Source organism: Endozoicomonas sp. Z74 (assembly GCF_057680865.1).
Map to the genome: position 1 here is coordinate 1 of NZ_JBLYZI010000022.1, position 57671 is coordinate 57671.

The window sequence follows — 57671 nt, forward strand, 5'->3', positions numbered from 1 at the left end:
CCAATTGTAGATCTGCTGTACGCTGATACCGAGCTGTTCAGCAACAGCAGAAGCTTTGTGGTCTGGTAAGCCTGCCAGACGAACAGCTTCTTTTCGGAACTCTTCGGTATAAGCAGGGTTTCTATATTGGCTCATGATACACCTCCCAGTTAGACTGTAATCTAACTTAGCGGGGTGTCCACAATTCGTGGGTAACTCCTATTCATAACGCCAACGCCCTGTCCAGCCCTTTCACGATTGGCTTTCCTGCCATGTCTGCCTGGCTTGGGGCAACCCATGCCCTGCAGAGGCAATTGAATCATAAAGGGCTTGCTGTTTCTTTTGATGCCACTGGCGTGGTCAGCCACCATATCGATCTGCAAACCTACCGGGGAGCCAATGACTTTGTCGCCTCCATTATCAGTACAGGTAACCCTCTGGATAAAACCGGTGCACGCCCGGCCTTTATTGAGGAAGCCCGCTGTCATCTTGACGTAACGCTGTTAATAGAAATGTCGGGGTTTGACTCGGAAATACAGGACGAGGTTTTACAACATACGACACACCTCCTGCAAAGCCGGATGAAAATAGCCGGGGGCGATATTGAGACTTTTCAACCCCCCCGGGTGGTTCGGGTTGAAGAGAATAACGAAAAAGATATGGCCCGCTTGACCCGGCAACTGATGCCTGGCTATGTGCTGATAGAACGTCGGGAACTCATGGTTGAGGCAATGGAAAAAGGGCAGGATGCCATGGATGCCCTGCTGGATTATCTGGCCGTACACCATATCTCAGAAAAAAATGACCAGGGCGAGGTCAGTTGGCGGAGCTACCGGAAAACCTTTCAGGATAAACCGGCAGGATGGATTGTTCCGATCGCCACTGGCTTCCACGGAATCAGCGACCTTGGTGCAGCCAGAAACCAGCGAGACCCTGATACCCCGCACCGGTTTGCCGAGAGCCTGGTGACCCTGGGTGAATTTAAAATGGCTTATCACTTTAAAACTGTCGAAACCCTGTTGTGGCGTTATCACTATGATGAGCCTGGCCAGCTTTACCTGTGCCATCAATCCGATGTGGTTGCTGCTGAAACATACGATGAATTTGCAGGTTTATAACAACGTTTAAGAGAGGGAAACCCAAATGGCCAAAAAAGAATCCATTGCCTCCGTACTGGCATTTGAAAAAAAACTGGTGCCTTCCGATGGTTATATGTATGGCACTCAGTGGGATAACCGCGCCGATACCAGCCCATTAAAACTCAAAGAAAAGTCCGTGCGTGGCACCATCTCCAACCGGTTAAAGGCTGCGGTAAAGGGTGATCCGGCCAAGCTGAATGCAGAAGTGGAAAAAGCCAACTTGCAACGGGTTGATGCCTGTATGCTGGAGCCGGACCAGGATACCTTGAAATTGCACTTTACCTTAAAAGTGCTCGGTGGCATTACCCACCCCTCAGCCTGCAACAATGCGGCTTTTAAACAGACTTATGTAACCGCTGCCAGAGAGTATCTGGAACGGGAAAAGTTTCGTGAACTGGCCCGACGCTATGCACTGAATATCGCCAACGGACGCTTTCTCTGGCGCAACCGGGTTGGGGCGGAAGCCATCGAAGTGCATGTCAAGGTATTGAACCGTGATGCTGAGCAGCAATGGCGTTTTGATGCACGGGAATTTTCTGTGCGGGATATGGATGCGGACAACTGTGAGGTCAATGCCCTGGCCAATCGTATCGCTCTTGCCCTGGCCAGTGATGATGATTTCCTTATGCTGGATATTACCTGCTTTGCCAAAGTGGGCAGGGCTCAGGAGGTCTACCCCAGTGAAGAGTTAGTGCTGGATAAAGGCAAAGGCGAGAAAAGTAAAATTTTATATGCCGTTAATGAGATAGCCGCCATGCACTCCCAGAAACTGGGTAATGCCCTGCGCACCATTGATACCTGGTACCCGGATTTTACTGACCCTGAAGAGTCAGCAGGCCCCATTGCCATTGAACCCTATGGCGCCGTCACCAATCTGGGCAAAGCTTATCGTACCCCAAAAGCCAAACAGGATTTTTATACCTTCTTTGACCGCTGGGCCAGGGGAGAAAAGCTGGAACGCCTGGAAGATGAACACTATGTGATGGCCGTTCTGGTACGTGGTGGCGTGTTTGGCGAAAGTGATAAATAGGAGTGATGATGGAGGCCTATCTTGAAATCACCCTGTTGCCTGGTGACGATATTGGTCATCACTTCCTTTGGGAGAAAGTGTTTCAACAGGTGCATATTGCCTTGGTGGAGAATAAGAATTCGGAGGGACGATCGCTTTTTGGGCTTACTTTTCCAGAGTTTAATGGGGATAAAAACCGGCTGGGGCGGAAGCTGAGGATATTTGCAGGCAATAAAGCACTGCTGGAACAGCTTGATATGGCACGTTGGCTCAACAGGCTGGCGGACTACGTTCATATTACTTCAGTCAGGCAGGTGCCGGACAACATTGCCGGTTATGTCTGTTTTTATCGTCCTGATACCAAAACCAGTCAGGAACGCCTGGCCCGGCGTGCGGTAAAGCGGCATAACATCAGCTTTGAGCAGGCCATGGAGGAACGAACGGGTTTTCAGCCAGAATATATCCGTGCACCTTTTATCTGGACAAATAGCCAAAGCAGGCAAGCGCGTTTTCGGCTGTATATTATGCAGCGTCTGGCTGAAAAGCCAGACGACGGTGACCCGCTCTTTTCATGCTACGGTTTAGCAAGGAAAGCCTGGCTCCCCCATTTTTAACCCTTTTTTCTCGCTCTTTAAAAATACAAATAAAATCAATGCGTTAACAGAACACCGAAAAACATTGGTTGATGGCCATTGTTTTTCGGTAGATAGCGTCATATCTGGGGGGTAGCCTGTTACTCTTCAGTTCACTGCCGCACAGGCAGCTTAGAAAGTTAAGCCATCTGTCTACGGTGGGGCGACTGCGTTCACTGCCGCACAGGCAGCTTAGAAACATCACCGAAGAAACCCGTGGAACGGTTCGGCGTTCACTGCCGCACAGGCAGCTTAGAAATGAAATCATGGCGGACGGTGGCTGAATACCGGGTTCACTGCCGCACAGGCAGCTTAGAAAACAAAGGCCAGTGACTGCTTCAGGTTGTCATTGTTCACTGCCGCACAGGCAGCTTAGAAAAAAGTCCAGCCGGGGTTATCCCGGCTTTTTTTGTTCACTGCCGCACAGGCAGCTTAGAAAAACTGAACAAAACAATTCTGGCGATTCTACCGGTTCACTGCCGCACAGGCAGCTTAGAAAAGGCAGTTATTATGCAAAAAATGGAGATAAAAGTTCACTGCCGCACAGGCAGCTTAGAAAACCTGAAGATGAGAACGACACTGAAAGTTATAGTTCACTGCCGCACAGGCAGCTTAGAAAACTGGTCAAGGTAAAGCCAAGCTGGTTATCGGGTTCACTGCCGCACAGGCAGCTTAGAAATGAAAGAATGCGAGTTTTTTCGCAAAGAAGCCGTTCACTGCCGCACAGGCAGCTTAGAAACGAAATTAATAAGGTGTTGAGATGGAAATTATGTTCACTGCCGCACAGGCAGCTTAGAAAAAAACGAGAAAGGCTATAGATAAAAACATAGAGTTCACTGCCGCACAGGCAGCTTAGAAAACCAACTCTGTTTTTTCAATCCGGGTAATGAGGTTCACCGCCGCACAGGCAGCTTAGAAAATCCTGTATATGCGTTCGCCCGTTTCCCGGCCGTTCACCGCCGCACAGGCAGCTTAGAAAGACAGAACCATTCAAGGTTCACCTTGTTGTTGGTTCACTGCCGCACAGGCAGCTTAGAAAAGAACGTTGCTATTTCATCGTCCAGATTTTCCGTTCACTGCCGCACAGGCAGCTTAGAAAAAGATCTTGACGACGTCCTTCCAAGAGCAGCCGTTCACTGCCGCACAGGCAGCTTAGAAATGTACCCAGCTGACCAGGGGAACCAGTGTGACGTTCACTGCCGCACAGGCAGCTTAGAAAAAAAACAGCAAAAGTCGAACGGTACCCATTTCGTTCACTGCCGCACAGGCAGCTTAGAAATCGCGGCTGGTCTGTTTTTGTGCTGAACATCAGTTCACTGCCGCACAGGCAGCTTAGAAAATTTCCCCGTCCCGTTCGGCTTCCTCTGCTAAGTTCACTGCCGCACAGGCAGCTTAGAAAAATTCCCCCGACCCCGTGTTGATGACGGTCAGGTTCACTGCCGCACAGGCAGCTTAGAAATGAAACAGGCAGTGCATGGCGTGAGGCCTGCAGTTCACTGCCGCACAGGCAGCTTAGAAAACGGAGATTTGGGTTGTTGCTCAAAGCGGCCAGTTCACTGCCGCACAGGCAGCTTAGAAAATTGCAAAGATTATTGTCACCTGCGTGTTTGTGTTCACTGCCGCACAGGCAGCTTAGAAATGAAGCTGGCACAAGACAGTCTACTGTTACGGTTCACCGCCGCACAGGCAGCTTAGAAATGCAAAGCAGTAGCGGGGCAACCCTTGTCTTGGTTCACCGCCGCACAGGCAGCTTAGAAAAGGACCGCCTTATGGAATGGATTTAACGGGGAAAAGCCACCCAGGGTCATAGAGCCACCCGCTTACGGGGAGGCCCGTCTTTTTTTCCGGGCCGTTTTTTTCGGCCTCCGGCGTGTTCCGGCCCTCTCCGCTGAGGGCAGACCGGCAACCGCCGGTAACCCGTCGGTCATGGCCTGATTGAGAAGCTGCCGGAGTTCCTGATCCAGTCCTCCCATAAAACCGGCATAACTCCCCTTCTTTTCCACAATGTCATTCAGGGAAGATTCCCACCGGGCCGTCATATCCGGAGTGCCGACTTTTTCCGGCAGCGCACGAATCAGGGCCCGCCCCGTCGCCGTGGCATGAATAGAGCGTCCCTTGCGAGCCAGAAACTTCCGGGTAAATAACAGCTCGATAATGCCGGCCCGGGTCGCCTCGGTGCCGAGGCCATCGGTCTCGCGCAACACCTTGCGTATCTCCGGGTCTTTAACAAACCGGGCTATGCCGGTCATGGCGGATAACAGGGTGGCATCGGTAAAGGGTTTCGGGGGCTGGGTCTGCTTGTCTTTCAACTCGGCCTCGCGACACTCCAGCTCATCCCCTTTTTTCAGTTCCGGCAGAAAGCCGGTTTCCTCTTCCTGACCGGAAGGCTTCTCTTTTTTCTGATGGATAACGGCCTTCCAGCCTTCCTCCACAGCCTGACGGGTACTGGCCCTGAACACTCCTTTTTCAATCTCCACCTCCACTGTGCGCTTGCGAAAGGTGTGATCGGGATAAAACTGAACAAGGTATTGCCTGGCAATCAGCTCATACACCTTCCGATCGATGTCCGCGAGCCGGTCAAGGTCAGCTCTACAGGCCGTGGGAATAATGGCATGGTGAGCGCCTACCTTGCCATCATTCCAGGCTTTGCTCCGGCGCTCTGGCAACGCCTGATCCACCGCCTTTGCCAGGGAGAAACAGTTATTCCGGATCGTCGCCAGTATTTCCGGCGCCTGGCCAAAGTGCTCTTCCGGCAGATAACGGCAATCGGAACGGGGGTAGGTAATCAATTTCCGCTCGTAAAGACGCTGACAGCTGTCCAGCACTTTACTGGCATCCAGTCGCAACTGCCGGGCGGCATCAATCTGCAATACCGACAGTGAATAGGGCAGAGGCGGTGGCTCCCTGCCCTTTTTATCGTCAACACGGATCACCTGGCCGGTCTTTCCGGTAATGCGGTCCACGACATTCTGGGCAAGGCGGTGGTCAAGCACCCGACCTTCGTCGTCCATCCAGGGCTGACAAGCCTCGCTGGGCTGCCATTTGGCCCGGAAACACTCCCCCTGATCGGTGAACAGCACCGCAAACACTTCAAAATAGGGCTTGGGCTGAAAGTGCTCTATGTCTTCATCCCGCCGGGCCACCAGCCCAAGAATCGGGGTTTGCACCCGTCCCACAGAGAGCAGACCATTATGCCCCACTTTCCTCCCCAGCAACGTACAGGCACGGGTCAGGTTAATTCCGTACAACCAGTCGGCTCTTGAGCGGGCCAGGGCCGATACTGCCAGAGGGACAAATTCCTGATTGGAACGAAGGCGTTCCAGGGACTGGCGAACCGCAGCCGGATTAAGGTCATTCACCAGCAGCCGCCTTACCTCCCTGCGACGGGTGGCGGACAACTTCAGGTAATCCAGCACCTCATCCACCAGCAACTGCCCTTCCCGGTCCGGGTCACCGGCATGAACAATGATATCCGCCCGCTTGAGCAGTTTACGGATAACACCCAGCTGAGCCCGCCCCCCTTTACGGGGTCGAAGCAGCCACTGTTGAGGAAGAATAGGCAGATGGTCCAGTTGCCACTTTTTATAAGCCGGGTCATAGGCATCGGGCTCCTCTTGCTCCAGGAGGTGGCCTATGCACCAGGTCACCACATCGCCCGAAGCCGCCTCAATATAGCCCTCGTGCTTTTTCAGCGGCTTTTTCAGCACATCGGCAATGGCCCGCCCCAGGCTGGGTTTCTCAGCGATGATCAATCGCATGATGGATGGTTTCCATAAACGTCGAAAGTTCTCCGGATCAGTATGCCCAAGGTTTCATCAGGGGACAGATACAGGGCATTAAAACTGATTATTTATACAGTATTATTATGGAATCCGGGGAAAAAACCAACACTTAAGCCACACGGTTAATAATGTCACCCCTACTAACCGGCCTGTTGGTCAAAGCAGACATTCGGTTCATTACTTTATTTCAGTCCGGGGCTTTCAATGCCCAAACCCATTTTTAACCGGAGACCGCTTGATTATGCCAGCCACAACAGGAGTATCTGCATCACCCCCTTCTACGCCAAGACCAGAAGGAAAGCCATCTGGCTATGACACAGTGACCGTAACCACGCTGGCAGGTACTTTCTGTGGCATCCTGGTTGGCGCCTGCAAGGGCTCTGTTAAGTCAACCATTGCTGGAGGAATAACGGGGTCAGCTGCCGGTTGGGGACTGGGGAAAACCCTTGATTATTTTACCATCAAGCCCGCTCCGGAGCCTGAAGTGGAGCCAGTATCAGAACCAGCCCCATTCAGAGAGCAAGCCATTTCTGAAACTCCATCCACTCTAAATGCTCCCTCAGTGGAAACAGCAGAGCCCCCCCAGAGCAAACCGCCTGCATCTTTGGATTCACAAAAACAAAAGCTCAAGCTGGCCTTGGATATTCCGGTTGCTCCAAAAAGTCAGTCACAGATCGAACAAGCTATTACACAGTGCCTTCAGCTCCATCCTGTGCCTGAGGGTGCAATTGAGAAAGGCACATTGGGCAATGTCAACCGATGGATTGATGAAAAAGGTGAGGTCTATGCCGTAAAAATAATTGAAAATTATGAACAGCCCGAGTGGCTCAGCTTATACAAAGGTGAAGTAATCGGGTTATTGAATATTGATCACCCTAACATAGCAAAGCTGCACTATCTGGTTGTATCCCACAAACAAGAGGGTGATTTTTTAGCCATAAGCTCACCTGATGATATCCCTGTCGACCAGAGGCACCTTTATCAAATGGATGCCGTGGTCAGTGAATTCGTCAATGGTATGGATATTTTTAATGTCACCAAAAAAGCCGAAGATGGAAATGCCCTGGCGATGAAGATCAAAGAATATTATCCCACTGGGGTTTGTACTGCCATAAAGCTGGGTATACCCATGGCCAGTGCCATCGGCCACCTCCATTCAATGAACATAATTCACCGTGACATCAAATCAGAAAACATTGTAATCGATCAAACCATGACCCCAAAACTGATTGACTTTGGCTTAAGCAAGTTGCTTGACGAGGAACAAAAAACGATGACCAGTTGTGGCACGCCCTGTTATGTAGCGCCGGAACTCTATACGAGATCATCTCATGGCAAAGCGGCCGACATGTGGAGTTTGGGCTCGCTTCTTTTTGAGTTGGCCACTGACTGTCCGTTGGATTGTTTAAGTTCTGAAGGGGTACACAATAGCCCTCCTGAAAAAAAAGAAGAATCCCTTACCAGAACCTTATGGTTTTCACGCCGAAGTAGAGGGTCAAAAAAAGAATATATTGAACGTCACTTCCCGGTTTTTGAAAATGATGACAGTGGCCTGCTCAATGTTATTATCACCTTACTGGATCAAAACCCTTCACGACGCTTAAGCCCTGAAAAAACCTGTGAACGCTTGAACGAGTGCCTTGAAAAACTGAATAGTGACTCAGAACTTGATGACCTGGATTAAGCCCCTTGAATGGCCCTAAACACTCAGCTGGACATTCTTGGTGCACCCTGATTAACTCAATAGATCAATGAGAAAATCAACCGTCACCGAAGCTTCCGTATAACTGAAAGGCACCTCCTGGTATTGCCCGTCCACTTCCAGAAACAGGCTTGGAAAGCCCCTGCCTCCCACTTCACTGAACAGCTGTCGTGAAAACCCGATCTCATGCTGAAGCAGGGCGTCGCACTCAGGAGACTGAACCATCAGCTCGAAACGGTGTTTATCCAGCCCGATTCGGCTGGCACAGTCCACCAAGGTTGCCAGGTTGGAAGGGTTTTCCGCCTTGAGGTAATAAGCCTGCTGGATAGCACCGATCATGGCGATTTCTTTGGCCTCTCCCCCCAGTTCCCTCGCGGTAATGACAGCCCGACAGGCTGGATAGGTAGAACGGCGGGGTGTATTCCGTTTCCAGAAATCATGGTTAAACCGGGTACCCAGTTTCTGCTCAATGGTTTTCCAGATACCACTGATGCTATCCACCATCTCACTGGACATGGGAACCGTGGAGTCCGGCGCCAGCCCACCGGCAACATACTGAAAAGAGAGTCGGTCAGAGGGGTAGCGGCGCTGAAGCGTTTCCCGAATCTCATACCAGGTGGGAGAAAATCCCCAGCACCAGCTGCACATGGGGTCATGAACATAGATCAACGTTGCAACAGGCATTTCTGACGAGTCTGATGAGAGAGTGTCGTCTGAACAGGCGACTGCATCCATGCAATATTCTCCGAAAGCACAAGAGCCAGTGAGTTCAATAGAGAAAGTCGGCGACCGCCGACTTTCAAGTGAATAAGTATTTATACCATGAACAACCGGCAGGCGTCATTATACGGACGGAGCCGGGGCCCCACTGTTGAGATCCCGGCCGGAAGCTTCACGGCCCAGCAGCAGCCGTGCCAGTGCCGGCAACAGCCAGATCGCACCGATCATATTCCAGATGAACATAAAGGTCAGCAAAATCCCCATGTCCGCCTGGAATTTCAGAGGTGAGAAGATCCAGGTACCCACACCAATGGCCAGGGTTACACCGGTAAAGGTAACGGCTTTACCGGTGATTTTAAGGGTTGAGTAGTACGCTTCTTCCAGGGACATCCCCTGCTTCAGGAAACTTTCCATGCGGCTGTAGATATAAATGCCATAGTCCACGCCGATTCCCACGCCCAGGGCAATCACCGGCAGAGTCGCCACTTTCACCCCTATTCCCAGGTAAGCCATCAGTGCCTGACAAAGCACGGAAGTCAACCCGAGAGGAATGATGATACAAAGCACCGCCTTTATGGACCGGAATGTCAGCAGACACAGAATGCTCACTACCGTATACACCCAGAACAGCATCTTGTTCTGAGCCTGCTCAATTACTTCATTGGTGGCCGCTTCCACACCGGAATTACCACTGGCCATAACAAACTTCACATCCTCGCTGTTATTCACCGCAGCAAAATCACGGGTCGCGTTAACCACCCTCTGGAGGGTCTCAGCCTTGTGGTCATCCAGGAAAAGAATCACCGGTGCACTGGAACAATCCGAGCTGAACAGTCCAGCGGCACTGGCCACGGAACTGTTCAAGACATAGGGATTACGCGACAGAGTCTGCCACTTCATATTCCCTTCATTCAAACCCTTGATCACCTGCTTGGAAACGGTAACCATTGAGAGCGCAGACTGAACCCCGGGTACATTTTCCATATGCCACATATAACGGTCGATAGCATTCATCACCGGATAAGTGGTGCAACCTTCCGGATAGGTCTCAGCATAGGTAATAAACAGATCGGCACTGGTGGAGTAATTACTGTTGATAAACAGGTTATCCCTGTTGTAGCGGGAGTCCGGATGAAACTCCGGAGCACCGGGGTCAAGATCGCCAATCTTGAGGTCTGAGGCCATATATAACCCACCACCAAAAGCCAGCAGGGCAAGGGAGAGAGATACCGGCATTGCTTTGGGACCGGCCAGCCTGGCCACCACCTTCCAGATCCGGGCTTCTTCTTTCTGGCTTTTCCGGGAATACTCTACCGCCCGCCCACTGACCCGGGTGAATGACATCAACACAGGCAACAGCACCAGGTTAGTGAGGATAATGGTGGCCACCCCGACACTGGCAGTAATGGCCAGATCCTGAATGACCTGGATATCAATCACCAGCAAGGTCAGGAAGCCTATGGCGTCAGAAACCAGGGCAACCATACCGGGAATATACAACGTACGGAACGTCCGGCGTGCAGCGGTTACGGCATCAGCGCCCTGGGCCGTTTCCACACCAATACTGTTAATGATCTGGACACCATGACTGACGCCAATGGCAAATACCAGAAAAGGAACCAGCACCGAATAAAGGTCAAGCCCGTAACCCAGAGAGGCCAGCAGCCCCATTTGCCACACTACAGCCGTCACAGAAGTAAGCAGGGGTATAATGGTACTTTTCAGGCAACGGGAATAAAGAAATAACAGCAGGCTGGTCACACCCAGGGCAATAATAAAGAAGTAGACAATGGCTTTGACACCCTCAAACAGGTCACCAAAGACTTTAGCTATCCCAACAATGTGAACATCGACGCCTTTTTCCGAATACTTGCTGCGAAGTTCCTCCAGCTGGTCGGACAGCTCCCGGTAATCCAGGTTATCGCCGGTTTCCGGATTGACCTCAAACAACGGCGCACTGACAATACTGGAACGGAAATCATTGGCGATAACCTGCCCCACCTGTCCGGACTTCAGAATATTATCCCTGAGTTGCTCAAGACTTTCCCGGTTTCCGTTGTAGTACTCCGGAATCACCGGCCCTCCGGAAAACCCCTCTTCAGTCACTTCCAACCACCGAACCGTTGGCGTCCAGAGCGACTTCATATTGGCGCGGTCAACACCAGGAAGATAGAAAACCTCATCATTAATCTGCTTTAACAGCTCCATGTACTCAGCAGAAAAAATGTCTCCCTCTTTTGCCGCTACCGCGATCCTGATTGTGTTACCCGAACTTCCTCCCTCTTTCATATGGCGAAGCATATTCTGGATAAAGGGGTGCTCCAGGGGCACCATTTTCTGAAAACTGGCGTCCACCTTCAGTCCGGTCAACAGTTTCCAGGTCAGAAACAGCGATACCACCAGAAAAAACAGGCAAACCAGGAGGCGATTATTGAAAATCATCCGCTCCATCACCGGTTCACTGCGCTTGTGGTAAGAAGAGTGATTAAAAGACGACATAACGGGCTATTCCAGATTCTTATTCTTATGGTGACCGATGCCCTCATCAGCGGATGAGTTTACAGGTCCTGTGCAACTGAACGCTGAAAATACGGTTTTTTTCTCCATCATCCTCAGTGCTCCGTTGTCATAAAGCGGTCAAACAGCTTCCAGAAGCTTTGCTATCGGGTTTATTCCAGTGCCTTACCATCCGGGGTCATCCGGTAGGCTCCTCCCTGGCCCACCACCACCAGGTTACCATCACTGCTGGGAGCCAGAGCACTCAGGGCGTTACGGTCAGACCGGTGTGACAGGGTCCAGCGACGACTGTCGCCGGTCAGCATAGAGCCTGAATTCCCTACCAGTACCGTCCGCCCATCGGATAACTGAGCGGAGCCAAATAAGGTCTGGTCCGTGCCTGAAGCAAGGGGCTTCCAGGTTTCACCCTGGTCTGAGCTTTTGTAAATGTTGCCTCTCAGGCCATGGACCAGGATACCACCATCGCGGCTGCGGTTGATGCCAAACCAGGAGCCTTCATAAGGGCTGCTCAAAGTGCTCCAGGTTTTCCCCTGATCCATGGAACGGAACAGAATTCCGGCTTCCCCGGCCAGATAGAGATAGCCACGACCATCGTCATGGATAGCGTTGTAATGAAACTCCTCATCATTGGCGATGCGACCGTCAACGGGTTTCCAGCTGCTCCCACCATCCAGGGTTTCGATGATATAGCCATAAGCCCCTACCGCATAACCGTGGCGTTCATTGGCAAACCACACGTCCAGGAGCGGCAGGGCAGCCTCCCTGTCCACAAAAACCTGGCTCCAGGTTTCGCCCCCATCCCGGGATTTCAATACAATGGCATCGTGGCCAACCGCATAGCCAACCGTTTCCGATGGAAAATCCACGGCGGTCAGCATCTGCATGGTGGGAACACTGGCCTGACGCCAGGTTTTGCCATTGTCATCGGAGAACACAATATGGCCCCGGTCCCCGACAGAGACCAGCCTCTGGCCACTGTCAGCACGGGTAATATCCAGCAGCAGGCTGTGAGCAGCCTTGGAGGATTTGACCGCAGGACGATCCAGCGGCAAGCCGGCAGCCTGCAGAGCTCCAGCCAGAGAGAGGCAAGACAGGGCTACCAGAAATGCCCTCATTCTCTTAAAGAAAATATTGCGCAGCCCAGGCTTTCTGGAAATGCCCATACTGATCGGATCACTGCCAGAGTGACCCCCTCCTGTGACACCAGAGGATAGAGGCATACGACTCCCCTTGTCTTCTATTCTTGTTTTTAATGCCCACGATTATAAACAAACAGAGCAAACCGAAGAAAGACATTTTTAATCAGCCCTACACATTCCTGTTATATAATCTGCTCGCTATTCAACCTATTCGTAACGCAAGTAATCTTCTAAAGACACCCGATCAAAATATATAACCGCCTATAGTCCTTTTGGACATGTCACTGGATACCCATTTTCTGATAGACGAATACAGCCATGTAAACTCAGATAATCCTGGGCTCTATCCGAGAAAGAAAAGTCATCATAAAAAGCAAATTTGCCCCCACTGGTGCATTGATACAATTTTCCTTCAGCCCCTCTTCTTAACAGATAGTACTGGTGAGCGAGAACAGAGCTATCACTGATCACTTCATATGCAACACCATGCACTTTCTCTTCCAGCGATTTAACTCGTTCTGCCGTTTTCTGAGGAATGATGATACGCCGATAATTATCCATACTAACATCACTCTCAACCGAAACCTTGAGACAGGGTTCATTTTTATCCATACTTTCCGGAAGCATATGTTCAAAGAAATCCTTGCCCCCATAGAAAGTTATTTTCATTCTATTGCCTTTTCTCTTTTTCAGGTCTGATACCGACTTTTCAAGACTACGATTAAACTGTTCTACACGTAACTCAAGCCCATTCACCTTTCTTCCTGCGGGTGTCTGGTGCAGATTACTTTCCAACAATAAGAAATGCCTTGCACCTGCTTGATCAAAGAGTTTCTCAATCTGCTCAGCAATGATCCCTCCCAGGTTCTCTTGCTGATCATCATGGTCTACAAGGTTATTACCCTGGTATCCCAGAATATAGAGACTGGGCTTTCTATCATCTACCTTTTCAGATGCCTCTGCATAATCTTCCAGATACATATCCACTTGAACAGGCAAACTGGGCGGTATGCCTTTTCTGGTAAAATCCAACCAGATTTTATCAGCAACATTAGAAAGATTGACAAAAGTACCATCCTCATCCTTATCCCCATCCCCATCAATCATTCTTTGAAACATGTTAAATAAATTACCATCAACCGGCAAAATGTGAGGCATAAGATACAGCAAATCACTTTTATGCTGCTTAGACGCTCTTTTTGAAATATGGCTTCCAGTGAAAGCATAATTAACAAAATGTTCTTTTTCTCCTGGATCAATCCCTAACAGGAGAGCAAGTTTTTCAACAGCCACTTCATGCCCATTGGTTGATCGTCCATCTTTTCCATAAATAGCAGCAGGGGGGATAAATGGCATTTCTTGAACCACCGATAAACGCGAAAGCCATCCGGAAGCCGGCTTTTCAACAAAATGTGTTACCATTTCACCAACATTAAAATATCGACTGCACAACGAAGTCGTGAAAAATACAGCTGAATCAACGATCTTTGACTTAAGAGAAAATGTTGCACCAAATGAACAATAATGAGTAATCGCTGTCACTATAAATGCAGGCAATGCATCAACCCAACCAGGTAACCAATCCTGAATATTATAAGAGTATGCTCTTCTAATTGTTTCGGGCTTTAAAAAACCCTGAAGCTCTGCAGAAAGCCTATACATATTGCCATTGTCATGACTTGCTCCGCCAAAAACAACAATCCGGTTAAACCCGGAAATTTCTCCATCAGGATCAGTATCAAAACTTGCATACCCACTTTCAGAAATAAAAAACACCAACCAACAACAAAGGAGACGAACAAAAAAGTTCATTACTTCAACCCCTTAACAAAACCATCGACCTAAAAAAGAGGGATAATTAAAATTCAACTCACTCAATGTAATTTAAAACTGAGAGAAAACCAGGAGATTTCGGATTAAAAACTCGATTTTTAATTTCAACACATGCACTGCTTTAAATCACAACTATTGGGCCACTTAGGGAAACATGAAGCAGAGTCTAATGTCGTGTATAAAGACAGTATTGCCCCTCCTAGCGTAGCGGGGCAATAGATTATTATTTAAAAATCTTTCCACCCGGAATGCATCATCGCCTGCCACGGCGTCTCAAAGCGGAAGGCTTGAAATAATTTCCTCCGGGAATGGCCTGGTCAAATTGAATAAACTCCCGGGCCTCGTTGGCTAGGCCCTGAACGTGATAGCGCCCGGCCCTGAGATCATGATAAACGTCCAGTCCCGTCCAGACTGTAGGCCGGTCATAGCAGTTGATCAGATATGCCATACTGACCCGCCACAACTCACCCCGTCCATCGTACTGATCCACGACAGCTGCCCCCCAGCTGTCCTCATCCAGATACAGTACCCGTTTGGAGTAGATATGCCTTTTGCCGGGCTTGAGCGTACCTTCAACCACCCAGACCCTGTGCAGCTCATAACGGGTATGTTCCGGTTTGATATGACCGACACCCAGCAGGTCATCATAACTGAGTTCCGGAGAGATCAGCCGGTAATTGTGATAGGGAATATAAATCTCTTTTTTCCCCAGCAGCTTCCAGCTGTACCGATCCGGGGCGCCATTGTACAAGTCTGTGTCATCCGCAGTCCGCAACCCGTCAGCCGCCGCTATGGGCGTATCATAGGCCAGGTTGGGAGCCCTTCTGACCCGGCGCTGGCCAGCATTGTATCCCCAGCCCATCCGGGGCTGCCTGATCTGGTCCAGAGTCTCATGCACCAGCACCGCCCCTCCTGCCAGCCTGGCCGGAGACTTGGTAAACGACAGAAAATAAAAAATAACGTTATCGAGCGTTTTTTCTGAACCTTCCGGAAGGTTGTAATTGAATAAAGCCTCCTGCCGGGAGGTTACCAGGGTGTAATCCCCATTACGTTGCACGGCAACTTCTGAAGCCTCCCGAATGACATATTCCCCCCGATACCGGACAATGTGATTCCACAGTGCCTCAAGGCCATTGGCAGGCATGGGAAACGGATAGGCATCGTAAGCTCCGGAAAAACCGTTTCCACCATCCAGTAACCGCGCGTTCACAGCCGCTTTGCGGGTATTATCATAAATTCGCTGTGGCTGCCTTGCGGTTCTCCGGGAACGATAGACAGGCATGGCAAAGGTATCATACCGCTCAAACAGTGCCACCTGCCCAGGAGTCAGTTTGTCACGGTGTTTATCCAGATTTTCCCGGGTAATCAGAAACAGAGGCTTATCCCCGGGGAAGGGATCTATGTAGTGCTGCCCACTGATATACCCTTCAGGAATCTCTGTCTTCTTGACCCCTCCGGTCCATTCTGGAATCGTGCCTTCGGCATTACCGGCTTTTTCTGCCCCTATGGGCGTCAGATCCTTGCCAAGACGGCTGGCCTGTTGCCCGGAAACCGCCGCCATTAACGGAGATGCCATTAACGACAATGCCAGGGCGGTCATCACAATGCCCAGAGCAATAGACAAAGCGTTTTCACGGTGGCTGACACAATAGTGTCCACGATCGCTTCTACAAAAAAAGCGCCACTGCCCCGTCTTTGAATGTACTAAATCGAATCCCTTCATGACCGCACCCTCAGAATGAGTATTTGATGGTAAATGCAACATTATCCCTGTCTGCATTTTTATTGGTGCGCTCGGCGCCAAAGAAACTGGTATACGACAAACCTCCCTCAATCCGGTTGAGATAAACCGCATTCAGGGCAAAGGTAATGGCGTTTCTACCTTCCAGGAAGTTACCGGTAGTTCTTGAGTTACCCCTGACATCCTGACGGAAGCTGACCACCGGATTGAGATTGATGCCTGCAAAAGCATCGTTGATTTCACCGGATGCCACTGCGGTATAGCCCCAGCTGAGTTGATCCAGCCGGTCCGACTCCGGCCGGTAGTTACTCTGGAAGCTCTCTCCCCAAGCCCCGGAGGCGGTTGATGCGTAATTGTCGTATTGATCAAGTCCATCCAGGTATTCAAATGCCGGTGACAGGATGCCATAGAGGCCATCCAGGCCAAACCCTGGCCCGAAGTTATGAATAAACACCAGTGAACCCGTCCACAACCGTACTTCACGGTAGTTCTTATAGGCCCCACCACTCAGACAATACACATCACCGGGTTGAGCCTGGGAAAGGTTTGAGAAACAGTCCTGACCCTGAACAATGCTCCCCATATTCTGATTCAATCCGTCAATCAGATCATTGGGGTGATCAATCCAGATCGGCGCATTGGGGCGAAAGGCCAGCTCACCACCAATGGAGGTGTGACCCACCGCCGTATTAAAACTCACCCCGAACATCTGAATGTCTTCGGGGTAGACCCGGTAGGCCGATACGCCATTGGAGAGGACATAAGCCCCGGCAGACTGACCTACCAGATACTGGGTACAGGTTGCAGTATCGCTACAAGCCCCCTGAGAAGAGAGCAACTGCTCCAGGGTTACCCCGACTCCCGGAACGGTCTGTCCCAGCGCATTGGCCAGCTCTGTTTGCTTACTCCCAGCCAACGCCATGCCATCAGCAATGGTTGAACGGTCCAGCTGAGCCTCAATATAGGGGGTATGGGAGTTGTAATTGACAAAATAAAAACCAAATTCGGTATCATTCAGGGATTCCGCCAGGTATTTGAAACTGAACCCCCACTGTCCATTATCCCCAGCACCTTCAGACCCGGAGGTATCCGCCACCTTGAGGTAGTCTCCGGCAGTGACGATCCCCATATCCCCGTAATAACCTGCGCCACCATTGCCCAGAGCGTATAGGGAACTGACCAGTTCCAGGGAGTCCGGAATTTCGTTATAGCCCGCTGTGGCACCGTCGGTAAACAGATCATTATTACTGAAAAACGTGCCTCGTCCCGGCGTAACCGTCGCCTCCCAGTCAAACTGGTAATAGACAGACATGGACAGATTATCGGTCACCCCCACATTGAAAGACAGGGCCGCCTGGGGAATCAGCAGATCCTTGATTTCAGCCCCCGGCAGTACAAAGCTGGCTCCATCCAGGGCGTTGACGGTATTAATGCCATCCCGGTAAAACAGGCCTTCCCCCCAGTTGATCACCTGCTTTCCCAACCGGATATCCACCGGCATATCACCCACAGTGGCTTCAGCGAACACATAGGCATCGAGAATTTCTGCCTCCTTTCCCTGACCATTGAGCACCGAGTCCGCCCACCCATTGCCATAGGGATAGGTGCCTGCCTGATCCGGATATCCGCCATTAACAGAAGACTGATTTGCACTGGCCCAATGGTTCCCCCTGTCCATCAACACCGTGTCATAAAAAGCATTGCCGCGAACATAGAGCCCATATTGATCCCGAACATTCACTTCCAGTTCGGCGGTCAATTTAAACACCTGGGAAACCAGCCCTTTATCAAAGGCCCGGTTACCATCATTGGTGTTAACATCATCATGGGTGGGGGAAGTATCACCGCGATAAATCGCATCATCCCGGCTTTCAACCCGCCACATTGCGCCATAGGAAAGCGTCGTGTCCAGGGAGCCACTGATATCGCCACTGTCTGACTCAAACTCGGCACCGGCCAGCGGCAGGCTGACGAAAAGGGCACAGGCAATGGAAAGGGTCGGCCACAAAGGCCGGGGCGGTGGGGCAGTCTTCATAAGTGCAGCTTCCTTGCTTTTTTAAACGATAAAGCGGTTATCCGTCTTCGCGGACTCCCCCGCTGTAAGGCTTTTACGGCTACAGCTACAACGATAAAGAAAATAGTTTCAGAACAACCCGTTTCGCTCGAGAACGCACGGTGCAGATAACAGGTTCCAATATTCAATGAAAGAAATCAACCGGTTGAAAATTAACCGGTTGATCCAATACTCGGGGGAAAAGAAAGTGCTTAGGCTCCCATGCTTGGGCCCGTAGGGCTGAAGCACGGGAGAGAGGGTTTGCAGGTTTCGCAGCAGCCTTGTTATAAGCTTTTGGTCACCACCTCATAGACATCAGAGGAGAGATCCGGAGTGGACTTGATGCGCTCCAGCGCCTTGCGCATCCGCTCGCGACTGCCCGGCTCAAACTTTCTCCAGCGGGTCAGTGGCGTCATCAGCCGGGAAGCAATCTGGGGGTTTTTCCGGTCCAGCTCAATCACCTGGTCAGCCAGGAAATCATAGCCCTGTCCCTGCTCATCGTGGAAGTGACTCATGTTATTCATGGCAAACGCCCCCAGCACCGAACGCAGCTTGTTGGGGCTGGATGCATCAAACAGGTCATGCTCCATCAGGGAACGAACATGCATCAGTGTCCCAAGCACAGGGCTGGAAGCCTGAACACTTAACCACTGATCCACCACATTGGTGTCCTCACGGTAGCGGTTCAGGAAATCCTCAAGCACTGCATCCACCCTGGACGGCACATGATGAGAGGCATTGACCACACTGGCCAGGGCCGCAAACCGATCGGTCATATTCCCCGCCTGATGGTACTGCTGCTCAGCCAGAACCAGGGCCGCTTCATCATCCAGTGCCGTCAGATAACCCAGGCAGGTATTTTTCAGGGTTCTTTCGGCAATGTCTTCTGCTTCCGGGCGATAAGGCTTGTCCACCGACAGGGATCGCCAGATACTCTCCAGCGCCTCCCGGTGAGCTTCAGCAATGGCCTTCTTCACCTGCTTGCGGGCCTGATGGATAAACTGCGGATACACCTCCACAGCCTGCTCGGCAAGGGAAGCTTCACTGGGCAGAGCCAGCATTTCAGCCTTGACGGCAAGCTCAAGCCCCTCATCCGCAATCACGGCGCCATAGGCCCGGATCAGACTCTGGTCCGGCTGAACTTCACGGCCCTGTTCCAGTCCGGCCACCATTTCATCAATAACCCCACTGGCCAGCCTCTGGCAGGCATCCCAGCGATTAAAAGGATCACTGTCGTATTGCGCCAGGAAGACCAGGTCGTCCCGGGAATAGTCGTATTTCACCCGCACCGGGGCCGAAAAGCCTCTCAAAAGGGAAGGAAGCGGCCGCTCCTCCATATTGTCAAAGCGATAAACCTCCCTGGCCTGTTTAACATCCAGCACCTGCTCGGTGTCACCGGCCCCGTTCAGGGCCATATCAAAACCTTCGGCATCCAGCAGACCAATGCGAACGGGGATATGGAAAGGTTCCTTTTCCTTCTGGCCCGGCGTGGCAGGGCAGGATTGCTCAATGATCAGCTCATACACCTTGCTCTGTTCATCGTAATGGTCGGTAACGTTCAGTACCGGTGTCCCCGCCTGGCTGTACCAGCGACGGAACTGGGTCAGGTCTTTACCGGAAGCATCCTCCATGGCCCTGACAAAATCCTCACAGGTCACCGCCTGGCCATCATGGCGCTGGAAATAGAGATCCGATCCTTTCCGGAAGGATTCAGCCCCCAGCAGTCCATGCATCATCCGGATAACTTCAGCCCCTTTTTCATAAATGGTGACCGTGTAGAAATTGGAGATTTCAATAAACGACTCTGGACGTACCGGGTGTGCCATGGGTCCGGCATCTTCGGCAAACTGGGCGGTACGAAGCACATCTACGTCTTCAATTCGCTTGACGCCACGGGAGTTCATATCCGCGGAAAACTCGGAATCCCGGAAAACCGTAAACCCTTCCTTGAGGCTCAACTGGAACCAGTCCCGGCAGGTCACCCGGTTACCGGACCAGTTATGGAAATATTCATGGGCGACAATGGCTTCCACTCTCTGGAAGCGGGCATCCGTAGCGGTTTCCGGGCTGGCCAGAACACAGGCGGAGTTAAAGATATTCAACCCCTTGTTTTCCATGGCCCCCATGTTGAAGTGATCCACGGCAACGATCATAAAGATGTCCAGGTCGTATTCACGCCCATAGACCTCTTCATCCCATTTCATGGATTTTTTCAGGGACACCATGGCATGGTCACACTGATCAATATTGTGAGCCTCGGTAAAGATCCTCAGTGTCACCTCCCGGCCACTCATTGTGGTGAACCTGTCTTCCACAAACTGGAGGTCTCCCGCCACCAGGGCAAACAGGTAACTGGGCTTTTTAAAGGGGTCTTCCCAGGTCACCCAGTGACGTCCATCAGGCTGCTCCCCACGGTCAATATCGTTACCGTTGGCCAGCAGCACCGGATATAAGGTTTTATCAGCAATCACCCGGGTGGTGAACCGGGACATAACATCCGGACGATCCAGGTAGTAGGTGATCTTGCGGAAACCCTCGGCCTCACATTGGGTGCAGAACATGCCGTTGGATTTATAAAGCCCTTCCAGTGACGTGTTTTCCTGGGGTTTGATCCGATTAACCACCGTCAACACAAACTCCGGTTTGCTGACCGGTACCGTCAGGCTGTCCGCGCCCTGCCGGTAGTCCTGACAGGCTTCCCCGTCTATGGCCACAGACTGGAGTTCAAGGTCATTACCTACCAGCACCAGATCCGGACATTCACCGGCTTTCCGGCTGTCTTTCAGGGCGTCGTTCAAACGAAACGACAGCACTGACGTCACCATGGCATGGTCTTCGTACAGGTCAAACGTCAGATCGGTGTTGTCGATCCAGTAGTCCGGCGCCCGGTAATCCTTCAGATAAATCGCTTTTGGCTGTGCATCTTTCATGGGTGAAAACCTTCTTCCCTCAATTAACGCTGACACTCACCTGGTAAGACGTGTGTTTGCGGATGTTCAACACTCCGGTATCCAGGATCAGGTACTGCCCCTTGATCCCCTGAAGGGTACCCTCAATCACCGGTTTTTTATCAAACGATTGAGAAGTGACTTTAACAGGGTACGTGTCCACCGGATAGGATAAGGATAAAACCTCTGGCAGGCTGTCGGCCCCCTTCCCTTCATCAGAAGCAGCACTAAAAGCGTCGCCTACCAGAGGCTGAATGGCCTGCAATCCGTATTCATCCTGCAGTGCTGCAATTCTTGAAGCGTTCATGCCCACCAGTTCCCCTGCCATTTTCTGCAGATCCAGAGGCTCTGCGGGCCCTTTCAACATGGCCCGCCAGTTGGTGCGGTCATTGATAAACTCCTTGAACAGCACTTCCAGCAGCCCCGACTGCTGACGGGTAGCCACCCGGATTATCGGCATGGCCTGGCTGGCCCCCTGATCAATCCAGCGTGTGGGAATCTGGGTAGCCCTGGTAATGCCCACCTTCAGCCCTGAAGAATTGGCCAGATACACCACATGATCGGTCATGCAAAACTGCTCGCCCCACTGGGCATCACGACAGGTGCCTTGGTGATAATGGCACTTTTCCGGACTCATAATACAGCTGTCGCACTGTGGCAACTTCCGGAAACAGGGGTAGCAATACCCCTGACTGAAACTTTTTTTTGTTTTACGTCCACAGTGACAGCAATGAATCGCGCCCAGATACTCCAGGGTTAGCCGGCGGCCAATCAATTCATTCAAAGGGAGCAACTGCTCACCAACAGGTAGCTGATAATCTACCGCTTTATCCGGGCCTGAGCCCGGCAGCAACCCGACCTTCATTTTACTCAGGCTACCCGTGATCGTATTTTCGGACACTTTCCCTCTCTGCACTTGTCATCGGCTCTCAGTCATTATCTGAGAAGTTCACCCTGGCATAACCACACGCCAGAAGCGTGAACGGGGTTTGTATACCCGTCGCCTTTGAAGTTGCTACTTTGTTGGCTGCGTTCGCTCACGCCAGTCACTTAGTTAATCTAAGCTCCTGGAGCTTCGCTCACTTGCCGCCGCGTAGCAACCTCAAATTCATTGGGTATTAGAAAACAGAAATCAGGCATCCTTAAACCGCAAAATAGTTTCTTCGGTTTTTTCAGCCTTGCCTGACTGGCAGCTCTGGGGCATATAACCGATCCGCTGATTTTCCGGGAGATGCTCGTGCTCATAGACGATAATGGCCTGCAAACTCGCATCCCGCTCCTCTTCGGTCATCTTCCGACCATCAGGCCATTTACCCAGCTCCAGAGATTGCCTCAATGCCTGATGAATGGCGGGCGTCATATTGTCAAGAAATGCTTCTAACTGCATGGGTTGCTCTTGTCCTTCATTCCTGTTCTGAATGGCTGTTCTTCATTCTTGTTCTTTATGGTTATTCGCCCTGGCGGAATCCTGCCTGAACATGATTCCGGCAACGGCCCCCAACAGACAACCGGCCACCAGCCCGCCAGTATGGGCTGCATTGGCCATATTCCCAAACCCGATGGTTCCCAGTACACCGGTATAACCCACCACCAGCCAGATCAACATAACGCCGTAATACATGGGCGGAAGACCAAACTGCCAGGAGCGATCGACTTTTTCTCGAACCATGCAGTACCCCATCAGGCCATAAACCACTCCGGAAAACCCTCCGAAAAGCGCCTCTTGCCCACCCCAGAAGTATTGGGCAAAGTTCGACAGAAGCCCGGAGAAAAGCACAATACCCAGAAGGTGGAAACCACCCTGGCGACTTTCCAGACGGCTGCCAAAAATATAAAGGGCCAGCATATTGAACGACAGATGAGCAAAACCAAAATGAAGAAAAATCGGGCTCAATATCCGCCAGTACTGCCCCTGGTCCATCCCCATGGCAAAACTGCCAAAATAGATATACTGCCCGGACAGTTCAAAGGGGATAAAAGAAAGCCAGCCGATGGTTTCCCAGTGAGTTCCCAGCCGGGTTACGCCGGCCACCACCAGACACACCAGCATCAACAGAACCGTTACAGGCATTTGCCGCCAGGGAATCCCCTTCAGGGCACCGGCGGGGTCCACGCCTCTGCGGGGAGGTGCCTGCTGTAACTGGAGCTGGCCGGAGCACCATTGCTGGTAAACCGTCTCAATCAGCTCAGCCTGTTCGGCATTACCCGTCCATATCACCAGATTTCCAGACTCTTCCGTCACCTTGTGGGGGACCCCCTGGCTGTACAGAAAATAGGAAAGATCGCTTAAGTCCTTATCTCCGGGAATCTCCAGTGCCCTGTGCATGGTGTTATCTGTCTCTCTTGAATCGGTTAAGTATTGCCTGTCCACTGATTGATCCTGATTGACCAATAGCGGGTTTAACAGCGATCCTCCTGATAGTTCCAGCGCAGCTTGGAACGGCAGGACTCATAGAAATTATGGTTCAGCGGGTGCAGCAGTTTCAGCCGGTCCGCCTTTTTGTGTATGGTAATCTCATCCCCCGGCGCGGAGGTAATGTGAATCTGGCCGTCGCAACTGACCTGGGGGTAAATGGTATTTTCCTCCCGGATCACCAGTTTCAGCTCACTTTCGCCATCCACCACCAGAGGCCGGTTGGTCAGCATATGGGGGTACATGGGCACCAACACAATGGCATCCAGCCTGGGGTGCATGATCGGCCCGCCGCCTGACAATGCATAGGCCGTGGAACCGGTGGGCGTGGCAATGATCAGGCCATCCGCCCGCTGCTGATAGACAAACTGACCATCAATATACAGTTCAAACTCAATAATACGGGTGGACTTGCCTGGGTGGAGCACCACATCATTCAGGGCATCCCCCTGGCCAATCACTTTGCCCTTACGGCGGACTCTGGCCTCCAGCAGGAAGCGGCTTTCCGTCAGATAGCGGCCTTCAAGTACTTCCGCCAGCTGGTCTTCCAGCTCATCGGGGGAAACATCCGTCAAAAAGCCAAGCCGCCCCCGGTTGATGCCAATCACCGGAATATCATAAGCGGCCAGAGTTCTGGCAGCTCCAAGCATACTGCCATCACCACCGACCACGATGGCCAGATCGCATCTCTGCCCCATTTCATCCCGGCTGCAGACCGGCAAACCATGCCCCGGCAATAAATCCGAAATGCTCTGGTCCAGCAGCACACTGATGCCCCGCCCCTGCAGGAAACTCACCAGGTGTTTCAGGGTGTCCACTACCTGGACTCGTCCCTGGCGACCGGTCACTCCAACGATGTTAAATTGTTCCATAAACCCAGTGATGTCACTTTCGCTTTAGTATGGGAGAGGAGCCTGTCAGGCTTATACTGTCGAGCATAAGCCCGACAGGCTCCCAGAGGAATAGTATACGCCAGTAATGAACCACACTTCATCCAGTAGCACACCGAAAACGATACGTCCCTTCCAGCCTCAGGATTTGCGTCAAAGTCTGGAATGGATACAAACCAGCCCGACGCTGTTTAGCCGGGCCGCTTCTGTGTGGATGACGGACAGTCCAATGCCCTGTGGCCTTCCTCCCCTTACTGGGCATGATGGTATGATCAGCAGGCTGGCAGAGCGCATTCAGCAACGGAACAATCCATTACTGGGCATCTATTATGAAACCCTCTGGCAATGGCTACTGGAACAGTACCCCGGCTGTGAGCTGCTGGCCCATAATCTGCAGGTAAGAGCCCATCAGAAAAAAACGCTTTCGGCAGAAACGGCCTCCATTGAACATCAAGCCCCTTCACAAGGCCGAACGCTGGGAGAGTTTGATCTGATCTACCGCTGCCAGTGCAGGGTCTTTCACCGGGAGTTGGCCGTTAAGTTCTACCTGGGGCTGCCATCGGCTCTCACCGGCCTTCAACGTCACCTGGAAAGCCCCTGGCATCACTGGGTTGGGCCTGGGCTTCGGGATCGTCTGGACAGAAAACTGAACCGGTTGATCCATCACCAGATCAACCTGAGTGATCACCCGGAAAGCCAGCAGCAGTTGAATTCCATGGGCATTAAAGCCCTTCCTGAGAAAGAAATACTGATTCAGGGACGTTTATTTTACCCCTTGCTGGCCCCCGACAATGATCTGCACCCGGGAGACGGGCTTCAGAGTTTATGGATCACTTCCGGCAAAACGGCCTCTTTTACAAAACACGCTGCGACGCCCATTCACAGCAACCCGGAGCACTTAAAAGGCTTCTGGCTGACCACCAGCCAGTTTACCCCATGGCTTCTGTCGCAGCCGGAAACCAGGACATTTCAGATACTGCCCAAACCCCAATGGCTGACCCACCAGCCCACCGCCTCCCGGATAAGCCCTGAGACATTGCATCACCAACTACAGGAGGCCAGCCAGCCCCTGCTGATCAATCCGTTTCCGGGCAATACTTCAGCCCACCTGTTTATCGTTCCTGACCCCTGGCCCGAACAGGCTGTAAAACTGGCTAATGATTCTTCCTGAGAGTTGAGCATTGTTGTGCTGCTGCTTACATCAGGACAGCTATGTGCTTCACGCCAGTGCCGATTTCAAACCCAGGTGGTCGGAAAACGGTTTAAAGTCCCTGTCCGTGTACAGCAACCCCATTTTGTGCTCGATACAAAACGAAGCGATAATCACGTCGTTTGTCTTTCGGACAATGATCCCTTTCTTGCGCAGAGCACGAAAGTGGTTGGCGAACTTAATTACCATCGGTAGTCAATCCAGACGCTGGTATCCGCCAGAATCACGGGTTGCTCCTCATCTTGTCCAAATCACCTTCCCACTGGATGTTTCCGCGCAGGCTTCTGATGGATTGTTGTCTGCTTCTTTTTACCAACAGTTTCAGTCCTTGTTCTACCACGTCTTTCCTGGTGTTCAGACCCATTGTTTTTTGTGCCATTAAGTCATCACCTACTTCTATGTTCGTACGCATAACCCATCAATGTGTATACCGTATATTTATATACACATTGCAGTACCGCAAAAAAATAGTGCAAAGTATTACTGAAATGGGCCCCGACAATTCAGGCAGGTGCAGAGAGCCACAGACCAATTCAAACAATCGTTTGATCCCATCCATCTCCCACTGCTACTATCATTCCCACAGGTATCTCCTGACTACAACAAGAACAAAGTTCTGAACACATCATACCGCCAGTGAAGAGTCACCTTTGAAACAAAGCGCATCTTCCCGGCGGCTGTCGTTTGTCTGTCCCTTAACGGGGTACTGGGCAATTCAATGACTGGAACAATAAAGGAAGTCAGTATGGCCAAAGTCCGAACCGGTCGGCGTTATCGACCCGGCCGAGCCGATAGCCAGTACGATGTCATCGTCATTGGCTCTGGCATTGGAGGGTTAACCACCGCCGCGTTACTTTCCCTGCTGGGCCGTAAAGTCTGCGTGCTGGAACAGCATTACACCGCCGGTGGTTACACTCACGTCTATGAACGCAACGGCTATGAATGGGATGTAGGTGTTCACTATATTGGAGAAGTCCACAACCCAAAATCTACACTGCGTCGTGTATTTGATGTGATCAGCCAGAACCGCCTGAAATGGGCGGAAATGGCCCCTGTCTATGACCGCATCATCATTGATGAGCAGAGCTACGATTTTGAAGCCGGCCGGGACAATTTCACCCGGAACCTGCAACAGCGCTTTCCTGATGAGGCAGAAACGATCCAGCAGTATGTTGACCTGATTCGCAAGGTCAGCCGCCTGACCCCCCGCTTTTTTGCGGCCCAGGGTATGCCCCGTCCACTGGCTCGACTGTATAACCTTATCCGCCCCCTGATCATGCCCGACGTTTTCTTTCAAACCACCCGTGAAGTGCTGGAAGCCATGACCGATAATCAGGAATTGATTTCGGTGCTGACCGGTCAGTGGGGGGATTATGGTCAGCCCCCCAGGGACTGTGCCTTCCTTATGCACGCCCTCATTGCCAAGCACTATCTGGGAGGGGGCGCGTACCCGGTGGGCGGCTCTGTGGAAATAGCCAGAAGCATTATCCCGACCATCCAGGCCAGTGATGGAGACGTTTTCACCTATGCCGGAGTAAAACAGGTTCTGATTAAAGGCAACAAAGCGGTGGGCGTACAAATGACCGATGGCAGTGAAATTCGAGCCCGCCAGGTGGTGAGTAATGCCGGCTTCATGGCCACAATGAACCATCTTCTGCCCGATATCACCCGGCAGAAGCTCGGGGTTGAAAACTGGCTCCCCCAGGTTCATCACTCCAGTGCCCACTTATGTCTCTACGCAGGTTTCAAGGGTTCCAGCGAGGAGCTGGGGCTGGATACCGCCAACCTGTGGGTCTACCCCAGTGGCGATCACGAAGGAAACCTGGAAGCTTACCTTAACGACGCCAGCCAGCCGTTCCCCCTGGCTTATATTTCCTTCCCTTCCGCCAAAGATCCGGACTGGGAAAAAAGGTACCCTGGCAAATCCACCGTGGAGGTGGTTACCGTGGCCAACCCGGACTGGTTCCGGCAGTGGGAGGGCACAACCTGGTGCCAGCGGGGGGAAGACTATGAGACGTTCAAGGAACAGTTTGCCCAAAGGCTGCTGGAGGTTCTGTTCAAACACCGCCCCCGGCTTCGGGAAAAGCTGGATTATTATGAATTGTCCACCCCCCTTTCTACCCGCTGGTTTCAGTGGAATGAAAAGGGTGAAATCTACGGCCTTGATCACTATGTTGACCGTTTCAAAAAACCTTTCCTGCACCCGGCCACCCCCGTCAAGGGGCTGTATCTGACCGGTGCAGATGTCATGACTGCAGGCATTGGGGGCGCCATGATGGGTGGGGTAATGGCCACCTGTGTCATGGAGGGCACCCGAGCCCGACAGGTGATTCAGTTGTTGAAAAAACCTCCCTCCCAGGAAAAGCAGGCCCCTGAAGCTATGGCCCGCTCTCACTGAGAACGGACGGTAGACCGGGGTTATTCCGGATAGTGCACTGAACAAAAAAGCGGCATACTGTGCCGCTTTTCAAATCCGGACACTCCCCCCATGACCATCGAACACACCCTGATGCAGCGCAGTGGCTCCAAGTGTGAACTCTGTTCTTCTGAACAGGATCTTGGCCTGTATGAAGTTCCTCCCCAGGGGAACAGCAACAATCCTGATCACTGTGTTCTTGCCTGCAATACATGCCGCCAGCAAATTCTGGCTTCACAGGAGCTGGACGTTAATCACTGGCGTTGTCTGAATGACAGCATGTGGAGCCCGGTACCCGCAGTCCAGGTGGTGGCCTGGCGAATGCTGAACCGCCTTTCCTCTGAAAGCTGGGCTCAGGATCTGCTGGATATGATGTACCTTGAAGATGAGGTTCGACTGTGGGCAGAAGCCGGTCTTGATGCCCAGGCCGATGAAGAGGCCACGCCCACCCTGGACTGCAACGGTGCTGTGCTTCAGGCAGGTGATACGGTGACTCTGATCAAGGACCTTCCGGTGAAAGGCGCCGGTTTTACAGCAAAACGGGGTACAGCCGTCAGAAATATATCCCTCACCTCCAATCCGGAACATATTGAAGGGCGCGTCAACGGTACCCGGATTGTGCTGTTGACCTGCTACCTGAAAAAATCCGGTTCGTGAGCCGCCCCTTTTTTACCAGCCAGCTTATACCGCCAACTCTTATTGACTTAGCACAAAGCCTCGTTTAACTGAGTTCGAAACTGTAGCGTTATCAGCTGACTTTCCAAGACCTGTAGGCCTTTTTTTTATCGTCAATTCTCATCGTGGTGTTGCAAGTGCACAGGAGCACTCCCTCTGTCTTTTGACGGTTTCTCCTCTCAAGGATATTTAGATGAAGTACACACGCCTGTTACTCCCCCTGACCCTGGCACTATCCACTACGGCTATGGCTGGTGGACACCGTGAGCCTTACCAGGCCCAGACCCAACTGCTCAACAAAACCTATTCAGAACAACAGGCCCCCTCCCTGAGGGTTGCAACCTTTAACATGGCCGCTGGCCGTGTATCATCATTATCCGAAATCGCCAAAGCTATTAAAGCCTTGAATGCTGACATTGTTGCCATACAGGAAGTCGATGTATTAACAGGTCGAAGTGGCAAGATTGATCAGGTGGAAAAAATTGCAGAGCTGACAGGATTAAATATTGAGTTTGGCCGGGCCATTGATTTTGATGGTGGCCAGTACGGTTTGGCCATCGCCTCAAAATATCCCATTCTAAAAACAGCGACGACACTGCTTCCATCAGGCCAGCGAGAGCAACGAATCATGTTTGAAGCTCATATTGATGTACCAGGATTTGAAGCCCCCATTACCGTCTTCAATACCCACCTCGACACAAAAGAGGACCCAACTATGCGGGTGGAGCAGGTCCGGGCACTTAATGATACGGCTATTGATACCCGAGGCATCAAAATTCTGATGGGTGATATGAATGACGTCCCGAAATCCGTCACCCATCAGGAGCTTTCCCGTTACTGGAACACTGTTGAAGATAAAAGTGTTGACTTTAGAAGCTGGCCTGCTGGCAACCCTGAGATTCAGGTCGACTATATCATGACTGGCAAAGCTCAGAAGTGGGTAGTCAAGGATATTGTTGTCCCACAAAATGACAAAGAATATGGTTCTATTGACTGGCCCACTGTAACAGACCATTTACCGATTATTGTTGATATGAAAATGCTGGAACAATAACAGGTACCCAACCAGAATTATGGCCGAAGGTCATTTGCCCTATCGCATTTGAACCTTCTGCCTCACAAAAAAATCCACCCCCACAACCCGCCCTATTCTTCCTGTATTCTAAAAACCATTTCAGTGCCGCAGGACTTGTTCGCACCTTCCCTAAGTCAGTTCCGATATATCGTCTCAATCAAATGAAATCCAAAGCGTGTCTTGACCGGACCATGAACCGTTAACACCTTCTGTTTAAACACGACCTGGTCAAAGGCCTTCACCATCTGTCCCGGACGAAACTCTCCCAGATCGCCTCCTTTCTTTCCGGACGGGCACAAAGAGTATTTTTTAGCCAGCCGGGCAAAGTCCTCCCCCCGGGCAATACGCTGTTTCAGCTTTTCCGCCTCCTCCCGGGTTTTCACCAGAATATGGCGCGCACAGGCTACTGACATCAAACTACACCTCAATTTTTGAACCGGAGAGATCATAACGGTTCAATCCGGCAAATCCAGGTTTTTTTCCAGTGTCATATACCCATTGCAGAGTCACCCCTTCTGCCTGAGAAACTGTTTGGAGCGACGATAGGGCAACACATCCATGACCTGACCCTTCAGGATCTGCTGTTGAACGCCCTGCCAGTAACTGGCAGTGAACAGATCACCATGGAGTCGGCAAAACTGCTGCCGGATGGCCCGGTCCGGAAATAGAAAGACCGGGAACTCCTCTGGAAAAATATCGTTGGGCGCCACCGAATACCATGGCTCCGCCGCCAATTCCTGTTCCGGATACAGAGCTTCAGGGATATCCCGGAAGTGACACTCAGTGAGATAACTGATCTCATCGTAGTCATAGAATACCACCCGCCCGTGGCGGGTAACCCCAAAGTTTTTCAGCAGCATATCGCCAGGGAAAATATTGGCTGCAGCCAGCTGTTTGATGGCATTCCCGTATTCTTCAAGCACCTCAAGCAGCGCCCGGTCATCCCCTCTCTGAACCACCTGATCAACATAGATGTTTAACGGGGTCATGCGCCTTTCCGTATACAAATGGCGAATAAGCACTTTATCGTCGTATACCTGAACGGTAGAAGGGGCCACTTCCTGCAACTCCTGCAGCAACTCATCACAGAACCGGGCTTTGGGCAGCACCAGATTGGAGAACTCCTGAGTGTCCGCCATTCTGCCAACACGGTCATGGGTTTTCACCAGGAAATAGCGATCCTTGACCACCTCACGGCTCACCTCTTTTGGCGGGGCAAAGCGGTCCTTGATGATCTTGAACACCATGTCCAGGGAAGGCAGGGTGAATACCGACATCACCATGCCCCGGATGCCCGGGGCAATGACAAACTGATCCCTGGACTGCTGGAGATGATCTAGAAAGTCCCGGTAAAAAACGCTCTTTCCATGTTTGAAAAAGCCGATGGAGTTGTACATTTCCGCCCGGTTTTTCCCGGGAATCAGGGAGTGCAGAAACTCAATGCATTCCGAGGGAATCCGGGCATCCACCATGAAATAGGAACGGGTAAAGCTGAACAGTACACTGACATTGTCGTTATCGCAGAGCAGGGTATCCAGGTAAAGCCCTCCCCGCTCATTGTTCAGTACTGGCAGCACAAAAGGCTGAAGACTGTCACCGGCCACCAGACGCCCCACCAGATAGGCGCCTTTGTTCCGGTAAAACACCCACTTGAGCACATCCACCCGGATATCCCTGCGCTCAACCCAGTCAGGCAGGGCTTCCCTGAGCGCAAGAATCACATTTCGAATGTCCCGACGACGGTACTCCCAGGGCAGCTCAAACTGAAAATCATCCAGAATCTGCCCCACCAGCTTCACCAGTCCGATTTCTGTGTAATAAGACCGATAAATCCCCCGGGGGCTTTGCACCTTGAACCCGTCAAATTCCGAATGAATAAAACAGTGACGGGCGTTCACCGCCTCCCTCTCATGGGAAAAGAAGAAGATTTTGCGATAGATGGAGTTGTAGAAGGTTTCGGCCAGTTCAGGGTCCGTTCGATAGGAAATCTGGTCAATGTATGCGTTGCGGACATCCAGCCAGTAATCCGGGTTCTGGTAATGTCCCTGACACTGGCTGTCCAGGGCTTCCATCACGTCATCAATGGCCTGGCGGTAAAGGTTGATTCGGTCGGAAGCCGCGACCTGGGCGGCCACCCAGTCCGCCTTCAAAAAGCGTTCTCGGGCCCCCAGGGTGATATCCGTAAACCGGGTCCGGTAATCACTGAATCCGTCAAGAATCACTCTGGCAATCTGCCGGGCCATGGAACTGTTCATGACTGCACCCATTTTTATAAGAGCCTGTTTTCATTGTTATCAGCATGACCGGTGACGAAAGCCTTTACATCAGCACCGATCAAATCCCCGCCGTCCCTGAAGACCTCCGGTGTGAATCATCAACAGCCGTTTGCCGGAGATTCCTGCCCCACCGGACTCAACCCTCTCCTTCAGCGCTTTCAGAACCTTGCCGGTATACACGGGATCCAGAGGAATGCCGGTATCCTGCTCAAAAGCGTCCATCAATGCCAGCAGCGCCTCATGGGTTCGGGCATAACCACCGCAGTGATGATCGGTCAAAAGCGTCCAGTTTGGCAAGGGCTGGCTGATCAATGCCTGGATATCCCTATTCAGAAATCCGGCCCCTTTCAACACCGCAACACCCACAACCCGGGTATCTGGACCGGATCGCCAGGTGGAAGTGGCAACCCCCGCCAGAGTGGCGCCGGTTCCACAGGCCAGCCAGATTTCATCATAATCACTGGCGGTGATGCTTCCCGCAGCCAGAATCTCCTCACAACCTTTCACCCCTAAAGCGTTTCCTCCACCCTCCGGAACCGGATAAACCTCCGCCTCAGACAGTTGGAGCTGATCAAGCAGCTCTCTCCGGCTATTGTGGTCATCGGGCTCACGCAGTTGCCGATAATCCTGCCGATTGACAAAATGCAGCTGCATTCCCCATGACAACGCATCCTGAAGCATGGCGGAGAGATCTCCGGGACGCTCTCCCCGGATCACACCAACCGTCTGGATACCAAAATGATGGCCAGCCGCCGCCAGGGCATGAATATGATTGGACCAGGCGCCCCCGTAACTGAGCACCACCGGTTTACCCTGCTCCCGGGCCGCCTCCAGATTATGTCTGAGTTTGTACCATTTATTGCCGCTGATGTCCGGGTGCAGCTGATCAAGGCGTAACACATCCAGTGATACACCGGCACGATTCAGCCATTGAGTGGATACAGAGTTGACCGGAACCGGCCGATCCAGAGAGTCAATAGATTCGAATACCATACTTCAACAACAGCCGGGGCAGGTGAACATCCAGTTGCCGTACCTGCTCATCTTCCAGGGTAATCACATTCAAACCGTATTGCTGATAGAGTTCCAGCTTCGCCTCCTTACGCTGGCGGTAATCGCCATCAGAGGGCTGGCCCAGGTATTCCAGATAGACATTACCCTGAGGCAGATAAAACTCCGCGTATAACTCAGGGTCTACCGGCAGTTTGCGTTCATAGGCATGGGCAATGCCCGCCAGATACAGCCAGTTATCGATCATTAATTCCGTTTTGGAGCGGACCAGGTGACCATCCGCCGCTCGCAGCCTGGCCGGAAACGCCTTCCGGTATTGGCTGATTTCACTGCCCGCCTGTTGATCCAGCCCAATAGCATGGGACAGATCCGCCCTGACTTCTTTAATGGATGAAATGACCGCAGGCTTTTCCAGAACCGCTTTTGGCCAGCTCACCCAGTGACGGTCATTATGAGGGTTTTCATGTTGCTGGCCACCTGCTTTAGCGCCAGGCTCTGTCACCACCCAGCCTTTGCCTGAGCGGCGGATCCAGCCCAGTTCTGCCAGCATCCGGTTGACCTGTCTGGGGGACAATCCCAGATAGTCTCCCAGGGTTGTGGCAGTCAACTGCCCATCGTCCACTTTTTTTTCAGGCCTGTCCTGGCGGGTAGCAATGGCCACCATCTCCGGCCAGACAATATAAGTACCGTATTTAACGTGGGTTGTGTATTCCCCCCCTTCCGCCTTTCCCTGATCGGTGAGTATCCAGCTGTCGTCCCGGCGCTCAATCCAACCTGCCTGCTCCATTTTTTTAAACAGGGCATGGGCCGGAATTTCCAGGGACCGGGCCAGGGCGCTGGTGGAAATTTTATGGGGTTCGATGGTATCCATTGGCAGCGCCTCCAGCAGTGATGGTCACAATGTACTGAAAGCGCCTCAGGATGGAAAGGGGATTATGGGCTGATTAGAGGTCTTCCTTAGAGCCGCGCTTACTTGCTTCGCCCTCTCCTGTCTCTGCTGCCTCTGCTATCGGAGCTTCTACTCCTGTCTCTCCTGCCCCTGCTATCGGAGCTTCTACTCCTGTCTGTGCTTCTACCCCTGCCTGATCTGAATCCTGGTTATTCAGCCGAAGCTTTGGCGCTTCAACATATCTGAGATAATCAGGCTTGCCAATCTCACTGGATGGTAAATGAACCGTGATCACCTCTCCATACAATGATCTTGCCTCGTCAAGAGAGACCGAGGGAGCAACAATCATCCTTTCGCCTTCTTTTCGGTTGGCGGGGGATGCAATCCTGCCCTCTTCCTGGTTAATTAACAGTCTGTTTTTTATTACTCTAACCACTTCATCGAAGTTTCTCCCGATATCCATGGGGTACAGCATTGAAACCCTCAGTTTCTTGTCTTTGTCAATAAGAAACAGAGCCCGTATCGTTTCATTCTGTTTTGGAGTGCGCTCTTTCCCTGGCAGTTCCTCTTCAGGCAGCATATCGAATTTTTTTGCTACCAGTAACGATTCATCAACAATAAGGGGGAAGGACAGAGTCTCTTTCTTCGACTTTGCCTGTTGCAAAAGGTCTTTTACCCAATGCTGGTGATCTTCATAGCTATCAGCACTCAGTCCTAAGACCCGTGTCCTTAATTGTTTAAATTCCGGCATAAGTTCCTCTACTTTCGCCAGTTCTGTGGTACAGACCGGGGTAAAGTCTTTGGGGTGAGAGAAGAGAATCACGAAGTCGGCATCCATTTGCTCTATCTGCTCATGAAAACGCATCTGTGTTTTCGCTCCTTCATCGTAAACCGTGACCTCAAAATCAGGCACCACCTCATTCAACCTCAAGGCAAAAACCGACTGCGCTGTAAAGGCCAGAATAAGTGTTGTAATAAGACATCTCAGACCTTTGCGTAAGAAGCCTTGAAAGAATCCTGATGATTTAATCAAAGAGTAACTATCAATATTCATAGTGAGATACCTCAAAACGTTCTGCCATAATCAATAAAGATCATAAGGGGGCATTGAGAATGCACTTCTGTTCGAGTGCAATGAGGGGAAAAGTCTAGTCACTGATTTCAACAGGCGTAATAGAACGAATACTTTCTACTCATCAGGGTTACTTATCGATTTGGCAATTAAACGACCATAATCGGGCAGTCCCACCTACTCCGAGCTTTGAAATTAACCACGAAACCTTTTTCTGCCTATTTTTAAACTTGGCAAAAACTTTATGAAAAAATGTTCTACCTTTGTAAACAGCATTTTCCCATCTGCACAACCCTGTTTAACTTGGCTTGATTATCATGGAGCCTGTCCATGACCCATAACCCATTGTCTCTCAGCCACTATAAACGTCCTGTTCTGGCAGCACCCGGGAATGCCCGTAAACTGTTGCTGCACTCCTGTTGCGCCCCCTGTGCCGGTGAAATAATGGAGGCTATCCAGGCCTCTGGTGTTGAACAGACGGTCTTTTTCTACAACCCGAATATTCATCCTGTTGAGGAATACCAGCTGCGCAAGGATGAAAACCAGCGTTTCTGCCACAAGCTCGGAATACCGTTTATTGATGCCGATTACGATACAGACCGTTGGTTTGACCGGGCAAAGGGAATGGAAAACGAACCCGAGAGAGGAAAGCGCTGCACCGCCTGTTTTGATATGCGCTTTGAGCGTACCGCCCTCTACGCCTTCGAACAACAGTTTCCGGTTATCTCCAGCACCCTGGGGATTTCCCGATGGAAAAATATGGAGCAAATCAATCACTGCGGCATTCGTGCCGCAGCCCCCTATTCCGGAGTCGAGTACTGGACCTTTAACTGGCGCAAACAGGGGGGAAGCCAGCGGATGGTTGAACTGGCCAAACAGGAGTCTTTCTATCAGCAGGAGTACTGTGGTTGTGTCTACAGCCTTCGGGACACCAACCGGCACCGCCTGGCCAGGGGGCGCCCACGGATCAAACGACTGGTGAAGTTTTATGGTGAGTCGGCTCAGAAAGACGACACAGCCATTATCGCCAGATCATCCTGACTTTATTCCGCTGACTCCATCAGTAACTGTTCCAGCTGCTTATGCCGCGAATTCCTGTCCTGCTCAGCCAACCGACTGACCGCTGAATAAAAGGCCGACAGACTCCCTGCCCGGACCATCATTCTGGCAAAGGCGGGTACAAAACGGTGGTAGTCACTGACGGTAGCCAGCTTGGCGTTATTGATCGTACTCATCCAGGCGTCATAGCGTTGATCCATACCCAGCTGTACTTTCAGGCCCGCATAGGCTTGATGAAGCTCCTGAAATATCTGCTTTTTCCGCTTTCTTTTGACAGGGGTGGCCAGATCACTGTCATACAGTGTCGCCAGACGCTCCCGATATTTCATTAACAAAAGGTTTAACTGCTGACTCCACTGTGCCTCAGGGCCCGAAACTGGAGCTTTATCTGAGTGACGGAGCTGCCAACGGCGTAGCCCTTCCTGTTCTACTGCTGTGGCAAAGCTTTCATTAAACAGCGTATCGTCTTTCACATAGAGCTTCTTATGGGCCGACTCGTGAAAAATCAGCGAAACCAGGCGGTCCGGCTTATGAAAAGCAAAAGTATTCAGCACCGGATCATCAAACCAGCCCAGAGTGGAATACGCGGTAATCCCCCCCACATGGGTTTCATAACCCTGCTTCTGCAATTCCCGGGCTTTCTCCTGAGCTGCCTGTTCAGAAAAATACCCCCGGTACCCCACACACCCGGCTATGGGGTAACACCAGGTTTTGCTGTTAACGGAAAATTCTTCTGCCCCATAAACATTCCAGACCACATAGGGGCGACCGGTATCCACATAATGGCTGAAGTTCCCCCCCACCGGCAGCTCTAGTTGATCACCGGCAAAAACTCTGGCCTCCTGAACCAGCCTGAGCTGCTGCTTCAACACCGGATCCGTATTTTTGTCCGCCATAACCCGCTCAACGCTCTGGCGATTCCAGATCAGGGACAGCTGCCCTCCTGCTGCCTGGGAATAGTAAGCCAGATGTTCACATCCGGCCAACAGTAGGATGCTGGTCAATACCAGAGCCAGGCCAGGTTTGCTTAATCTTCTCTTCTGTTCCCGGGAAATGAACTCTGCAGAGGTTCCCTGGTCACCGTTTATCCACATAAATGCCGCCAGATAAAGTAAATGAGAGCTGCTTCGTGATGACTTATCTGTCAATAGATTAAGCCTTTTAAGCAGGAAAGGATGAAACTTTTTGCTCCAGACGCCGCTCCAATGTCTACTCTAAACAGCCATGAGAAAAAAGTGCAGCCCATCCCGAACCCTGAAAGTGGCTCCAGAGCCTGGTAACGGTGTACTTTTTTCATAATAAATTGCCCAGACATTCATTTTCCAGGTTCACCAGGAGCCACTGAAGAGAACAACAATGAATAAACGCCTTCGCCTCGCCAGCCTGATCCTTATGGTAATGCTGCTGGTTTTATCTGTGCCATGGTACAAGCCTGCAAACAGCACAGGGCCCAGTGTATTCGGTTTTCCAGGCTGGGTAGTGATCGCTTTTGGCTGCTATATCCTGCTTACTCTGGTGAATGCCCTGTTGTGGCTTACCCTTCCGTCCGAAGGAGAGTAATCCATGGCTCAGTCTCCTGCCTTCAGCCTCCTGTCCATTGCCCTGTATCTGCTGGTACTGGTTCCTGCCTGCCTGGTCGCCAGGAACCGAAGTACCCGTAAAAATGCCAGTGATCATTACCTGGCGAATCGATCCCTGGGTTTTCTGGTGCTTTTTCTCACCATTTATGCAACGGCTTTCAGTGGCAATATTCTGGGCTTCAGTGGCCAGGGCTACCGGCTCGGGTTTATCTGGATCATGTCTGCAGGACTCTGGGCTTCCATATCCGTGAGCTTTCACCTCCTGGTTCCCAAACTGCGCCCACTGGCGACTCAGCACCACTTTATAACCCCAGGAGACTGGATACGTTTCCGTTTCCCTGACCCATCCCCGTTATTGAGAGTTCTGGTGGCTGTGGTACTGATCCTGTCTCTGGGTAATTTTCTGTTTGCCCAGCTCAAGGCCGCTGGCGAGATTCTTAATGTCATCACCAACGGCATGATCTCTTATGAGGCAGGCGTTCTTCTCTTCGCCGTGATTATCCTGACCTACGATATTCTGGGTGGGCTCAGGGCCGTTGCCTGGACCGATATGATCCAGGGGTTGATCATGCTGGCGGGGTTTACCTGCCTGGTCTTCTGGATGATGCAGGTGTCCGGTGGGCTGGACAGTATCGCCCGGGAAGTCACCCGCTTACGGCCTGACAGTGCGGGAATACCTTCTGGCACCGTCCAGATCAAGTGGTTCAGCCTGATGCTGCTCGGGGGACTGTCAGTGATCGTCTATCCCCAGACCCTCCAGAGAATATTTGCCGCCGCCAGCGACCGAGTCCTCCACCAGTCGCTGGCGGTCATGGGCATCGTCTCCCTGTTGACCTCTTTTGTTATCCTCTTCACCGGCTGGACAGCCATTGCCCTTCTGGATCTGAACCTGGGCCTGCAGGCCGACCAGGTACTGCCCCGCCTGCTGGGACTCTGGGCAGACAGTGGCCCCTGGAACCGGGCCGCCGCAATGCTGGTGTTGATGGCTGTCCTGGCGGCCATCATGTCCACAGCGGACTCTGTTTTACTGTCGGTGGTTTCCATTATCCGCCATGATCTGATCCAGCAAACCAGCAGGGAGGGGTTAAAGCATGACCACCGGATTACCGTGATTCTGATGGGAGTAATGGCGATTCTTGCCCTTTACCGGGACATCACCCTGTGGCGGCTGATCGAATTGAAGCTGGAACTGTTAATACAGTGCTTCCCGGCCTTTGTGATTGCCCTGCACTGGAAAAAACCGGGAGCCCGGCCAGTACTGGCAGGGCTGGTTTGTGGATTGCTGTTTATGGGGATTACCCTGCAAATGGGTGTGAAGCAGTTTTATGGTGTCAATGCCGGACTGGTTGCCCTGGCCATTAACCTTGGAGTGCTCTGTACCGTACGCTGGCTGATGAGCGTTACCTGCATGGATAAAGACAAAAGCTTTTAACAGAGGTGAAACCGGCGGCAGAGTCGATTGCAAACCACCCAGCCGCCAGCTTCCCTCTTTTTTAATCCCCCATGGCCGTCCCTTCCCGGCGAATATCAGCAGCCCCTTTAAGCCCCTCCGCCGTAAGCAGTATGCCATGCAGCCCACTGTTCAGTTCCCGCACCTTCACGTCATAACCTAACTGTTTCAGGGAGGCAGCCATAAATTCAGCGCTGGTTCCTTCCTCAAGGTCATAAGTACCAAAGCGGTTAACCCGGTGAGGCAGATTGATTGCTTCGTCCAGTGGCAGCTGCCAGTCCAGATGAGCAATGAGCGTTTTGGCCACATAACCAATAATACGACTGCCTCCAGGAGAGCCAATCACCATGTAAGGCTTCCCTTCTTTCATCACCACAGTGGGGGCCATGGACGACCTGGGTCGCTTGCCCGGCTCAATCCGGTTGGCAATGGGTTTGCCCTCTCTGGAGGGCCGGAAGGAGAAATCAGTCAATTCATTGTTCAGTAAAAAACCTCCCACCATCACCCGGGAACCAAAGCCATTCTCAATGGTTGTGGTCATGGACACCACATTACCCAGGGCATCCACAATACTGATATGACTGGTGGAGGGCAGTTCAATGGATTCATCCGGGGAACGCGCCAACCGGGTGACCTCGGGAGGAGCACCGGCATAGACCTCGGTCATTGCCTTATCACCACTGAGCAACCGGGAGCGACTCTGGAGATACTGCTTGTCCAGTAACCCTTCCGGCATTGAGACAAAGTCGGTATCCGCCATGTACAACCCCCGATCCGCAAAGGCCAACCGTGACGCATCGCCAATCAGTCGCCAGCTCTGGGGGTTGTCCGGTCCCAGTGCCCTGATATCATAGGGTTCCAGCATCCCCAGAATCTGCCCTACGGTCAGTGCCCCGGAGCTGGGAGGTCCCATGCCACACACATTGAATCCTCGATACTCCTGGCAGACAGGCTGTCGCTCGATCACCCGATAGTTCTTCAAATCATCCAGGCTGAGCACGCCAGGATTATCTTTCGCGGAACGCACCGCTGCCACCAGATCATGGGCAATTTTCCCCTGATAAAAAGGCTGAATGCCTTTTTCAGCCAGCAGCGTCAAGGTCTCAGCAAAATCAGGATTCTTCAGCATGTCCCCCGACTGAATCGCCTTGCCCTTGGGAAAAAAGTACTGTCCAGTAACGGGATACCGACTCAGTCGTTCACGGTCCTTTGCCACCAGAGCAGCCAGACGGGGGGAAACGATAAATCCATTGTCTGCCAGTTCGATGGCCGGTTGAAACAGGACTTTCCAGCTTAACTTGCCATAACGCTGATGCATCTCTTTCATCAGTTTCAGCGTACCGGGAGTACCCACGGATCGCCCCCCAACCACTGCGTCATAAAACGACAGGGGCTCTCCCCTGGAGTCCAGAAACAGATCAGGCGTTACCGAAGCAGGGGCCGTTTCCCGACCATCCCATGTGGTCAGCCGTTGCCTGGGGCCATCGAAATACACAGCAAATGCCCCTCCCCCAATACCGGAGGACTGTGGCTCTACCAGATTCAGCACCAGCTGGGTGGCAATCATGGCATCAACCGCCGTTCCTCCCTGCTTCAATATCTGGTAACCGGCATTGACCGCGTAAGGATTGGCGGCGGCCACCATGAAATCACTGGCTGACACCAGTGACTGCGCCACCCGTCCCGTTGCCCCCTCGGGAGCCACCTCATCGGCCACATCCGAGACCGCCCCGACAGCCCCCATACACCAGAACAGACTTCCAGCCAGAAGCCCTGTTAATTGCCTGATCATTCCTGACTCCTTTCGCACTTTTATTTTTGGTTCAGCTATTTTTAATCAAACGATTCCGGGTCAACCTTTCCCAGCCACCTGCAGGCTGGGCTTCCCCCTTTATGATGCTTCCTTGAACATTGATTCCATACCGTAAAAGCATACGGCAATGGGGCTGACGGAATACAGCCCTGAATCAATCAATATTCCTTATCCGTCTTGCCATTCGCCCAGCGCCGCCGATACATCAGAAGTCAACCCAGAACCTATGAAGGCCCTGCAGCCTGCTCACTGAACCCGTCAGGTAGAACCCATGGCTCGCTTTTATGCTCCATTAACCGGCTTATTTATTTTTGCTCTGGCCAGTGGCTATCTGATGACCCTGGTGCCCCTGAGAATCAATGCCTCTGAAAACAACGACCTTCTGGCGGGCATGCTGGGGGGCATCTACTATCTGGGGCTGCTGGCCGGGTCATTCCGCACGGAGAAAATGGTACGACGCATTGGCCACATTCGCTCCTTTGCCGGTTTCATCGCCCTGCTGAGCGCCTCGGTTCTTAGCCTGGCCCTTTTCGACAATATACTGTTATGGTTCCCTCTGCGTTTTCTTAATGGCATGGCTGTAGCCGGTATTTTTGTGGTGGTGGAGTCCTGGCTGCTCTGTGAAAGCGAAACCGCCAACCGGGGGCGGGTACTGTCTTTCTATATGGTTTCCCTTTATGGCGCTAACGCATTGGGACAATTATTTGTAGGGGTCGTTGACAGTGACACCATGGCCCCCTTTCTATTGATTGGTATTCTCCTGGCACTCTCTGTCTTTCCACCGGTCATGACCAGGATGCCCACCCCTGAAATGGAGGCATCATCCAGTCTGGATCTTCGTAAACTCTATAGCCTAACCCCATCCGGCGTTCTCGGCTGTCTGGCAGGAGGACTGGTATTGGGTGGGCTCTACGCCATGCTGCCCATTTATCTGGCGGACCGAGGTCTTGATGATGATTCTGTGGCCCTGTTCCTGGCAGTGACCATGGCTGGAGGCATGGCGCTACAGTACCCGGTTGGACATCTATCCGACTTTATGGATCGGCGAAAAACACTGGTGATGGTCGCCCTGCTGGGGTGCATCGCCTGCTTTCTTCTGATGATGGTGAATGACAACCCGTGGATTCAACTGACCCTGTTGTTTCTTGTGGGCGGTGCCACGTTTACCCTGTATCCCCTGGCCATCAGCCACGGCTGCGACCACATGCACCCTGACGATATCGTATCCGGTACCCAGGGGTTGTTGCTGGCATACAGTTTTGGAGCCTGTCTTGGGCCGGTTTTCGCTTCAGTGTTTATGAGTCACTTTGCCGAGGGGCTGATGATTTTCTTTATCGGGGCCATGGGAGTGACAGGATTGTTTTTCCTGATACGAATGCGTTCACGCCCGGCTATTTACTCTCTGGATGAACAATCCTTTGTGCCCGTTCCAAGAACCACCCCTGTGGTTGCCCAGATTGATCCCCGCTCAGACACCGAGGAGCTGGATGATCAAGAACAACAGGCCATTTGATCATCCATCCACTCAGCCCTTTTTTCATTGAGCCGAATCGGGCACAGTCGTTATTCATCGGTTCTCAGGTTACCGTCGTTCAGCAGGCCGTTAATGATGTCCGCATCACTGTTGCCATAAATGGAGAGATCGATTCCGTGGAGGTTGACCTTATGCTTGACATCACCATTGGGCGTATCCCGAATTTCCAGGATTGGGTCCGTGGTATTGGCCTGGTCAAAATGGAGGTAATCGGTCAGGTCATTATTTTCCTCACCCACTAGCAGATCCCGGATATCCAGCACATCCCCCTCATCCATATTGAAGTCGGTAATAGTGGTTTCAGCGGGTTCTGACGCCGTGCCAAGGTGATTCAGATCAAACGTATCGGCCCCCTCGTTACCAGTGAGTGTTCCATCATGATTGATAAAGAAGAGGTCATCGCCTTCGCCACCAATCAAAGTACCTGCCCCCTGGGAAGAGCTGTAACTGTAGCCGGCAGGGTGTTCACTGATACTGTTCACAGGGTTTCCTGCCGCGTCTTCCAGACTGGTTCCCCGATAACTGAACTCCAGCTGTTCATCCCCAGTCAGGGCATCCCCCGTGAAGGACACGGTCACGTCCTGCCCATTAACCGTTACATCACTGACAATCCGGCTGCTACCACCCACTTTGATAATAAATTCATTATTACCAGGCTCCCCTTCCAGCGCCTCAGAGAAGCTTAAGGTCAGTTCATTATCCGAAGCCATAGCGGTGGTCAGTTCAGGAACCTTGAGGTCAGATTCGGTCACACTGCCATCCACCAGCTCATCGGTTGTTGCCGGGTTACCCGCAAGGTCACGGATAAACCCTGCCGCAACGGAGATCGTATCGTTGTTGAAATTCCCCCCGGTGCTGTTGGAAATTTGCTCTGCCTTGCTGGTGCTCAACTCAATCACAATACGGTTATTGTCCCAGACCCTGGCGCTTTGAATGTCACTCTTGCTCAAGCTGACCGACTGCGAACCATTGATGTTGTAGCTGAGTTTGCTCCAGTCCAGTACATCGACCAGATCGGTGGTTTCCGCCGAGTGCTGAAGATCCAGAATGTCATAAAATCCAGTACCCTCCAATGCCAACTGACGAATTGACGGGTCATAAAGGGCTTCCAAAATGGTTGACTCAGGGGCTGCAGAGTCAAAGTGGCTGGCAGCAACCGAAAGGGTCATGGTTTCTGTAACCACATTACCGGCAGGATCTGTCACTTTGACCGTTATATCGTGGCTACTGTTCTCTCTGGCGTCGATCAGGCTGGAGTCTGCTATGGTGATCACCCCCGTAGCCGCATCAATACTAAAGCGTCCACCTGCATCATCAACCAGTTCAAACTCATGCGCCTTATCTCCCAGATCCGAATCCTCAACCGCCACACGTCCCACAGCCGTTCCATCTACCGCACTGTCTTTAGCCAAACCATCCACAGAGAACACCTTGCCGTAGACACCGGTACTGCTTCCATCCTGGCCTTGGGATTGCCAGACCGCGGCAATTCGCCCATCCTGCAGCAATGTCAGGTCAGAAATGGTCTGACTATCTGCCAGATGATCATTCAGGATAAAGGGTTCTCCAGATGCTATCTCAGACAGCGCCTGCAGTTCGTCTGCGGAATACGACACAGTTTCATCACTGTTTTCAGGGACCGTGTAGGTTACCACTGACGTGGATGTTGTCTGGCCATCGCTGGTCGTAACGGTTACTTCAGCATCACCACTAAAGCCCTCTTCAGGAACAAACTCAAAATTGCGTTGGTGGGAGATACTGCCTGCAATCGTGAGGCTGCTGGCGGAGTCGCTGGCATCGACAATCTCGTTATTTTCAACCCGAATATCAAAAGCCAGCTCATTGCTCAGGTCTTTGAGGTCTTGTCCTGTTTCAATATCCGCCTGAGTCACTTTTTCATAAGCCATGGTCACATGACCAAGAGACACGTTATTGGTTGCCTGACTACCATCAAAACCACCACCATAAGCATCCTGTTCCTGACCAATGATGGCATAACCTCCTGCACTCATAACGCTTCCCTGCTTCACTGTCTGGGTAGAGAACAGAACACCATTATCAAACGCCTGCATTTCCCCAGTGGCACTATCCCAGCTAAATGTAATGTTATGAGTTTGACCATCATGCATATCGGGTGAGTTGGCAAAAGTGACATCCGAACCAAACAGATTCATGCCAAGAGAGCCATCACTGTTGTTCACAAAAACATTGAGCAGGTTATCCATTGAACTGATCGGAGCCCCGAATACATTTTCCATCCCACCTGAATGAGAACCGGTAGAGGTGTACTCCATCTGGAAAGTAAAGGCATCATACCCTTCCAACCGGGTATCCAGCTCTATACGGTTACTGGTGTCGCCTCCCAGCTCAATAGAGCCTGTATCCACCAAAGCTCCATCGCTACCACTGTATTCAACCTCCGATATAAAGGAAGCATCAAAGCGACGGGCAAAGACTTGAGCCTCTTCTCCAGCATCCGCAGTGGATGTCCAGCTGACCACAAACCCGCCGTCGTCCAAACCGGTGACCTTATGGTTGCTGACATTGTTGTACTCAAATGGCGAAATCTGGAACTCATCGGTCAGAGCCTGACCCTCTGTATCATAACGTCGTCCATAAACCGCCTTTTCGCCACTGTGATTGGAGATCCAGCTAATCAGGTAGCCTCCATCAGGCAGGGTATTTACCTGCACATCATTCTGAGTCCCCCAGGTGCTGTTATTGACCGCGGTTTCAACCAGGGTTTCCCCATCGGCACTGTAATGGCGCAGATACACCCCGTCATCACTGGCCTGGCCTTCTCCGCGACCGTTCCAGACCACCACATAATCCCCGTCGGGCAATCCGGTCGCATCAGGGGTGAACTGGCTATTAACGGAGTAACTGTTGACCTGGAATTGCCCGGTTCCATTGTTATCACTATCAAAGCGCTGGGCAAAGATCCCATGAGAACTGCCATCAAGACTGGTGTCATACCAGTTGACCAGGTATCCCCCATCAGCCAGAGCCGTCACCTCTGGCTGGTTCTGGGTGCCACCAATGGTTTCAAAGAGAGCAAACTCATCCGTTTCAGCAACCCCCTCTTCATTGAAGCGACGCCCGGAAACAGAGTACTTTCCATCCTTGTAGGTTCTCCAGGAAACCAGCACATCACCACTATTTAAAGTAGTGACAGTGGGCATCTCCTGATTGCCCCCGGTGTACTGGTTAATATAAAACTCATCCCCCAGGGGCTGGCCATTGCTATCATGCAGTCTTGCCTTGATGGCATAGCCACTGCCATCCCCGCCATCGGCAAGCTCTGCATCCTGATGCGTCCAGACAGTAAGAAAATGGCCGTTATCCAGCGCAGTCACGACCGGATCAATCTGGCCACTGGCGGTATATTCATGCAGGGCAAACTCATCACTTTCAGCACTGACCATTTTCAGGCTGACTGGTGACCGGTTACCCGGAGCAACATCCACAGTAAACGTCTGGGTTAGGGTATTGCCGCCAGAATCGGTCACTTTCACTGTCAATTCATGCTGGGTACTGTCTTTATAATCAATCAGGTCAGGGTCAGCGACCCGAATCACACCGGTATCCGCATCAATGGTAAAGCGCCCATCCGCATCATCTTCCAGAACAAACTGGTGCTCATCGCCAATATCAGCATCATCCACCTTCACCCGACCAACAGCAGTATCGGCCCCGGCGCTGTCTTTCACCAGACCATCCAGAGCCATTACCTTGCCATAGACACCCCAGCCACTGCCGTCCTGTTTATAAGAGTGCCAGACGGTAGCCACACGTCCATCAGAAAGAACATCCATCTCAGAGGCGTATTGGTTCTCTCCAATATAATCATTAACCTTAAAGGCCTCCCCGGCTGCTTCGCCCTGGGCATCATAACGGCGGGCATACACTTCATGGCTTGCACCATCCACATTGGTGGCCTGCCAACTGCTGATAAATCCACCATCGTCCAGCGCAACGATACCGTAGTTATAATCATGCTCGGATGACTGAACACTGACCTGGAATTCATCGCCCACAGGCTCGCCCTGGGCATTGAATATCCGGGCGTACACATCATAATAACCATCATGATTGGAAGCCCAGCTAATGACATATCCCCCATCGGCCAGGGCAGTCACCTTCGGGTTAGTTTGTTCGCTGGTAATGGTGTTCGTTACCGTTGTTTCAACAAGTGATTCACCATCGGCACTGTAATGACGAAGGTAGACACCTCTATCGCCGGTTTGATCCTCTCCATAGCCATACCAGACCACCACATAACCGCCATCGGCCAGTCCGGCTGTGTCCGGATGGTACTGATGACTCGACGTATAACTATTGACCCTGAATTGACCAAGGCCTTCGTCACTGGCATCAAAGCGCTGTGCAAAAACACCGTAGTTACTGCCATCAAGAGAAGAGTCATGCCAGCTGACCAGATAACCACCATCCGCAAGAGCCGTCACCTCAGTCTCATACTGATGGCTGCCCGCCGATTCAAACAGCGTTATCTCGCCAGTAAGGGCATTACCTTCTTCATCATAGCGACGGCCATACACTCTATAGTTGCTGTTATTTTGATAGGAGGTCCAAGTGACCAGAACCTCTCCATTCGTTAACGTAGTGACTGATGGCTGGTACTGATGAGAATGAGTTGACTGATTAATCTGGAATTCTTCACCTGCGGGCTGTCCATCAGCACCAAATCGCTGGGCCTTAACAGAGTAGTTACTGCCATCACCACCCGCTGATGCACTACCATTCTGATTCACCCAAACAGTGAGGAAACCACCATCATCAAGAGCAGTGATTACCGGCCATGTTTGATCGCCTGATGTGTAGGTATGCAGGGCAAACTCTTCCTCCTCTGCCATCACCAGACTCATAGCCGAAGGTGCCTGATTCCCTTTCGCCACATCAATGGTCAATGTCTGGGTCAGGGTATGCCCGGCACTGTCGGTCACTTTCACTGAAAGGTCATGACTGCTGGCTTCGGTATAATCAAGCAGGTCAGGGTCAACAACTGTGATAACCCCCGTATCTGCATCAATCGCGAACCGGCCACCTGCGTCGTCCACCAGAACAAACTGGTGAGTGTCGCCCATATCCGGGTCGTCCACTTCCACCTGACCCACGGCAGTTCCTGCTACCGTTGTATCGCTTACGACACCTTCAAGGGAGATGACCTTACCGGCAATGCCATATCCATTGCCATCGGATCCATTGGACTGCCAGACAGAAACTATGCGGCCATCGGCCAGTTGCTGCAAGTCGGCGTTATACTGGTGGCTGCCCATGTAATCACTGAGCATAAAGGCATCCCCCACCGCATCACCGCTGGCATCATAACGACGGGCATACACCTCGTGTCCTGCTCCATCTGAATCAGAAGGTGTATACCAGCTGGCCAGGAAGCCTCCATCCTCTAAGCCCAGGACTGAATTAACATAAGAGGCCTGTTCATCAACAAGGAACTCTTCCCCTTGCGCTTCCCCCTCCTCATTAAACACTCTTCCATAAAGCTTGTAGCTGCCATCGTGATTGGATCGCCAGCTAACTACATACCCCCCATCAGCCAGAGCTGAAACTTTTGCCCCATACTGAGTTCCAGAGATCGTAGTACTAACTGTTGCCTCAAATACCGTTTCACCATTAGCATTGTATTGCCTCAGATAAACGCCATCATCACTTGTTTGATCCGAATTGGTTCCGTCCCAGACAATCACATACCCGCCGTTCGAAAGCCCTGCCGCATCTGGGCTATCCTGATGCACCGAGGTATAATCATTGACTTTGAACTGCCCCATACCCTGATCATTGGCATCAAACCGCTGGGCATACACGCCATTATTACTGCCATCCTGACTGGCATCATGCCAAGTGGTCAGATAACCACCATCAGACAATGCTGTCACTTCTGGCTGGTACTGGTGAGAACCAGAGCCCTCATACATAGTGAAGTCACTGGTGAGTGCATTGCCATCCTCATCAAAACGGCGCCCATAAATTCGATACGCGCCAGGGTGGTGAGTAATCCAGGTCACCAGCACATCACCGTTGGAAAGCGTTGTCACCGAAGGATGCTGCTGGTGGCTGGAAGTATTCGCATTAACCTGAAACTCATCACCCACAGGCTGGCCATCTGCATCAAACAACCTGGCTTTAACTGAATAACCATTACCATCCCCTCCAGTCGAAGCCGTAGCATTCTGATTAGTCCAGACACTCATAAAGCCACCACTCTCCAGTGCCGTTGTGAGCGGTTCTGTCTGGTTGCCCGTTGTATTCTGATTGACGGCAAACTCATCACTTTCCACCCGCCCAAGACTCAGGCTGGCCGGGGCCCGGTTACTGGGGGCTACATCGATAGTAAAGGTCTGGGTAAGGGTGTTCCCGGCGCTGTCAGTCACTTTCACTGACAGCTCATGGCTGGTGTCTTCCTGGTAATCAATCAGGTCAGGATCGGCAACCGTAATCACACCGGTATCCGCATTAATGGTAAAGCGGCCACCGGCATCATCGACCATGGCAAACTGGTGCTCATCGCCCAGATCCGGATCATCAACTTTCACCTGGCCAACGGCGGTATCGGCAACAGCATTGTCTTTAACCAGGCCATCCAGGGTCATTAACTTGCCGTACACGCCCCAGTCACTGCCATCCTCTTTATAAGAATGCCAGACCGCTGCTACACGGCCATCGGCCAGTACTTCAAGCTGAGAGGCGTACTGGTTATCACCGATGTAATCGTTGACTTTAAATGGCTCTCCAACCGCTTCACCACCACTGTCATAACGACGGGCATACACTTCATTACTGGCACCATCAGCATTGGAGTACCAGGTCGAAATAAACCCACCGTCGTCCAGTCCTATCACGTCATAGGTATACTCATGAATTGCCGATTGTGTGCTTAACTGAAACTCATCTCCCTGAGGCTCACCCTGAGCATTAAATACCCGGGCATAAACGTCGTAATAGCCATCATGGTTGGATGACCAGCTCACCACATAACCACCATCAGCGAGAGCAGACACTTTGGCATGAATCTGTTCACTGGTAATGGTATTGCTGACCGCTGTTTCTAACAGGGTTTCACCATTGGCACTGTATTGGCGCAAGTACACACCATTGTTGCCGGTTTGATCTGCTCCCCGCCCCTGCCAGACCACCACATAACCACCGTCTGCAAGACCGGCTGTATCAGGCCAGTTCTGGGTACTGCTGGTATAACTGTTTACCCTGAACTGCCCCTGACCTTCATCATCTCCATTAAATCGCTGAGCAAAGACCCCATAATTATCTCCATCCAGCGAAGAGTCCTGCCAGCTGACCAGATAACCGCCATCTTCCAGGGCAGTAACATCCGTTTCATACTGATGGCTGCCAGCTCCTTCAAACAACGTGAACTCACCACTGAGGGCATTGCCTTCATCATCAAAGCGGCGGCCGTAGACCCGATAGTTGGCATTATTCTGATAAGAGGTCCAGGTCACCAGCACATCGCCATTGGTTAAGGTGGTTACTGAAGGCTGATATTGATGGTGATAAGTGGACTGATTAATCTGGAACTCATTTCCTGCAGGCTGCCCATCGGCATCAAACCGCTGGGCTTTTACTGAATAATTACTGCCATCCCCACCCGTAGAAGCACTGCCATTTCTGTTCGTCCAGACAGAAATAAACCCACCGTCGTCCAAAGCAGTAATAACCGGGTGAACCTGCCCCCCGGAGGTGAAGGTATGCAACGCAAAGGCGTCCGACTCCACTCTTTCCAGGCTCATACTGGTCGGTGCCTGGTTACTGGGAGCTACATCGATAGTTAATGTCTGAGTCAGCGTGTGTCCGCTGCTGTCCGTTACCTTAATAGAAAGGTCATGGCTGGTGTCTTCGGAGTAATCAATCTGGCCAGGATCTGCCAGAGTAATCACCCCGGTATCCGCATCAATAGCAAAGCGTCCATCGGCATCATCCACCAGTACAAACTGGTGCTGGTCATCCAGATCAGGATCATCCACTTTCACTCTGCCAACCACTGTGTCAGCGGCTGCATTATCTTTCACTACCGTATCCAGCGATAGCAGCCGGCCATAGATGCCGTAACCACTACCGTCCTGGTTATTGGACTGCCATACCGCAGCCACCTTGCCATCAGCCAGTTGCTGAAGCTGGGCATTATACTGATGGCTGTTGATATAATCGTTTATCCGGAAGGCGTCCCCAGCCGCTTCACCATCAGCGGTATAGCGTCTTCCATAAGCTTCATGGTTTGCCCCATCCGCATCACCGGTAAACCAGCTCACCATAAAGCCGCCGTCATCCAGTGTAATAATATCGGTGGTATAGTCATGGTCAGCGGAGTGATGGCTAATCTGGAATTCATCACCTACAGGCTGACCCTGGTCATTAAAGATCCTTGCATAAACATCGTAATAGCCATCATGGTAGGACGACCAGCTGACAACATAGCCGCCATCGGCAAGATCAGCTACTTTGGGCCGATTCTGAGTACTGGAGAGGGTATTGCTGACCGTTGTCTCAAGCAGTGTTTCACCGTCAGCACTGTACTGGCGAAGATAAACGCCATCGTCACCGGTCTGATCTGCTCCACGACCTTGCCAGACAATGACATAGCCCCCATCAGACAAGCCAGCAGTATCAGGATCTGATTGGCTATTGGTCGTATAACTATTAACCCGGAACTGCCCAGATCCTTCATCATCAGCATTAAACCGCTGAGCATAAACACCATTGCTACTACCATCCTGGCTGTTATCGTGCCAACTGACAATGTATCCCCCATCCTCAAGGGCACTAACCTCACTTTGATACTGACTACTGCCCGCACTTTCAAACAGGGTGATTTCATCCCCCTGGGCATTACCATCCGCATCAAAGCGACGACCATAAACTCGATAGGTACTGTTATTCTGTAACGAACTCCATGTCACCAGCACATCACCATTGGCTAATGTCGTTGTAGAAGGCTGGAGTTGGTGGTGATATGTCGTCTGGTTAACCTGAAATTCATACCCAAGCTTGTCCCCATTGGCATCAAAGCGCTGGGCTTTCAGAGAGTAGTTACTGCCATCACCGCCCGTCGATGCGGTGGCATTCTGGTTCACCCAGATGGTGATGAAACCACCGTCCTCAAGGTAAGTAATGACAGGATCCGTCTGGCTGCCGGTTTTATTGTAATTAATGACAAACTCATCACCAGCCACCGTTTCCAGGCTGAGGCCTGTGGGGGCATGGCTACTGGGAGCGACTTCAATAGTGAGGGTCTGTGTCAGGGTGTGTCCGGCGCTGTCAGTAACCTTGACACTTAATTCATGTCGAGGATCTTCGCTGTGATCAATCTGGTCAGGGTCAGCCAGAGTAATTACCCCGGTATCAGCATCAATGGCAAAACGTCCATCAGCATCATCCACCAACAGGAACTGATGTTCATCCCCCATATCCGGATCATCCACCAGCACCTTGCCTACTTCTGTTCCAGCCCCAGCCCCTTCTTTCAGCAAGCCATCCAGAGCCAGCACCTTGCCGTAAACACCGTAGCCACTCCCATCCTGACCACTGGACTGCCAGACAGCCACCACCCGACCATCCGCCAGCACCTGAAGCTGAGAAGCATACTGATTATTGCCACTGACATCATTTAACCGGAATGGCTCACCAGCAGCCTCACCTTCTGAATCATAACGGCGAGCATAGGCTTCATTACCACTGCCATCAGCATTTGCAGCTTGCCAGGTAGCGATAAACCCGCCATCATCCAGCGCAATAACATCTGTACTGTAATCATGGCCTGCGTCCTGGGTACTGATCTGGAATTCATCCCCCTGAGGCTCGCCGTGAACATTAAACTGCCGGGCATAGACATCGTAGTAGCCATCATGATAGGACGACCAGCTGACTACATAGCCGCCATCAACAAGAGCTGTCACTTTGGCATTGTTCTGCGTACTGGCCACAGAGTTACTAACTGTCATTTCAACCAGGGTTTCACCATCTGCACTGTACTGGCGTAAATAAACACCATCATCACTGGTCTGATCCGCCCCACGCCCTTTCCAGACAACAACATAGCCACCACCAGCAAGTCCTGCTGCATCAGAAGAGTCCTGGGCGTTTGAGGTATAACGGTTAACTCTGAATTGTCCCTGCCCCTCATCACTGGCATTAAAACGCTGCGCAAATACACCGTGACTACTGCCATCCAGACTGGTGTCGTACCATGTGGCTAGATACCCCCCATCGGCCAAGGCTGTTACCTCAGGTTGATACTGTTGGGTGCCTGCACTTTCAAACAAAGTAAACTCATTGCTCAGAGCATTGCCATCTTCATCGTAACGCCTTCCATAAATTCGATAGCTCCCTGACTGGCTAGAAGTCCATGTCACCAGCACCTCACCATTCGTCAGAGTGGTTACCGAAGGGCTCTGCTGGGTATAGGTCACGCCCTGATTGATCTGAAACTCATTGCCCTGGGGTTGCCCATCAGCATCAAATACTCTGGCTTTGACGGAATAACTGCTGCCATCACCGCCAGTGGAAGCCGTAGCATTTCTGTTGGTCCAGACAGACAGGAAGCCGCCGTTTTCCAGAGCGGTCACTACTGGCTCCACCTGATCTCCAGTGGTAGCGGTATGAAGCGCAAACTCTTCTCCTTCAGAAATGGCCAGGCTCAGGCTGGCCGGAGCCCGATTGCTGGGTGCCACATCAATGGTCAGGGTTTGCGTCAGGGTATTACCAGCACTGTCTGTCACTTTTACAGACAAGTCATGGCTGGTATCTTCGCCATAGTCAATCAAGGCTGGATTAGCAACACTGATCACACCGGTGTTGGCATCGATGGCAAAACGTCCACCCGCACTGTCTTCCAGCAGGAACAGGTGCTCATCATTCATATCCGGGTCATTGACCTCGACCCGACCCACGGCTGTGCCAGCACCCGCACTGTCCTTAACCATGCCATCCAGTGCCAGCACCTTGCCGTATACACCCCAGCCATTGCCATCCTGGTTGTATGAGTGCCAGACAGCGGCTATGCGACCATCAGCCAATGTTTCCAGTTTTGGCCATTCCTGACTATTATCCATGTACTCGTTGAGCTGGAAACTGTCTCCAATGGCCTCGCCATCGGCATTATAGCGGCGTGCATATACCTCGTAGCTGTTGCCACCGGCTACACTGGCATGCCAGGTAACCATAAACCCACCGTCGTCCAACGCAATAATATCTTTATTGTATTCATGGTCAGAGGACTGGCTGCTGATTTTAAATTCATCGCCAACAGGTTCACCTTTTGAATCAAAGGTTCGCCCATACACATCGTAATAACCAACATGATTGGATGACCAACTCACCACATAACCGCCATCCGCAAGCGCTGTGACGGTTGCGTTCTGCTGGCTGCTGGTAATCGTATTACTGACTGTGGTTTCAACGATGGTTTCACCGTCGGCACTGTATTGCCGGATATAAACCCCATCATTACCAGTCTGGTCAGCACCGGGCCCATGCCAGGCAATAACGTAGCCACCGTCAGCCAGGCCTGCTGTGTTGGGCCAGGCTTGAGAACCGCTTGTATAGCGGTTTACCTGAACCTGGCCCTGCCCTTCATCGTCCGCATTAAAGCGCTGGGCAAAAATACCATTACTGCTGCCATCCAGGCTTGAGTCATACCAGCTGACCACATAACCTCCATCCTCCAAAGCACTGATGTCTGGCCAGTATTCATGGCTGCCACTGCTTTCAAACAGAGCCATATCATCGGTTTGCGCTGCACCATTTTCATCAAACCGCCTTCCATAAACCCGGTAGGCGCCACCATGATGGGAAGACCAGGTCACCAGCACATCACCGTTACTTAATGTGGTGGTCGTGGTATAACGCTGGGTACTGGACGTGTTCTGGTTAATCAGAAACTCACTGCCCTGGGGCTGACCATCCGCATTAAATAACTGAGCTTTGATGGAATAACTGCTACCATCTCCGCCCGTAGAGGCAGTGGCATTACGATTGGTCCAGACTGTCAGGAACCCACCATTATCCAGTGCGGTAACATCCGGATGCACCTGATCACCGGATGCAAAGGTGTGCAGGGCAAACTCATCGGACTCCACCATCGACAGACTTAAGCTGACCGGTGCCTTGTTGCCCTGAGCAACATCAATGGTCACTGTCTCGGAGAAGGTATGGCCTGCACTGTCTGTTACCTGAACCGTCAACTCATGGCTGGAGTCATCGCTGTAATTAATCAACGCAGGGTTTGCGATGGTAATCACACCGGTATTGGCATCAATGGTAAAGCGACCGCCCGCACTATCGGTCAACAGGAACTGGTGCTCATCCCCAAAATCAGGATCATCCACTTTCACCTTGCCAACGGCTACTCCAGCCCCGGCATTGTCATTAACCGTGCCATCCAGTGACAATATTTTTCCGTAGACACCCCAGCCGTTGCCATCCCCGGTGGCGGAGTGCCAGACGGCGGCTACCCGGCCATCGGCCAGCTGTTCAAGCTGGGCGTTCTCCTGGTCAGACCTGATTTCATCATTCAGCCGGAAAGCAACTCCCATAGCTTCGCCATCCGCATTATAACGACGGGCATAGACCTCATCACCAGCACCGTCAGCATTACTGGCATACCAGCTGACCATAAAGCCGCCGTCGCTTAATGAAATAACTTCTCTGGCATACTCGTGCTCACCGGATTGAGAGGTAATCTGGAATTCATTCCCTTGCGGTTCACCCTGGGCATTGAATTGACGGGCATAAACATCGTAATAACCGCCATTCTTCGAAGACCAGCTCACCACATAACCACCATCATCCGTAGCCGTGATTTTCGGGTAAGCCTGGTCACTGGCAATGGTGTTACTGACAGGCATTTCCACCAGGGTCGAACCATCAGCACTGTAGTGACGGAGGTAGACACCATAATCTCCTGTCTGGCCAGTACCATAACCATGCCACACCACCACATAACCACCATCAGACAATCCGGCAGTATCCGGGTCACTCTGGGTACTACTGGTATAACGGTTAACACGGAACTGTCCCTGCCCCTGGTCATTGGCATCAAACCGCTGAGCAAATACACCGTGACCGCTGCCATCAAGGCTCGCATCATGCCAGGTGGTCAGATAGCCCCCGTCCGCTAAAGCCGTAATTTCAGGCTGATACTGGTGGGTACCGGAACTTTCAAACAGAGCTATTTCACCTCCCAGCGCATTGCCATCCTCATCAAAACGACGCCCGTAAACTCGATAGGCTCCCGGATGATAGGATGTCCAGGTCACCATGACATCGCCATTGGCCAGGGTGGTGACTGAGGGTTGATATTGAGTGCTGGAAGTTCCCACATTCACTTGAAACTCATTGCCTGTGGGCTGGCCATCGGCATTAAAAAGCCTGGCCTTGATGGAATAACTGCTGCCATCGCCCCCCGTAGAAGCAGTGGCATTATGGTTGGTCCAAACCGAGAAGAAGCCGCCATTTTCAAGGGAGGTGATCATTGGGTTCAGCTGGGAACCCGTGGTGTAGGTATGCAGGGCAAACTCTTCACTCTCAACCATTTCCAGACTGATACCGGCAGGGGCCCGGTTGCCCGGAGCTACATCAATGGTAAGCGTCTGACTAAACGTATTACCAACACTGTCACTGACCTGAACCGATACCTCATGGCTTGTGCCGTCGCCATAATCAATCAGATTTGGATTGGCAACCGTGATCACACCGGTATTGGCATCAATGGCAAAGCGTCCACCAGCATTATCAGTGAGCAGGAACATATGCTGGTCTTCAAGGTCAGGGTCATCCACTTTTACCTGCCCCACCGGGGTCCCTGAGCCAGCACTGTCTTTAACCAACCCGTCCAGTGTCAGCACCTTGCCGTAAGTTCCAAAACCACTGCCATCCTGCCCCTCTGAATGCCAGGCAGCCACTACCCGACCATCTGCCAATGCTGCCAACTGAGGAAACGTCTGATTTCCTCCCATATAATCATTTAACCGGAAACTTTCTCCCGCAGCCTCCCCATCCGAATGGTAACGGCGGGCGTACACCTCATTACTGGCATTCTCATCATTAGCATGCCAGGTAACCATAAATCCGCCGTCGTCCAACGCAATAATGTCATTATTGTATTCATGGTCAGAGGCCTGGCTGCTGATCTGGAACTCATCTCCGACCGGTTCACCCCCGGCATCATATACCCGGGCATAAACATCATAATAACCGTCATGATTGGATGACCAACTGACCACATACCCTCCATCAGCCAGTGCGACGACTTCCGGGTCAATCTGGTCATTGGTCAACGTATTGTTGACTGTGGTTTCAACCAGAGTCTCACCATCCGCACTGTACTGTCTCAGATAAACCCCGTAGTTATTGGTCTGGCCTTCACCGCGCCCCATCCAGACGACGACATAACCGCCATCAGCAAGCCCTGCCGTGTCTGGATAATGCTGACTGTCGGCGGTATACCGATTCACCTGGAACTGGCCAAGGCCATTATTCTCCGCATCAAAACGCTGGGCATAAATGCCGTTACTACTGCCATCAAGGCTGGAGTCATACCAACTGACAATATACCCGCCATCTTCCAGGGCACTGACTTCCGGCCAGTATTCAGCAGACCCACTGCTTTCAAACAGAACAAAGTCATTGGTCTGGGCCACCCCGTTTTCATCAAACCGACGCCCATAGACTCGATAAGAACCGCTGTGAGCAGAAGACCATGTCATCAACACATCGCCATCGGCCAGCGTGGTGACCGATGGGTAACGCTGGGTACTGCTGGTATTCTGGTTCACCAGAAATTCCCCACCCACAGGTTGCCCATCTGCATCAAACAGCCTTGCTTTCACAGAATAACTACTGCCATCACCGCCAGTGGAAGCTGTGGCATTGCGGTTGGTCCAGACACTGATAAAGCCACCATTATCCAGCCCGGTCACCACTGGATAGACCTGATCACCCGTGGTGTAGGTATGCAGCGAAAACTCATCACTGTCCACCATGCCCAGACTTATCCCAACAGGCGCCTGATTACCCCTTGCAACGTCAATGGTCATGGTCTGCGTCAGCGTATGACCGGCACTG

At 51.8% G+C, this 57671-nt stretch carries 35 protein-coding genes and 1 CRISPR repeat array (1 of these 36 running past the window's edge); of the genes, 12 read left to right on the top strand and 23 right to left on the bottom strand.

Translation table 11 applies throughout. The annotated features are described in order from the left end of the window. On the bottom strand, nucleotides 1-135 hold a 135-nt coding region (locus ACNRUY_RS08680; RefSeq protein ID WP_488111291.1), incomplete at its 3' end, for a transposase. Between the two features lie 65 nt (nucleotides 136-200). Between ACNRUY_RS08680 and csy2 the strand changes: the two genes are divergently transcribed. Genes csy2 through cas6f form a run of 3 tightly spaced genes read left to right on the top strand, consistent with a single transcriptional unit; the run spans nucleotide 201 to nucleotide 2741 of the window. Continuing rightward, nucleotides 201-1097, top strand: a complete 897-nt coding sequence (gene csy2, locus ACNRUY_RS08685) for a type I-F CRISPR-associated protein Csy2 (RefSeq protein ID WP_488111292.1) — start codon at nucleotides 201-203, stop codon at nucleotides 1095-1097. A 25-nt stretch (nucleotides 1098-1122) separates the two neighbouring features. After that, complete coding sequence (gene csy3 / locus ACNRUY_RS08690; RefSeq protein ID WP_488111260.1) at nucleotides 1123-2148, top strand: type I-F CRISPR-associated protein Csy3; 1026 nt, start codon at nucleotides 1123-1125, stop codon at nucleotides 2146-2148. An 8-nt stretch (nucleotides 2149-2156) separates the two neighbouring features. After that, nucleotides 2157-2741, top strand: coding sequence for a type I-F CRISPR-associated endoribonuclease Cas6/Csy4 (gene cas6f, locus ACNRUY_RS08695; RefSeq protein WP_488111261.1), 585 nt, complete (start codon nucleotides 2157-2159; stop codon nucleotides 2739-2741). A gap of 129 nt (nucleotides 2742-2870) precedes the next feature. Next, nucleotides 2871-4517: direct repeats of the CRISPR family, unit length 28 nt; unit sequence GTTCACTGCCGCACAGGCAGCTTAGAAA. Nucleotides 4518-4579: 62 nt separating this feature from the next. Here cas6f and ACNRUY_RS08700 read toward each other — a convergent pair. Next, the gene (locus ACNRUY_RS08700; protein ID WP_488111262.1) at nucleotides 4580-6517 is read right to left on the bottom strand and encodes a DNA topoisomerase III; all 1938 of its coding nucleotides are present in this window, start codon (nucleotides 6515-6517) and stop codon (nucleotides 4580-4582) included. A 265-nt stretch (nucleotides 6518-6782) separates the two neighbouring features. Here ACNRUY_RS08700 and ACNRUY_RS08705 point away from each other — a divergent pair, with 265 nt between their 5' ends. Next, the gene (locus tag ACNRUY_RS08705) at nucleotides 6783-8225 is read left to right on the top strand and encodes a serine/threonine-protein kinase (RefSeq protein WP_488111293.1); all 1443 of its coding nucleotides are present in this window, start codon (nucleotides 6783-6785) and stop codon (nucleotides 8223-8225) included. 51 nt (nucleotides 8226-8276) lie between these two features. Here ACNRUY_RS08705 and ACNRUY_RS08710 read toward each other — a convergent pair whose 3' ends face one another. The 11 genes from ACNRUY_RS08710 to ACNRUY_RS08760 all read right to left on the bottom strand — a co-directional run bounded on the left by ACNRUY_RS08710 (nucleotide 8277) and on the right by ACNRUY_RS08760 (nucleotide 24479). After that, a complete protein-coding gene (locus ACNRUY_RS08710; RefSeq protein ID WP_488111263.1) occupies nucleotides 8277-8978 on the bottom strand; it encodes a DsbA family protein in 702 nt (233 codons plus the stop codon). Nucleotides 8979-9086: 108 nt separating this feature from the next. Then, nucleotides 9087-11462 (bottom strand): efflux RND transporter permease subunit, encoded by a 2376-nt coding sequence (locus tag ACNRUY_RS08715; RefSeq protein WP_488111264.1) that lies wholly within the window; start codon nucleotides 11460-11462, stop codon nucleotides 9087-9089. A gap of 170 nt (nucleotides 11463-11632) precedes the next feature. Continuing rightward, nucleotides 11633-12700, bottom strand: a complete 1068-nt coding sequence (locus tag ACNRUY_RS08720) for a YCF48-related protein (protein ID WP_488111265.1) — start codon at nucleotides 12698-12700, stop codon at nucleotides 11633-11635. 180 nt (nucleotides 12701-12880) lie between these two features. After that, entirely contained in the window at nucleotides 12881-14431 is a 1551-nt protein-coding gene (locus tag ACNRUY_RS08725; RefSeq protein WP_488111266.1) for a hypothetical protein, read from the bottom strand. Nucleotides 14432-14705: 274 nt separating this feature from the next. Further along, on the bottom strand, nucleotides 14706-16175 hold the full coding sequence (locus ACNRUY_RS08730) for a DUF1329 domain-containing protein (RefSeq protein ID WP_488111267.1): 1470 nt from the start codon (nucleotides 16173-16175) through the stop codon (nucleotides 14706-14708). Nucleotides 16176-16185: 10 nt separating this feature from the next. Further along, nucleotides 16186-18228 (bottom strand): DUF1302 domain-containing protein, encoded by a 2043-nt coding sequence (locus tag ACNRUY_RS08735; protein WP_488111268.1) that lies wholly within the window; start codon nucleotides 18226-18228, stop codon nucleotides 16186-16188. A gap of 302 nt (nucleotides 18229-18530) precedes the next feature. Next, nucleotides 18531-21176 carry an aminopeptidase N gene (gene pepN / locus ACNRUY_RS08740; RefSeq protein ID WP_488111269.1) on the bottom strand — a complete coding sequence of 882 codons (2646 nt, stop codon included), beginning with the start codon at nucleotides 21174-21176 and terminating at the stop codon, nucleotides 18531-18533. Between the two features lie 19 nt (nucleotides 21177-21195). Further along, nucleotides 21196-22059, bottom strand: coding sequence for a DUF2797 domain-containing protein (locus tag ACNRUY_RS08745; protein WP_488111294.1), 864 nt, complete (start codon nucleotides 22057-22059; stop codon nucleotides 21196-21198). 267 nt (nucleotides 22060-22326) lie between these two features. Next, nucleotides 22327-22581 carry a YeaC family protein gene (locus ACNRUY_RS08750; protein ID WP_488111270.1) on the bottom strand — a complete coding sequence of 85 codons (255 nt, stop codon included), beginning with the start codon at nucleotides 22579-22581 and terminating at the stop codon, nucleotides 22327-22329. Between the two features lie 42 nt (nucleotides 22582-22623). Then, on the bottom strand, nucleotides 22624-23565 hold the full coding sequence (locus tag ACNRUY_RS08755; protein WP_488111271.1) for a rhomboid family intramembrane serine protease: 942 nt from the start codon (nucleotides 23563-23565) through the stop codon (nucleotides 22624-22626). 29 nt (nucleotides 23566-23594) lie between these two features. Then, entirely contained in the window at nucleotides 23595-24479 is an 885-nt protein-coding gene (locus ACNRUY_RS08760; protein ID WP_488111272.1) for an NAD(+) kinase, read from the bottom strand. Nucleotides 24480-24645: 166 nt separating this feature from the next. On the opposite strand from ACNRUY_RS08760, the gene ACNRUY_RS08765 reads away from it, so the two are divergent. Next, nucleotides 24646-25668: a DUF1853 family protein gene (locus ACNRUY_RS08765; protein ID WP_488111273.1), complete on the top strand. Its 1023-nt coding sequence runs from the start codon at nucleotides 24646-24648 to the stop codon at nucleotides 25666-25668. Nucleotides 25669-25716: 48 nt separating this feature from the next. Here ACNRUY_RS08765 and ACNRUY_RS08770 read toward each other — a convergent pair whose 3' ends face one another. Continuing rightward, complete coding sequence (locus ACNRUY_RS08770; protein ID WP_488111274.1) at nucleotides 25717-25896, bottom strand: PIN domain-containing protein; 180 nt, start codon at nucleotides 25894-25896, stop codon at nucleotides 25717-25719. Between the two features lie 34 nt (nucleotides 25897-25930). After that, a complete protein-coding gene (locus ACNRUY_RS08775; protein ID WP_488111275.1) occupies nucleotides 25931-26119 on the bottom strand; it encodes a type II toxin-antitoxin system VapB family antitoxin in 189 nt (62 codons plus the stop codon). 306 nt (nucleotides 26120-26425) lie between these two features. On the opposite strand from ACNRUY_RS08775, the gene ACNRUY_RS08780 reads away from it, so the two are divergent. From ACNRUY_RS08780 to ACNRUY_RS08790, 3 genes are all read left to right on the top strand, one after another. Beyond that, complete coding sequence (locus tag ACNRUY_RS08780; protein WP_488111276.1) at nucleotides 26426-28105, top strand: phytoene desaturase family protein; 1680 nt, start codon at nucleotides 26426-26428, stop codon at nucleotides 28103-28105. Nucleotides 28106-28195: 90 nt separating this feature from the next. Then, entirely contained in the window at nucleotides 28196-28780 is a 585-nt protein-coding gene (locus ACNRUY_RS08785) for a PhnA domain-containing protein (protein ID WP_488111277.1), read from the top strand. Between the two features lie 211 nt (nucleotides 28781-28991). Beyond that, entirely contained in the window at nucleotides 28992-29852 is an 861-nt protein-coding gene (locus ACNRUY_RS08790; RefSeq protein WP_488111278.1) for an endonuclease/exonuclease/phosphatase family protein, read from the top strand. A gap of 155 nt (nucleotides 29853-30007) precedes the next feature. Here ACNRUY_RS08790 and ACNRUY_RS08795 read toward each other — a convergent pair whose 3' ends face one another. From ACNRUY_RS08795 to ACNRUY_RS08815, 5 genes are all read right to left on the bottom strand, one after another. Beyond that, entirely contained in the window at nucleotides 30008-30286 is a 279-nt protein-coding gene (locus tag ACNRUY_RS08795) for a peptidylprolyl isomerase (protein ID WP_488111279.1), read from the bottom strand. 93 nt (nucleotides 30287-30379) lie between these two features. Next, the gene (gene aceK, locus ACNRUY_RS08800) at nucleotides 30380-32128 is read right to left on the bottom strand and encodes a bifunctional isocitrate dehydrogenase kinase/phosphatase (protein WP_488111280.1); all 1749 of its coding nucleotides are present in this window, start codon (nucleotides 32126-32128) and stop codon (nucleotides 30380-30382) included. A gap of 69 nt (nucleotides 32129-32197) precedes the next feature. Then, entirely contained in the window at nucleotides 32198-33142 is a 945-nt protein-coding gene (locus ACNRUY_RS08805) for a 1-aminocyclopropane-1-carboxylate deaminase/D-cysteine desulfhydrase (RefSeq protein ID WP_488111281.1), read from the bottom strand. Beyond that, nucleotides 33123-34031 carry a hypothetical protein gene (locus ACNRUY_RS08810; protein ID WP_488111282.1) on the bottom strand — a complete coding sequence of 303 codons (909 nt, stop codon included), beginning with the start codon at nucleotides 34029-34031 and terminating at the stop codon, nucleotides 33123-33125. The genes ACNRUY_RS08805 and ACNRUY_RS08810 overlap by 20 nt, the downstream gene beginning before the upstream one ends. Before the next feature lie 73 nt (nucleotides 34032-34104). Further along, a complete protein-coding gene (locus ACNRUY_RS08815) occupies nucleotides 34105-35103 on the bottom strand; it encodes a redoxin domain-containing protein (protein ID WP_488111283.1) in 999 nt (332 codons plus the stop codon). A 348-nt stretch (nucleotides 35104-35451) separates the two neighbouring features. Here ACNRUY_RS08815 and ACNRUY_RS08820 point away from each other — a divergent pair, with 348 nt between their 5' ends. Then, nucleotides 35452-36162 (top strand): epoxyqueuosine reductase QueH, encoded by a 711-nt coding sequence (locus ACNRUY_RS08820; protein ID WP_488111284.1) that lies wholly within the window; start codon nucleotides 35452-35454, stop codon nucleotides 36160-36162. 2 nt (nucleotides 36163-36164) lie between these two features. Here the strand turns inward: ACNRUY_RS08820 and ACNRUY_RS08825 are convergent, their stop codons facing one another. Next, nucleotides 36165-37328 (bottom strand): aminopeptidase, encoded by a 1164-nt coding sequence (locus tag ACNRUY_RS08825; protein WP_488111285.1) that lies wholly within the window; start codon nucleotides 37326-37328, stop codon nucleotides 36165-36167. A gap of 208 nt (nucleotides 37329-37536) precedes the next feature. On the opposite strand from ACNRUY_RS08825, the gene ACNRUY_RS08830 reads away from it, so the two are divergent. Both ACNRUY_RS08830 and ACNRUY_RS08835 read left to right on the top strand, forming a co-directional pair. After that, complete coding sequence (locus ACNRUY_RS08830) at nucleotides 37537-37740, top strand: hypothetical protein (RefSeq protein ID WP_488111286.1); 204 nt, start codon at nucleotides 37537-37539, stop codon at nucleotides 37738-37740. A 3-nt stretch (nucleotides 37741-37743) separates the two neighbouring features. Then, complete coding sequence (locus ACNRUY_RS08835; protein ID WP_488111287.1) at nucleotides 37744-39192, top strand: sodium:solute symporter family protein; 1449 nt, start codon at nucleotides 37744-37746, stop codon at nucleotides 39190-39192. Between the two features lie 61 nt (nucleotides 39193-39253). Here ACNRUY_RS08835 and ggt read toward each other — a convergent pair whose 3' ends face one another. Then, nucleotides 39254-41002 (bottom strand): gamma-glutamyltransferase, encoded by a 1749-nt coding sequence (ggt, locus tag ACNRUY_RS08840; RefSeq protein WP_488111288.1) that lies wholly within the window; start codon nucleotides 41000-41002, stop codon nucleotides 39254-39256. Nucleotides 41003-41294: 292 nt separating this feature from the next. Between ggt and ACNRUY_RS08845 the strand changes: the two genes are divergently transcribed. Further along, on the top strand, nucleotides 41295-42536 hold the full coding sequence (locus ACNRUY_RS08845) for an MFS transporter (RefSeq protein ID WP_488111289.1): 1242 nt from the start codon (nucleotides 41295-41297) through the stop codon (nucleotides 42534-42536). Nucleotides 42537-42586: 50 nt separating this feature from the next. Here ACNRUY_RS08845 and ACNRUY_RS08850 read toward each other — a convergent pair whose 3' ends face one another. After that, nucleotides 42587-57671: the 3' portion of a cadherin domain-containing protein gene (locus ACNRUY_RS08850; RefSeq protein WP_488111290.1), read on the bottom strand. 7976 nt of this gene lie beyond the right edge of the window; 15085 of the gene's 23061 nt are visible here — the last part of the coding sequence; its start codon lies off the right edge, out of view — the gene reads right to left on this strand; it ends in the stop codon at nucleotides 42587-42589.

Excerpts from the sequence above, each read along its gene's own strand:
- csy3 (WP_488111260.1), top strand. The coding sequence starts at position 1,123 with ATGGCCAAAAAAGAATCCATTGCCTCCGTACTGGCATTTGAAAAAAAA.
- cas6f (WP_488111261.1), top strand. The coding sequence starts at position 2,157 with ATGGAGGCCTATCTTGAAATCACCCTGTTGCCTGGTGACGATATTGGT.
- ACNRUY_RS08700 (WP_488111262.1), bottom strand. The coding sequence starts at position 6,517 with ATGCGATTGATCATCGCTGAGAAACCCAGCCTGGGGCGGGCCATTGCC.
- ACNRUY_RS08705 (WP_488111293.1), top strand. The coding sequence starts at position 6,783 with ATGCCAGCCACAACAGGAGTATCTGCATCACCCCCTTCTACGCCAAGA.
- ACNRUY_RS08710 (WP_488111263.1), bottom strand. The coding sequence starts at position 8,978 with ATGGATGCAGTCGCCTGTTCAGACGACACTCTCTCATCAGACTCGTCA.
- ACNRUY_RS08715 (WP_488111264.1), bottom strand. The coding sequence starts at position 11,462 with ATGTCGTCTTTTAATCACTCTTCTTACCACAAGCGCAGTGAACCGGTG.
- ACNRUY_RS08720 (WP_488111265.1), bottom strand. The coding sequence starts at position 12,700 with ATGCCTCTATCCTCTGGTGTCACAGGAGGGGGTCACTCTGGCAGTGAT.
- ACNRUY_RS08725 (WP_488111266.1), bottom strand. The coding sequence starts at position 14,431 with ATGAACTTTTTTGTTCGTCTCCTTTGTTGTTGGTTGGTGTTTTTTATT.
- ACNRUY_RS08730 (WP_488111267.1), bottom strand. The coding sequence starts at position 16,175 with ATGAAGGGATTCGATTTAGTACATTCAAAGACGGGGCAGTGGCGCTTT.
- ACNRUY_RS08735 (WP_488111268.1), bottom strand. The coding sequence starts at position 18,228 with ATGAAGACTGCCCCACCGCCCCGGCCTTTGTGGCCGACCCTTTCCATT.
- pepN (WP_488111269.1), bottom strand. The coding sequence starts at position 21,176 with ATGAAAGATGCACAGCCAAAAGCGATTTATCTGAAGGATTACCGGGCG.
- ACNRUY_RS08745 (WP_488111294.1), bottom strand. The coding sequence starts at position 22,059 with ATGAAGGTCGGGTTGCTGCCGGGCTCAGGCCCGGATAAAGCGGTAGAT.
- ACNRUY_RS08750 (WP_488111270.1), bottom strand. The coding sequence starts at position 22,581 with ATGCAGTTAGAAGCATTTCTTGACAATATGACGCCCGCCATTCATCAG.
- ACNRUY_RS08760 (WP_488111272.1), bottom strand. The coding sequence starts at position 24,479 with ATGGAACAATTTAACATCGTTGGAGTGACCGGTCGCCAGGGACGAGTC.
- ACNRUY_RS08770 (WP_488111274.1), bottom strand. The coding sequence starts at position 25,896 with ATGGTAATTAAGTTCGCCAACCACTTTCGTGCTCTGCGCAAGAAAGGG.
- ACNRUY_RS08775 (WP_488111275.1), bottom strand. The coding sequence starts at position 26,119 with ATGCGTACGAACATAGAAGTAGGTGATGACTTAATGGCACAAAAAACA.
- ACNRUY_RS08780 (WP_488111276.1), top strand. The coding sequence starts at position 26,426 with ATGACTGGAACAATAAAGGAAGTCAGTATGGCCAAAGTCCGAACCGGT.
- ACNRUY_RS08785 (WP_488111277.1), top strand. The coding sequence starts at position 28,196 with ATGACCATCGAACACACCCTGATGCAGCGCAGTGGCTCCAAGTGTGAA.
- ACNRUY_RS08790 (WP_488111278.1), top strand. The coding sequence starts at position 28,992 with ATGAAGTACACACGCCTGTTACTCCCCCTGACCCTGGCACTATCCACT.
- ACNRUY_RS08795 (WP_488111279.1), bottom strand. The coding sequence starts at position 30,286 with ATGTCAGTAGCCTGTGCGCGCCATATTCTGGTGAAAACCCGGGAGGAG.
- aceK (WP_488111280.1), bottom strand. The coding sequence starts at position 32,128 with ATGAACAGTTCCATGGCCCGGCAGATTGCCAGAGTGATTCTTGACGGA.
- ACNRUY_RS08805 (WP_488111281.1), bottom strand. The coding sequence starts at position 33,142 with ATGGTATTCGAATCTATTGACTCTCTGGATCGGCCGGTTCCGGTCAAC.
- ACNRUY_RS08810 (WP_488111282.1), bottom strand. The coding sequence starts at position 34,031 with ATGGATACCATCGAACCCCATAAAATTTCCACCAGCGCCCTGGCCCGG.
- ACNRUY_RS08815 (WP_488111283.1), bottom strand. The coding sequence starts at position 35,103 with ATGAATATTGATAGTTACTCTTTGATTAAATCATCAGGATTCTTTCAA.
- ACNRUY_RS08820 (WP_488111284.1), top strand. The coding sequence starts at position 35,452 with ATGACCCATAACCCATTGTCTCTCAGCCACTATAAACGTCCTGTTCTG.
- ACNRUY_RS08830 (WP_488111286.1), top strand. The coding sequence starts at position 37,537 with ATGAATAAACGCCTTCGCCTCGCCAGCCTGATCCTTATGGTAATGCTG.
- ACNRUY_RS08835 (WP_488111287.1), top strand. The coding sequence starts at position 37,744 with ATGGCTCAGTCTCCTGCCTTCAGCCTCCTGTCCATTGCCCTGTATCTG.
- ggt (WP_488111288.1), bottom strand. The coding sequence starts at position 41,002 with ATGATCAGGCAATTAACAGGGCTTCTGGCTGGAAGTCTGTTCTGGTGT.
- ACNRUY_RS08845 (WP_488111289.1), top strand. The coding sequence starts at position 41,295 with ATGGCTCGCTTTTATGCTCCATTAACCGGCTTATTTATTTTTGCTCTG.